This is a genomic window from Caldalkalibacillus thermarum (genome assembly GCF_014644735.1).
Taxonomy (GTDB): domain Bacteria; phylum Bacillota; class Bacilli; order Caldalkalibacillales; family Caldalkalibacillaceae; genus Caldalkalibacillus; species Caldalkalibacillus thermarum.
Genome location: NZ_BMKZ01000004.1, coordinates 55,665 through 112,040, shown reverse-complemented (window position 1 = coordinate 112,040; position 56,376 = coordinate 55,665). Strand labels below are relative to the sequence as shown.

The window sequence follows — 56,376 nt, the reverse complement described above, 5'->3', positions numbered from 1 at the left end:
CCATGTGTCTTTTGGCCGCTATTGATGATGCCACAGGAAGAATTGTGGCCGCTGTTTTCCGTCCACAGGAGGACACTGAAGGATATTTCCTCTTAACCCGGCAAATGATTGAACGGGAGGGCATCCCCATGAGCATCTATTCCGATCGGCACATGATCTTCCGTTCCCCTCATGACAAGCTCACGATTGAGCAAGAACTGGCAGGGGAGTCCAAGCCATTGTCGCAATTTGGCCAAGCACTGAGAGATCTTGGCATTGAACACATCCAGGCCCATACCCCACAAGCCAAGGGACGGATAGAACGGCTGTTTGAAACACTCCAGGACCGCTGGATTGTTGAATTACGTCTTCGTGGAGTGGATTCCATTGAGGAAGCCAATCGTGTCTTACCCGAGTTAATCGAGGAACACAACAAAGCTTTTGCTGTTGAACCGACTGATCCCCATAGCGCTTTTGTTCCGCTGGAACAAAACCAACCAGATTTAGATCTGATTTTATGCTACCGTCATTGGCGTACCTTAGGAACGGGACAAACACTGTCCTTTGATCACAAAACCTATGTTGTTGCTGAGGACAGCCAGAAAACCGTTATTCCGCCCAAAACACGCGTAGAGGTGCGTCAGACACTGGATGGAAGACTCTTTTTGTGGTACAAGGGCAAAGCCTATGCGTTGAAGGAAATACCTAAACCTAAACGCCAGGCTGCCCCGTCAAAACAAAAAGCGGGCTCAGAGCGAAAGCCCCATAAGCCTGACGAAAATCATCCTTGGCGGAAACCACTGTTTAACCCAAAAGAAGCACCAGAGACTGCGAGGTGTAGTCAGACAGCGCCAAGCTGATACAGGGACCTTCATCCCTTAATGACCATACAGCCTGAGCAGCGAACGAAATCAAGGGCGAGTGCAACGAGGGCGAAAGCCTTTACCCTTGATTTCGTGAGCGTAACAGGCTAGTCTTGTGCAAGGGATGAAGGTATCAATATGACATTTTTACTGACGAATTAATATGACATTTTCACTGACGTTTGACAGTCCAGCTTTTTTAAGCCTGAATGAGATGTTGGTAGTGTTCGTTCACGATGCTGGCACAGCGCGGGCAAAGGGTGGGGTGTTGCTCATCCTGTCCCCGATCAGGGGTCACCACCCAACAGCGTTCACATTTTTCACCTTCTGCTGGTTGCACATGCACCTTCATGCCTTCCAGGCTAAGGGCATTGTCAGGCGCTTTGTCTTCGTGCCCATGCAGGTTGACCTGAGAAACGATAAACAACTTGTCCAGGTTCGTAAACTGTTTTAATAATTCGTAGTTGGCTTGATCCGGATAAATATGCACTTTAGCGCCGAGTGATGAGCCAATCACTTTTTCTTTACGGGCCACTTCAAGCGCCTTAAGCACTTCGTCCCTGGCCTTCATAAACGCATTCCACTTTTGTTCCAACCCCTCATCAAAGTAAGACTCATCCACTTCCGGGAAGTCTGTCAACTGCACGCTTTCTTCCTGAACGCCGGGAATAAACTTCCACACTTCCTCGGTTGTGTGGGGTATGATCGGCGTGAGCAATTTAACCAACATGGTTAAAATGTCATAGATCACCGTTTGCGTTGCCCGGCGTGCTGTGGATGGGGGTGCCTCTGTATACAATAAGTCTTTGGACACATCCAGGTAAAAAGCGCTCAATTCAATCGTGCAAAAATTATGGATCGTAGTGTACACATTGTGGAATTGGAAATCCTCATAAGCCTGGTGCACTCTTTTTAACACCTGCTGGGCTTTCAACATGATAAAGCGGTCCAGCTCCGACCAATCTTCCCGCGCAACCCGGTCCTTCTCAGGGTCAAAGTCGGCCAAGTTACCCAGCATAAAGCGCAAGGTGTTGCGGATTTTGCGATACACTTCGGCAATTTGTTTCAAGATCTCATCGGAGATACGCACATCCTGTGTATATTCAACGGAAGAGACCCACAAACGCAAGATGTCTGCACCCAGCTGATCCATGACCTTTTGGGGAACAATCACATTCCCTAGGGATTTGGACATTTTACGCCCTTCCCCGTCTAAGGTAAAACCATGGCCCAGCACGGTTTTATAGGGTGCCTGGCCATTTACCGCCACAGACGTAGACAGAGAGGAGTTGAACCACCCCCGGGATTGGTCAGTGCCTTCCAGATAGAGGTCAGCCGGCCAAGTGAGATCTTCCCTTTGTTTCAACACCGCCTCATGGGAAGAGCCAGAGTCAAACCAGACATCCATGGTATCCATTTCTTTTTTAAATGAGGTTGAACCGCAATGGGGACATTTAAACCCTTCCGGCAAGAGCTCCTGCTCTTCTTTCTCATACCACGCATCAGAACCTTCTTTAAGAAAGATATTGGAAACATGCTCAATCGTTTCATCAGTAATAATTTCTTTATGGCACTCTTGACAGTAGAAAATGGGAATGGGCACACCCCAAACCCGCTGGCGGGAGATACACCAGTCTCCCCGGTCCCGGACCATATTGTAAATACGGGTTTCTCCCCAGGCTGGCACCCATTTGACTTTCTTGATTTCCTCCAGCATTTGTTCACGGAACCCGTCAATGGAGGCAAACCATTGTTCAGTAGCCCGGAAAATAACGGGCTTTTTGCTCCGCCAGTCATGGGGATAAGAGTGGGTAATAAAGGAGAGCTTCAATAAAGCCCCTGCTTCATCCAGCTTCTGGGTAATCACTTTGTTGGCCTCATCGTAGAACAGTCCTTCAAACCCTGGGGCTTCTTCAGTAAAGTAACCGCGGTCATCAATGGGGCTTAAAACACCCAATTTGTATTTCTGCCCCACATAAAAGTCTTCTTCCCCATGGCCTGGAGCTGTATGGACACAGCCTGTACCAGATTCAAGTGTCACATGCTCGCCCAAAATGACAGGGGATTCACGGTCATACAACGGATGACGGGTGATCACATATTCTAATTCTTCCCCTTTAAAAGTCTTGAGCAGCTCATAACCTTCCCATTCCAGTTCTTTTTCCAGTTGCTCCAACAATCCCTTGGCCACCAGATATTTTTGACCTTTCACGCGAATCTGGGCATATTCAAACTCGGGATGCACAGCAATAGCCAGGTTAGCTGGGATGGTCCACGGCGTGGTCGTCCAGATCACAACTTCCGTATCCTCATCCAGCTTACCTTTGCCATCTTTCACTTTAAAGGCCACATAGATGGAGGGAGAGCGTTTGTCTTTATACTCGATTTCAGCTTCGGCCAGGGCAGATTCGGATGACGGTGACCAGTAGACCGGTTTTAGTCCTTTATAGATGTATCCTTTCTTGGCCATTTCCCCAAATACTTTGATTTGCCGGGCCTCGTATTCGGGCTGGAAAGTAATGTATGGATTATCCCAATCCCCACGCACGCCAAGTCGTTTAAATTGTTCCCGCTGCCGGTTGATATATTTTTCCGCATACTGTTTGCAAAGCTGTCTGAACTTAATGATACCCACTTTTTTACGGTCCACTTTTTCGTTTTTAATGACGGCATGTTCAATGGGTAAACCATGGGTATCCCAGCCAGGTACATACGGGGCATGATAACCTGTCATCGATTTATAGCGGACCACAATATCTTTCAGCACTTTGTTCAGAGCATGGCCCACATGGATATCCCCGTTGGCATAGGGCGGACCATCGTGAAGAATATAAGTGGGACGCCCTTTGGTGCGTTCCTGTACTTTGCGGTAAATATCAATCTCATCCCACCACTTTTGAATCTCCGGTTCCCGTTTGGGCAAATTGGCCCGCATGGGAAAGTCTGTTTTCATGACTTGCAGGGTCTCACGGTAATCCATTGGTTTTAATCCCTCCTGTTTTTCCTTATTTAAATGTAAGGGACAGAGCAGTTAATTGGCACGACACAAGCACGGGATGAGCAGCAGAATAACAAAAACCTCCCATCCGTCTAGGGACGAGAGGCTTCTCGCGGTACCACCCTAGTAAACGCAATCCTCCCCATCACATCACACAAGAAAAAAACAAATAAGACCTCTAAAGCATTGCGTTCACTCTGGATTCGTAAGGTGAATCACTCCGGCCACACCTACTCCACGTTCAGTGGGCCAACTCCCAGGTGATCTTCAATAACCCGTTTTCGCCAGGCTTCCACCATCCCCGGCTCGCTAGAGAAAACGTTGGTTATTTACTCTCCTGTTCATCGTTTTTCATGTCTATCATGTTTTTTATACTTTATTATAGTCAATATTAAACATAAGTAAACCCCGAATCAAGCCCGTTTTCAGAAGCAAACAACCTGCCATTTATAGGTCTGAACATGAAGATGTAAAGATTTAAGGGGATACCCTCCGCTCTTCCAATTCGTTATACTCGCTTTTGGCCAGCTTGTCCCAATCATCATTTTCCAGCATCTCCAGCTGGGCTTCCAACAAAGTGCGGAAACGGGTTCGGAAAATAGAAGCCTGTTTTTTTAATTCTTCTACTTCCATGGCGATTTTACGGGATTTGGCCAAAGCTTCGTTAATAATCCGGTCAGCATTTTTCTCTGCTTCTTTAATGATTAATTCAGCCTCTTTTTTGGCATTTGCTTTCACTTCATCTGCCGTTTCCTGAGCAACGATGATCGTTTTGCTCAAGCTTTCTTCAATGTTGTTGAAGTGACTCAGTTTTTCGTTCGCTTCAGCCACTTTTTCTTCTAGTTCTTTTTTCTCCCGGATTAAAATCTCAAATTCCTTGATCACCAAATCCAAAAACTCATTCACTTCATCTTCATCATAACCTCGGAAAACCCGTTTAAATTCTTTATTATGAATGTCCAACGGCGTTAAGCCCATGTGCCCCCTCCTTCTCCACATCTTTATTTAGGTGTTGCTGTTTTGCTTACTTTATTCGACAGATTGAGCAAAAATCCTGCTCACCTGTCATTTTTTAAAGCCGAGGTGAATGCGAAATTTATCTTTTCGTGTTTTTCTGTCAATCTCTTGAAATAAAAAGCGTCCATAGCCCTTGATGGAAATGGTGTCACCCTCTTTAAGCACTTCTGCGGGACGGTCCTCCACTTTCCAATTGACCTTCACTCTGCCTGATTCGATCAGTTGAACGGCTTTGGTCCGTGATTGCCGGGTGCATTCAGCGACAATCACATCCAAACGCAGGGAACTGACAATAGCAGTGACCGCTTGCCACTCTTCTTCTGGGACAGTTAAAGCCGACCAATCTGCCTTTTCAGCCTGGACTTGGTGGCGTCCGATGCGGGTGAGGTGCAACCGGATATACTCCTCCATTTCCTGGACTACAATCACCTGTATGGTCTCAGGTGTGATCAAAATATCACCCACAACCTCCCGTTTCAGCCCCAATCCTAACAGCGAGCCGAGGACATCCCGATGGGTGACGTTTACCCACTGACTGGCTTTAATGTTAAGCAATGCCAGCTGAAATTCATCCCAGGTGACATCCAAATAGTCGGGAATAATCCATGCCCTTTTACGCTCTGCCTGCTGAAATCCGCCCCACAATTTGACCTTCACATCCGGTGCATGTCCCACTACGGAGCGAATGATCAGCTGCTCCCTGGGATTTAAAAAAGGGGTTAAGCGAGGGTGATGGCGCTCTCTGACAAGTTCGGCCCACTCGGCCATCCGTTCCACAAAGGGGCGCTCTTCAGGACGGAAATGCTGTTCCAGCTGCTCCATAGCAAGGGCTCCTTACAACAGCATGTCAATTAAGGCTAATGCGCCGTTATGCGCAAACCGCAGAGCAATAAAAGCGACAATAGGAGAAATGTCAATAAAACCGATGGGTGGAATAATTTTACGGAATGGGGCAAGGATGGGCTCCACAAACTTGCCTAGTAATTCACCGAAGGCAGACTGGCGTAAATTGGGAATCCAGGACATCAAAATGTAAATAAACATCATCAGGGTATAGACAAAGAAAAATGTGTTGACAAATTCAATCAAAAAGGATTTCATTTCATCACCTCATTTCCTCATACTGTTGCCACGAATGATCTTGGTATGCCCACACCTATGTATGTACCCCCTCATATAGGATACTGATTATCTTCCCATTAAACAAGAACCTAAACGGAGATAAGTGGCTCCTTCTTCCACAGCAATGGTGTAATCATTGGACATCCCCATAGACAATTCGGTTAATGGGGCATGGGGATACTTTTTGCCTTGTAAACGAAGTTGCAATTCCTTCAACCGGGCAAAAACAGGCCGGGTTTGTTCAGGGTCCTCCACATGCGGCGCCATGGTCATTAAGCCAATGGGGATAATGTGCTTAAACTCAACCAAATCCTCAATGAAGCTTTCCACCTCTTCCGGGTGAAGCCCGTGCTTTGATGCTTCTCCAGAAACATTAACTTGAATGAAACAAGGGATGGAGAGTCCGTGCCTGGACGCCCTTTTTTCAATTTCTTTGGCTAAAGAATGCCTGTCCAAGGAGTGAATGTAACGGAATTTATCAATCACATATTTCACCTTATTGGATTGCAAATGGCCAATGAAATGCCAGGTCCCCCGGTGACCCAATTGTTCCCATTTTTTAAGCGCATCCTGTGCTTTATTCTCACCTACATGTTCGAGGCCAGCGTCAAAAACCTCTTGCATCTGTTCGAGGGACATATATTTAGTGACCGCCACCACAGTAATCTCTTCCGGGCGGCGGCCGCTCTTGGCACAGGCTCGCTCAATATTGTCCCTCACTTTTAACCATCGATCATAAATACTCAAGTGCGAACCCTCCTCTCGTGACTCTGACCACATCGCTTTACTTGATCATAATAAAACTAGCCAGGCGGCCTGTTCGGCCTTGTTCTTTACGGTAAGAGAAAAACAAATCCGTCCGGCAACTGGTGCACCAGCCCGACACCTCAATATTGGCTTGGGGAATCCCTGCCTGCTTTAACAAATCATGATTAAGCTGTTTCAGATCTAACATATATCTGCCGTTGGGTTTAGGAAGAATGACCTCGTCTGTGAAACAGCCCTTCAGTGGCTCCAGGGCGCTAATGACCCGGTCATCCACTTCATAACAGCAGCCGCCGATAGACGGCCCAATCAACACTTTGATGTCTTGGGGACGGCTTCCAAATTGTTTCTTCCAGCGCCTGACCATTTTGGGGCCGATCTGGCCGACAGTTCCCTTCCAGCCGGCATGGGCCAACCCGACCACCCTAAGACGAACATCGATAAAATATAACGGCACACAGTCAGCATAAAAAGAAGTTAACAGGATTGAAGGATAGTCGGTATACAACCCGTCAACTCCTGGAATGGCGCTTTCACGCGTGCGGCTGCCCCTCCCTTTATCACCAGGGCGCACATAGTATAGTTCGACACCGTGCACTTGTTCACCACACACCATGTCGTCTAGGGTTAACCCCAGCTGTTCAACCAGACGCTGGCGGTTGGCAAGCACTGCTTGTACAGAATCTCCCACATGAAGGGCGCAATTGAACGAAGAAAAAGGAAACTGGCTGACCCCACCTTTCCGGGTGGTAAAGCCAGCCACCAGCCAGGGATAGTCTGTGGTCCAGCCTGTTGGTATCAAGAAATGGTCAGTGTAAAAAGCGAAAACCTCCTGAGTGGTCATTTCAGCGACGCTCCTTTTAACCTTATCTTATAAAAATATAGTCAAATGCTCAATAGATACAGAGTAAAAAGTCTTCACCAGCGCTTGTCCCGCAGCAAAAGGTGACTTATGGCTGGGAATACGGGCGGTAAACTGGGGGTTCAGGGTTAGAGGCTTGGCCTTCCTTTTCTTCCTCTAAGTCATATTGGGAGGAATCCAGCTTCACCAGGATCACATCACTGCCTATCTTTATAATGTTACGCCAGGGGATGACAATGTCTTTCCCATTGGAAAACAACCCGAAAAACTTTCCGGGGCCAGGACAAATAATGGCATCGATTCGCCCATGTTGCAAATTGATCTCCAAATCATACACAGCTCCTAAATTTTTTCCATCTGCAATATTCACCACATCCTTGGTTTGCAGTTCAGATATCTTAATCATTGGCGTCCCCACCCACACGAGGTTTTACTTGAAGCACACTTTTATGTTTTATGTATATGAGGCTAAAAGAAAAAAGTCCACTAAAAAATAACGGCCGCCAACCATTGATTGACTGGCCGAAGCGGTCTCGCCAGACACTCAATGTTAGCGGCCTGAAGCATATGATTGGCTTACCCCGTTTACTCTTCGTCCAAATGACCAGGGCATGAAACTTTTACAAATTCACCTGCACGTATTTTTGCATTTGGGCAATCGCTGCTTTTTCCAAACGTGACACTTGGGCCTGGGAGATGCCAATTTCATTGGCCACTTCCATCTGTGTTTTTCCTTCAAAAAAGCGCATGGATAATATGGCCTTTTCCCTTTCATTCAGCCGGTGGATCGCTTCCTTAAGGGCAATTTCCTCCACCCACTGATAATCTTTGTTTTTGTCATCACTGATTTGGTCCATAACGAAAATGGGATCTCCCCCGTCATGGTATATCGGCTCAAACAAAGAGACAGGATCTTGTATCGCATCTAGGGCAAAGACCACATCTTCCTTAGGAACGTTTAATACTTCTGAAATTTCTTGTACTGTGGGCTCTCGGGAATGCTCATTGGTGAGCTGATCCCGCACCTGCAGTGCTTTATAGGCAATATCCCGCAACGAACGGGAGACACGGATGGGATTGTTGTCACGCAGATAGCGGCGGATTTCACCAATAATCATCGGAACAGCATAAGTGGAAAACTTCACGTTTTGACTGAGATCAAAATTATCAATCGACTTCATCAGTCCGATACAACCGACTTGAAACAGATCATCCACATATTCCCCCCGGTTGTTAAAACGCTGGATCACGCTTAAAACAAGGCGCAAATTGCCGTTAATCAGTTTTTCCCGGGCTGAGTAATCCCCGTTTTGCATTTGCTTAAACAGTTCCCTCATTTCTTTGTTAGTCAGTACAGGCAGTTTAGAGGTATCCACTCCACATATCTCAACTTTGTGTCTGCTCATTCTGCTGTTCCCTCCTAGTGGAGCTAAGTTAGTGTTAAGTATCCCCTAGGAGGGAAAAAATATGCATTGGCTTTTGAAGGGGAAAAAGAGGCGTTTTTTCACATCATTTTTTTAAATTCTTTCCGCAACCGCTTAATAATACGCTTTTCCAGCCTGGAAATGTAAGATTGGGAAATCCCCAACATATCAGCCACGTCTTTTTGTGTTTTCTCTTCTCCGTCTCTTAGACCAAAGCGCAATTCCATAATTGTTTTTTCCCTTTCGGATAATTTGTGCAGGGCTTTGTGCAACAATTTCTTTTCCACTTCTTCCTCAATACCGCGATGGATGGTATCATTGTCGGTCCCCAGCACATCAGACAATAGAAGCTCATTGCCGTCCCAATCCACATTGAGCGGTTCGTCAAATGAAACTTCAGCTCTGATCTTGTTATTCCGCCTCAGGAACATCAAAATTTCATTTTCAATGCAACGGGATGCATAGGTGGCCAACTTAATTTTTTTATCCGGATCAAAGGTGTTGACCGCCTTAATCAGGCCGATGGTGCCTATGCTGATTAAGTCTTCGATATTGATTCCCGTATTTTCAAACTTGCGGGCAATGTAAACCACCAAGCGCAGATTACGCTCAATCAGCATGGCCCGTACAGCCCGGTCTCCAGTCGATAATTTGGATAATAAGTGCTCTTCTTCATCACGGGTCAACGGTGGAGGCAAGGCTTCGCTTCCTCCAATATAGTAGATCTCTTCGGCTTTAATCCCCAAAAACAACAGCAAACGATACCAAAACAGCATCAAGGTCATTTTAATTTTTGTTATCAGCATTTTATCGCCTCCCTGAACTGTGTCCTTGTCTTTTGACCCGAACCAATAAGATCTGGATGAACGATGGCCTGAAACAAACCGTCGGCAGCCAGCGGCTGGTCATTGATGCCGATTAAGACCTGCTTGGTTTGAAAGCACCCTAGAGAGGTGATAATGGTCACTTCATCCGGTTTAAAGGCCAGCATCATCTCCATCCCCTGACCCACCCCCCGGTAAGGAATCAATGACAGGCGTGCCAGCCAGAGATTGGGAACCTCAAGCTTATCCCACTCATATACCGCCCTGCCTTCCTGAACTGCCTCTAACAGCTTGCGGGGCATCACCGCCTTCAGTACCTCTGCCTCCATGATCATAACCGGTTTTTTTGTAAACGGTTCATACAGCTGGTTTCCTGTATCTACTAGCCCTTGACAGTTCACATGCTGACCACCGACTTTCACTTGAACCTGGACGAGCACCTGTTCCTTTAATTTTGTCCGTTCAATAGACTGCCATTGGCTGCGGCTAAACCAGTACATAATTGGAAAACCAACAGCAACAAATAGCCAGGAAATCAGGTCTCCGTATCCGCCAGACTGGGTAGCCACCATGCCCTTTAGCAGCTGGTGATTGCTCTGCAAAATATAATGAACGGCCAAGAGGCCTCCGCCGCTGACAAACGAAACAAAGTAAAATGTAAAAAAAGATTTGACAAATCTTTGCATGCTGCCAAATCCAAAGGCAACATAAACAATGACAACAGAAAAGAGCATTTTAATCCAGAAGGTATAATAGCTTTGCAAAGGAGGAACAAATAGGAACAAAACATAACTGGATCCAAGAAACGAAGCCAGAGCCAATCTCCATTTTTTACATTCCAGTTTCCGTAAGACGGCCGTTAACCAGAGGAGCAAATAATCAATGCAGAAATTTAAGAACCAGATCAGGTCCAGATACAGCTGCATGTCCGGTCTCCCTTAAACCAAGATGAATCCAGTATAGCTTAACTTTTGTTCAGAAGCTGTTGAATATTGCCATCTCTCTCACACTTTTTTTAGCAAAAAAGGGCGACATTCGTTGTCGAACAATCCCGTAAACACTAGTTAATCTATGCTGAATCTGGCCAGTTTAGAACAACCAATGAACCAGTAGACTTGATTTTGGTGCATTCAGTTCAGTATAATAGGAAGCGAACCGCTCTAGTCCGCTACATAGCAGATGATGCAACCTCTTGCCATGACTCAGGCGAGGGGTTTTAAAGTTTAGGAGGCAAACGAACATGAAAAAACAAGTTGTCAAGCTCTTAAAACCGCTTCTTGATTTAGATGAGCAACAGATTTTCTCCGTGCTGGAGACGCCCCCTTCCAGAGAGCAGGGAGATCTCGCTTTTCCCTGTTTTCAATTGGCTAAACACTTCAAAAAGTCACCAGCCCTGATTGCAGGAGAATTGGCCGGCAAACTGTCAGCAGCAAACCTGGCTGCAGCAGGTTTTTCAAAAGTGGAAGCAGCAGGTCCTTACCTCAATTTCTTTTTCGACCGTCAGCAGCTGGCTGAACAAGTGCTGGCCTCAAGTGTCAGGGATCAACTGGCCGATTATCAAATCGGGGCCAACAAAACCGTGGTGGTTGAGTATTCCTCTCCCAATATTGCCAAACATTTTAAACTCTACCACATCCGTTCAACCATGATTGGCCAGGCCCTGGCCAATACCTATGCTGCGCTGGGCTACCAAGTGGAGCGTATGAATCATCTCGGGGACTGGGGAACCCAGTTTGGCAAGCTTTTAGCCGCCTATTTTAAATGGGGTGACGATGAAAAAATCAAGGCTGATCCCCTCACGGAACTGGTACATCTTTATGTGAAGTTTCATGAAGAGGCGGAAAAAAATCCCGAGTTGGAAGAAGAAGGGCGGCTCTGGTTTAAAAAGCTTGAAGACGGCGATGAGCAAGCTGTCCGTCTCTGGCAATGGTTTAAAGAGGAGAGCTTAAAAGAATTTGAAAAGATTTACCGTTTGCTGGGCGTCACTTTTGACCACTATCTGGGAGAAAGTTATTACGGGGAAAAAATGGAGGAAGTTATAGAAGAGCTCCAAGCTAAAGGGTTGCTGGAAGAGAGTGAAGGGGCGCTGGTGGTGCGCCTGGATGATTACAATATTCCCCCTTGCATTATTAAAAAGAGTGACGGGGCTTCCATTTATGCCACCAGGGATATCGCAGCAGCCCTGTACCGCTACGAGCGCTTCAATCCGGAGAAAATTTTATATGTGGTCGATCAGCGTCAATCCCTCCATTTCCAACAAGTGTTTGCCGTTTTGGAGCGGATGGGCTATGAGTTCGCCAAGCGCTGCCATCACATCGACTTCGGGGTTATGAAAATTGAGGGGGAAATTGGTTCCACCCGCAAGGGCAAAGGCGTGCTGCTCAACGAAGTCCTTGAGCAAGCCATCAAGAAAGCGGAAGAGATTATTAACCAAAAGAACCCCACCCTGCCCAACAAAGCTGAAGTTGCCAAAGCGGTTGGCATCGGTGCCATTGTCTTTAACGATCTCAAGCAGCACCGTACCCGTGAAGTAAACTTTAAATGGGACGAGGCCTTCAATTTTGAAGGAAAAACGGGGCCCTATGTCCAGTACACCCATGCAAGAATTTGCAGCCTGTTGCGCCGTGCAGGGGATATGGAGATCAAACCTGTCCCCCATCCCTTCTATGAACAACCCTTAGTATGGGAAATTATCTATACATTGTATCAATATCCCTCTGTCTTGGTGGAAACAGTGAAAAAAGATGACCCCTCCCAGATCGCCAAGTACCTGCTGGATCTCTGTCAGCTGTTTAACCGCTTCTATGCCGAAGAACGCATTTTTGTGGATGATCAGGACGAACAGCGGGCCAAACTCGCTCTGTGCCGCAAAATTGCCCTTGTTCTCAGACACGGCTTGTCTATGCTGACCATCGAGGCCCCTGAGGAAATTTGATCCGTTATTTCACATAGCCTAGCTTTGTGTTTATGAATTAAAGCCCTTGGACGGTTATGATCCAAGGGCTTTAATCAGTTTATTTGTTTCAATACGCTTCTTCTGTCTTGCCTCCCGCCGGGCATGGCGGTCCTTGAACACAAACTTTTGCTCCTCTGTCTCAGGATAGACCTCAGGCACCGGGGCCGGCTTGCCATGTTCATCAAGGGCTACAAAGGTTAAAAATGATGTGGCCGCTATCGTTTGTTCGTTTGAGCGGAAATCCTCGGTCATAATCTTGACAAACACTTCCACAGAAGTGTGACCCACAGAGGAAACGTATGCTTCAAGGGTGACAATATGCCCGCTTAAAATAGGCTTGTGAAAATGAACCCCGTCAATGGATGCTGTCACAATATCCCGTTGGGTATGGCGTTTTGCGGCAATGGCCGCCACTTCATCAATATACTTCATCAATAAGCCGCCAAACAATGTATTATGATTATTCGTGTCTCCAGGCAAAACAATCTTGGTCAGAACAGTGCGGGAGACATTCATGGAACGGCGTTCGCGGTTCAAGATCCATTTCTCCTTTTGCTGGTATGAGTACAGGGTCAATCAGTATGGTCCCACTGAGAAATTATATCATGAACAAGAAACCTTTAAAAGGGTGCGGGACAGCCACTCCAGTTTCCGGTTGGCCAGCTCATGGTCCATTGCCTGCTGATAAATCTCTCTTAATTCTTCTCTGTATTTTCTCGCCTCAGCCAAGCAGCCAATGCCCTGCTTGGCATGGGCTTTGTACAAGGTGCCCAATTCTTGTAACTCAGAGGCGTAAAGCTGGTCAATATCCTTGGTAAAGCAACAGGTGTACATATCTACAATCTCATCTTCAGGCCTGTCAGGCTCCAACTCATGGGGAGCGGTACCATCCACAATGGCCACCTTTAATTGGGGCAGAATGACCATATCCAAGCTGTTGGGATCAAAACCGCAGTGATACACCTCTGCCTCCAGGCCTTGCTCCTCTGCTTTTTGGGCCAGTCTCTTCAGCATGGTCGATTTACCCGATCCCGGCCTTCCTTTGATAATGATCCGTACTTCAACCCCCTCTGTCAGCTGGTCAATAAAGTGCACAACCCCCTCCGCTGTTGCAGCGCCGAAAAAGAGATGCCGCTGTCTGCCGGTTTGTCGTTTGTCATAGACAACAAACCGGTTGATCAGTTCAGTGGTCACTTCATTAGCAAGGGTGTAATCGAATCCTTCGGCATAGAGGGATTCCCTTTGCAAATGAAATTGTTTGGCCTTGGAACTGTCCAAAACACGGCCGTTTAAATGTTTGGCCCTCTTCCCGTAATGCCACACAACAATGATCAGCTCCTCATCATAGGTGTTTGCCCATATTAACTTATTCACCAGAGCCTGGTTGTGTTCACTCTCTTAGTTCCCTCTCTTTAATGAAAATGGGGCCGTTACCCAAAGAGAGTTAAAAAACTCTTTTGGGACAGCCCCATAAATCAGATATTAATCTGTTACCGGCTTATTTATTTGCCGCAATGACCTTATAGACTTATCTGCGCCGGTTACGATTGCGTAGGAAGGTAGGAATATCCAAGTCATTCTCATTGTATGTGGCATTGACTGCATGGATGTCTTCCTTGGGTTCCGTACGATGACTTGAGCTGTTGATAGGCATCCGCTGCTTTGATAAACCAGGCTGTGAGCGGTTGGTTTGCACCTCTTCGTCAAATCCCGTCGCAATAACCGTGACCACAATCTCATCCTTTAAGTCTTCATTAATCACCGCGCCGAAAATCATGTTCACTTCCGCATCAGAAGAAGCGGCAACAATATCAGCTGCTTCATTTACTTCATAGAGGGACAGATTCGTTCCCCCTGTAATGTTCATCAGCACCCCTTTAGCTCCTTCAATTGAAGATTCTAAAAGTGGTGAGCAGGTGGCTTTCTTAGCTGCTTCCACGGCGCGATTTTCACCGGAAGCCACACCAATGCCCATGAGTGCTGACCCTTTTTCGGTCATAATGGTTTTCACATCAGCAAAGTCCAGGTTGATCAAGCCGGGCACGGCAATCAGATCAGAAATTCCCTGTACGCCCTGGCGCAACACATTGTCCGCTTCTCTGAATGCTTCCAGCATTGGAGTGTTTTTATCTACAATCTCCAACAGGCGGTCATTGGGAATCACAATCAGCGTGTCCACTTTTTGCTTCAAATTTTCGATGCCCTGATTGGCATGAACAGCACGGCGCCGACCTTCAAAGGTAAACGGACGAGTGACAACGCCGACAGTCAACGCGCCCAATTCCTTGGCCACTTCTGCTATGACAGGGGCAGCACCCGTTCCTGTGCCACCGCCCATGCCAGCTGTGACAAAAACCATATCGGCACCTTTAAGAACATTTTCTATTTGTTCCCGGCTTTCCTCCGCTGCCTTTTTCCCTACTTCCGGATTGGCGCCTGCTCCTAAACCGCGCGTCAGTTTGGCACCAATTTGCAAGCGGTGTTCTGCCTTTGACAATTGCAGTGCTTGGGCGTCCGTATTCACCGTAATAAACTCAACACCTTGTACACCACTTTCAATCATGCGGTTGACAGCGTTGCTGCCGCCACCACCAACACCGATCACTTTTATACGTGCCAATTGTTGAGTTTCCATATCAAACTCTAACATAGCTTGCTCCCCCTAACTTGTCCCACTTTTAGACTTTATGACTTAAATAAACTCCTTAAACCAGTTTTTAAACTTTTCTTTTACACTTTGTTTGTAAGCTGGCCGTGTCGTTGGCTGAGACTCTTGACTTGTTGGCCGTTGATTCGGTTTTGCTGCTGACGCTACGGCCACTTCTTTTTCAGATTGTCGCATGTTTTGAAATGCATACTTAATAATACCCACCGCAGCGGTATAATGGGGTTCCCGGACCCCGATATAATCGGGTACCGCAATTCGAACAGCATTTTGAAAAACATCTTTGGCCAATTCCAATACGCCGGGCATGGCCGTTACGCCACCTGTTAATACATATCCGCCAGGCACCTCTGAGTAACCCATTCGCTTAACTTCCTTTTGAACAAGCTCAAACATTTCTGCCAAGCGAGGTTCAATAATATGGGCCAAATCCACTTGATTAAATTCTTTAAATGTACCACTGCCAATGCGGGGCACGGAAAATGTTTCCTCTTCTAATGCCTCGTCAATGAGGGCGCAGCCATGTTTCACTTTTATTTGCTCGGCAACATTACTTTGCGTTTTTAAACCGATGGCAATATCATTGGTAATATACTCTCCACCTACTGGAATAACCGTGGTATTGATTAATGTTCCTTGCTCAAAGACGGAAACGGTCATTTGGCCCGCCCCAATATCAACCAATACAATCCCCAGTGCTTTCTCATCTTTGGACAGGGCGATCGTGCTGGTAGCCAAAGGTTGTAAAAAGATTCCCGCTACCGACAAACCCGCCCGTTCAACACAGCGGACAAGGTTATGTATCGCTGTTTTTGACCCGGTAATAATGGTGCCTTCCATCTCCAGGCGGACACCTATCATTCCACGGGGATCAGTAATTTCCTCCAGACCGTCTACAATAAATTGTTTGGGCACCACATCAATTATTTCTCGCTCTGGAGGAAGCGCCATCACTTTTGAAGCATCTATGACCCGGTTGATATCTTCTTCCCCGATTTCTCGGTCAGGGCTGGAGACAGCAACAACCCCTTTACTAGGAAGCAGCTGGATATGATTCCCTGCTATACCCACAAAAACATCTTGTATGGATAAGCCGACCATCCTTTCCGCATTATCCACTGCCCGGCGGATAGATTGAACGGTTAGATCTATGTCAACAATGGATCCTTTTTTTATGCCCTCGGAAGGACTTGTGCCTACACCAACAATATTAATCGTGTTGTTAGCCAGTTCGCCTATAATAACCCGTACCAAGGATGTTCCTATATCTAAACTGACAACATAACCGTTGCTATTCATGCTGTCGCACCTCCTCTGACATGATCGTCCCAGCGTTTCACAGTTCAATAAAACCAGATCAATATATCAACATTGTATCACAGATTTATACCATATACATTTTTAATTCAACATCTTTTAGCCATTTCCCTTTTTTATTCAAACTTTTTTCTCTTTTTTTGAAGCAACAGCCGACCCCTACACGGAAGGCTTCCCCGCCCGTTTGTTGAGCAAGATACGGCGAATCACAGCAATGTTATTAAACAGGCGCACACCGAAAGCAAAAATGGCGGCCAAATACAAATCAATACCAAGATGCACGCCCAAGAAGGCTAAGCCTACAGCCAAGAGCGTGTTAAAGAAAAAACCGGAAACAAAAACCTCAATATCAAAAGCCGATTGGAGATAGGCTCTCAACCCTCCAAACAGCGTATCCAAAGCTGCCAAAACGGCGATAGACAAGTAGTTGGCATAAGCCGGGGGAACGGTTAGGTTTGAAGTCAGCCCTAGCAAAATACCGACAACCAAACCGAGAACAGGAAGCCACTTCATCTATTGTCCTCCTTAACAGGCTTCAGGAATTGAAATTCAATGCTCTGGGAATAAGCAGGAACCGTCAGTAGTGCCTTTTCTTCGAAGGTGACATGATGACTGACCATATCAAAGTATTCTTCCAATCCAGCCAGCTTCAGGGCCGGGATCAGCGTGGAAGGATCGCCGATGACTTTAATCTCATATGGAGGGGAGACAGGAATGGTATTGATCAAGATCCTGTCTTGGACATTGCGGATCGCTGAAGTGGCAATAATGCGCTGCCCATTAATCGCAATCGCTTCTGCACCATAAGCATTTAACTCATTCACAATTAAGCGGAGATCTTCATCGTAGATAACCGGATCAAATTCATAAGCTTCTTTCCCCTCAAGCTCCCTCTGTTCAATGCGGATGATGAATCCTTTGCCCTGCACCTCTTCCAGGCCAATCATTTCCCTGAGCCTTAAACGTTCTTTCTCCATGACCTCTAAGGGATCTTGATCCTGAGCGAGGGACCTTTCATACTGCTGTAACAGTTGATTGTATTTCGCAATTTCTTCGAGCAGGGCTTGGGATCGCTCCCGTTCTTTTTTCAGCTCCAGACGCAAATCATTTAACCCTCTGGTTTCTCTTTCCTCTGGAAGGGAAGTGGAAGCATATTGAACAGCAACCATCAGCCCCAAAATAAAGCAGACAAAAGTAAAGGTTAACACCACCTTGAGATCCCTGGTCATTTACAACTCCCCTACGTAGGCAGGTAAAATAATCTCATCCTGTTTCTCAACTGTGACGGTGATGCCCCACGATTGGAGCAGCTCCACATATCCTCCTGGAAGATGGAGCGCCTGGTATAAAACGTCAGGGTCACCTACAGCTGCAATTTGAAAGGGGGCACTTGACTTGATCCCATTGACAATAATCGTCGGCCCTACACAGCGAATAGCGGTTGTCTGGACAAAACGCTGACCGTTAATGCTAACCCCCTCTGCACCAGCAGCAAACAATTCATTAACAACACCGCGAACATCCTGCTCATGGACAATATAGTCATTGGGATCAAGCGCCTCATCGGCATAGTCCTGGTCATCCAAGGTTACGATCACACCAGGCCCTTTTGCTTCTATCAGACCGGCCAAAAGACGGTAAGATTCGAGCTCTGAGTAAATTTCAGCCAATTTACTCTCCATCTGGGACATCTCTTCTTCCTTTTCGCTGACTTGAAACTGTAATTCCCTTAACCGTTCTTCCAGTTGCACGTTTTCTTTTTGGGCATCGATCAGTTTCTCCCTGAGTTGATCTTCAGCTTCCCAGTGTGCCACTGACTTGGAAGATTCCTCCTGCTCCAGTGCAAGCTCCTTGGTATAGTTGTATGAATAGGCTAACAAATACCCTGCACACAGCAACACAACCGTTAAAAGCAAGTGGATGCGCGTGACCTTAATGGCGATGCTCTTCTTCATCTTCCACCCCTTCTGTCTGGTCTTCTGTCTCGTCCGTTACTTCTCCCACTGGGCGTTCTGCCCAGGTTCCGTCTAGCAAATAAATGATGCCTTCATGTTGAGCACTTTCTTCTAGCTCTTCCCGGATATGGGGATACCAGCCCATTTGTTCACTGAAGCGCCGAATTGAAGTTCTGACCTCAAAACCATCCACCATATACAGTGTCAGCCGGTACGGATCAGAGAGGGTTGGCGTCAGGACAATCTCTGAGATCTGGCCGGTTACAACGGGAGACAGCTTGGTCAGCTCCCGGCTTAATTCGACCAAACCTTCCTGGTGGGGCCAGTCCGTTAGAATAGGATTTGTCACCCGTTCCCCTTCCCAGGTTTTATCTAAAATATGACCGTTACTTAAGACCGGAAACAACTCGCCGTCTTCTGACCAAAAGGCAACCACATCATGCTCTTCAACCGAAATGTACAGCCGGTTGGGAAACTCCCGTTTCACTGTAGCCTTCTTGATCTCCGGCAAAACCTCCAGTTTCTCTTCCACTTCCCCAAGGCGGAAGTCAAAATAGGACATGCCTTCTGTCAGCCCAGCCTGATTCAAAAGGCGTTCCCGGTCTGCCAGCCGGTTGTGTTCAATCACAATTTCGCCCAGACGCGACAATGGCGATTGCATGTAAATAATGACTAAGATAACCATAAAAAAAAGGATGGCTAGCAAGATAAACTGCCGGTTAGCTTTTTGCCGTCTCTGTTCTTTGTATCTAGGAATTCGATCATCAACAATCACTTTTTGTCCACTCATTACAAATTCCCATCCAATCACAAAAAAAGATGAACCGGTAAAAAAACGGCATATCGCATGCCGTTTTTGTCTGTATACCTGCTCTTCTGGTCTCTTCTTAATTATATCAGCATGTTAAAAACTGGACAATAGTCACACCTTGCCCCCTACACAATGAAGCGCACCACCATCACTCTTCACCAACAACTTCCACCTCAGGATGCATCTCAACGCCGTATTTTTCAGCAATCGTATCCTGAATATGCTTGATGAGCGCTAATACATCCTTTGCCGTTGCATTTCCCAAATTGACAATAAAATTGGCATGTTTGGTGGAAATTTGGGCATCTCCAATGCGAAACCCCTTTAATCCTGCCTCTTCGATCAAGCGCCCGGCTGAGTACGGTTTAGGATTACGAAAAACGCTGCCGCAGCACGGCTGTTGCAGAGGCTGGGTTTGTTTGCGGTAATCCTTATTCTGAGCCATTGTCTTCAAAATCTGTTCCCGATCGCCCTTCTTCAGCTTAAAGGTGGCCTCCAGACAAATACCTTTGCGCTCATTTTGTAAAATTGAAGTCCGATAGGAGAATTTTAGTTCTTCATTACTTAAGGTGGCAAGCTCCCCATCATCAAACAAAATTTGGGCAGAATGCAACACACGTGAAACATCCGACCCATGAGCCCCTGCATTCATGTACACAGCCCCGCCAACAGTACCGGGAATGCCACCAGCAAACTCCAATCCGCTTAATCCTTGCTTAGCTATAATTGTGGCCAGCTTGATGAATGAAAACCCGGCTCCTGCGGTCACCTTTTCACCCTCAATGCGCAGATAGTCCAGGCCTTCTCCAACTTTAATGACCGCGCCGCGTATCCCGCCATCCCTAACAAGCAGATTAGACCCGCGTCCAATGACACGGTATGGCATCCCTTGAGCTTTAAGAATGTTAACCGCTGTGATCAGTCCGGTTGTGTTCTTTGGTTGAATGAGAATGTCTGCCGGTCCTCCTATTTTCCAGGTGGTATGATTTTTGAGCGGTTCATTTAACCACACTTTTCCCACATTTGCCTCTTTTAAGCGTTCGACTATGTCATTCATTGGAACCCTCCTACAGCTGACTCCAACAGAATGCATCTCATGGGTCATCTGCCCACGCATACCACCAGTGTATGCCGGGCAGATGCCCAGGGTGACAACAAGTCATGATTTTACTTTAAACTGTATTCATATCCTCATGACTGGGCATGGTCTGCCGTCAACCGTTTGATTAACTGATAAATCTGGTTGGCGGCTTCCGGTTTGCCTAGATTAAGCGAAGCTTTTCTCATTTTATCTAACAGCGGCTCATTGTCAAGCAGTTCCCGCAAGGTATTCCATAAACGCTGGCCTGTCAGTTCTTTCTCCAAAATCACTTTGCTGGCTCCCTCCCTCTCCAGCCAACGGGCATTTTTCTCCTGGTGATTGTTTGTGACATAAGGCGAAGGAATTAAGATGGAAGGCAAGCCCAATGCCGTAATCTCAGCCAGGAAGGAAGCGCCTGCCCGGTTTACAATCAAGTCTGTCCCGGCCAGCACGTCGGGCATGTTGTAGATGAAAGGTTTCACCGTGAGGTTCGTGAGGTTATTCAGCCGGTCAGCCAATTGTTCCTTAACCTTGCTGTAGTGAATCTGGCCAGTCACATAAACAAAGTGGCAATCAGGCATCTGGCTGATGTTATCTGACATCTCCACAAAGGCCCGGTTAATAGCCTCAGCACCTCTAGAGCCACCCACAATGAGCACCACTTTTTTATGGGGAGGAATGCCCAGTGACTCCCGCCCTTTTTGTCCATCGGCCTCAACCACTTCCGAGGCCCGGGGATTGCCTGTAACATAAAGATTATCACTTCTGAAATGTTCTGTTGACCCTTCAAAGGAGACGGCAACAGCAGAGACATGACGGGCTAAAAAGGCATTCGCCAACCCTGGAATGACATTTTGTTCATGAATTAAGGTGGGGATGCTTAAACGGCTGGCGGCATAAACCACTGGTCCGCACACATAGCCCCCTGTCCCTATCACGATGTCAGGCTGAAACCGTTTAATGATCTGTTTAGAAAGGGACGTGCTTTTTATGAAGCGGTAGACGGTTTTGAGATTATGTAGGGAAATTTTTCTTTTAAAACCGGTAATGTCAATGGTTCTAAACGGTATACCTGCCTTGTGTACAATATCGGCTTCCAACCCGTTTGCCGTACCAACATATAAAAATTGAGAGTCTGGCTCATGTTTTTTAATTTCCTTAATAATGCTGAGTGCCGGATAGATATGGCCACCTGTGCCTCCTCCAGATACGATGACTTTCATCTCTCATCACCTTCTTCTGGTTAACGCCTTTTACCATACTGGTTTTTCTGTTCAAAAAGAGCCCTTTGGTTGCTTTGTCTGACAATTATTTCGCATATCTGGACACATTTAATAACAGACCTATAGCCGTTAACATGAGCGTCAGAGATGAACCCCCGTAACTTAAGAATGGCAGTGTAATGCCAGTGACCGGGAACATCCCTGTAACAACCCCTACATTAATAATCACTTGAATGGCGACCATGGCCACAATCCCCGCAGCCAAGAGACTGCCGTATAAATCAGGTGCACAGATGGCCACCCGCATGCCCCGCCACAATAACAGGGTAAACAGGCAGAGGACAGTCGCCCCTCCCAAAAAACCCAATTCCTCCGCCAAAATGGCGAAGATAAAATCGGTTTGGGGCTCAGGAAGGTAGTAAAACTTTTGCCGGCTCATTCCCAGCCCCAAGCCCATCAAGCCGCCGGGACCGATGGCATAGAGAGACTGTATGATCTGATATCCGGCACCCAAAGGGTCCTGCCAGGGATCAAGAAAACCCGTAATGCGCTTGATGCGGTATGGGGCAGCCAGGATCAATCCTATTAACCCAGCCACCCCTATCATGCCCAGTGAAAAAAGATGAGCCAGTCTTGTTCCGGCAATATAAAGCATGACAACAGCCGTACTGACCATGACTGCGCCTGTTCCCAGATCGGGCTGCAGCATAATCAAACCAAACGCCAGCCCCACTAAGGCTAAAAGGGGGAGCAACCCTTTAGTAAAGTAAATCACGTATTTCTGGCGCTCGGCTAAATATTTGGCTAAAAAAATAATCATCCAGATCTTAATAAATTCCGAGGGCTGGATAGAGAAAGCGCCAATGCCAATCCAGCTTTTAGAACCATTTCGCTCAACGCCGATCAAAAGCACAAGCACGAGCAAAACAAAACAGATCATGAGTCCAAATTTGGCCCACCGGCGCCAGACCCAGTAGTCGACATTCATCATGACAAACATGGCGGCAATGCCCAGTCCGGCAAACAAAAATTGGCGTTTAGCGTAATAAAAATAATCTCCAAATTTATGAAAGGACAGCACGGCACTTGAACTATACACCATCAAGATGCCGATACTTAACAAAGCGAGCGTGCAAAAGACGATAAGGAAATCCGGGGTTCCACGCGTTTTAGGCAAGGGAAACACCTCATATCGCTAGAATGTGAGCAAGTCCGCTCTTATCTAAGCATATGCACACAATCGGTAAACATGTCTCCCCGTTCTTCAAATGAGGAAAATTGATCCCAGCTTGCGGCTGCTGGAGAGAGAAGCACCGTATCACCTTGTTCAGCGATCTGGTGCGCCACGTTTACCGCCTCTTTAACATTATCGACATGAAAGACGTGTTTTACCCCTGCCTTGTAGCCTATCTCAGCCAGCTTGCCTGCAACTTGTCCATAAACAATGAGTGCCTTCACACGGGACTTAAAAACTGTGGTCAACCCCCGGTAATCATCTCCCCGGTCCAATCCACCGGCAATCAGCACCACCCGGCCAGAGAAAGATTCTAAGGCCTTCTTGGTGGCTAAAGCATTGGTTGATTTGGAATCATTATAGTATCGTACACCACGCAGTTCACGCACAAACTGCAAACGGTGCGGAACCCCTGTAAAGGTACGCAAAACCTCTCTGACCCGTTCCAGTTTGGCTCCTGCTTCCAGGCTGACAGCAACTGCCGCCACTACATTTTCCAAATTATGTGTCCCTGGCAACCTTACCTCATTGGCTGCCAGGACTTCCGTCACTTCCCCCAGCTTATTGCGATATTTAATGCGCCCGTCTTCCACATAGGCGCCCCTTTCCGGATGGCTGCGTGTACTGAACCAGACCACCTGCGCTTTGACCGCATCAGCCACCCTTCTTGTTTCTTCTTGGTCTAAGTTAAACACAGCCAAATCATCGGGGGTCTGATTGGCAAACAGTTTAGCTTTCGCTTCAATATAAGCTTGTTTGGTGCCATGATAGTCCAGATGGGCGTCAAAAATGTTAAGCAACACGCCGATTTTAGGATGAAATGCTGTTGTACCTTGCAGCTGAAAGCTGGACAGTTCCGTAACCAGCCACTGCCCGGGCCGGGCCCGGGCAGCCACTTCACAAAACACCGTCCCGATGTTACCGGCAATAAGAGGGGGTGGGTCACTGTCCTTTAACATTTCGTAAATCAATGTGGTGGTCGTCGTTTTACCATTCGAACCCGTAATGCCAATAATGGGGGCCCGGGTAAGTAAATAGCCCACTTCCACCTCAGTTACAACAGGGATCTGTTTGCGGGCGGCTTCCTGTAAAAAAGGGATTCTATAGGGGATACCAGGGTTTTTCACAATCAAGTCAACAGGTTCGTCCAAAAGTGAGAGGGGGTGGGAGCCGCAGACCACCTTTACACCCAGTGCTTCCAATTCCTCTACCCCGTGGCATTCATGGCGCGGTTTTTGTTCGTTCACGGTGACCAAAGCACCATAACGCGCCAAAAGTTTGGCCACAGCAAAACCACTCTTGGCCAAACCCAGCACTAAAACATGTTTATTTTTCATTAGGCAAACACCTCTAAATAAATCCCAATTCCCGCCAGGCAAAAGCCTGCCAGCCAGAAAACCATCACCACTTTCCATTCCGACCAGCCCCCGAGTTCAAAGTGATGATGAAGGGGGCTCATCCGAAAAATACGCTTGCCACGCAGCTTAAATGACAGCACCTGCAATATGACTGACAGAGCTTCGACCACAAAGACACCTCCAATAATGACCAGAAGCAGCTCTGTCTTGGTCAGAACGGCAACAGCAGCAATAGCGCCACCCAGAGCCAGCGAACCTGTATCTCCCATAAACACCTTGGCGGGATGAGCATTATAGACCAGAAAACCTAGCACGGCTCCCACCACAGCCGCACTGAAAATGGCGATATCAGGCTCAGAGTAGCGGGCCGCCAAGAGAGCATAGGCTCCAAAAGCAATAGCCGCCGTTCCAGACAAAAGTCCATCCAACCCGTCAGTCAAATTGACCGCATTGGAAGCCCCGACAAGCATGATGACCACAAACGGGAAATAAAGCCAGCCCAAGTCAAAACCATATACAGATCCGGGAATGTACACCTCAGTGGAGTGCCCTATATTATACAAAAAGTAACAGAATATTGCCGCAATGATCATCTGCCCCAACAACTTTTGTTTGGCTGTTAACCCCAGATTGCGTTTGAAATAAATCTTGATAAAGTCATCCAAAAAGCCAATTAAACCATATCCCAAGGTAACCAGAACAAGCAAATAAAATTCATACGTATGATTGGCAAATTTGAAAGTGGTTAATGAAATCCCAAGTAAAATAATGACCCCGCCCATGGTAGGGGTCCCCTTTTTTTTCTGATGTGACTTTGGCCCTTCATCACGTATACTCTGGCCAAATTTAAGCCGGCGCAAGACAGGGATAAATAAGGGAGCAGATAATAAGACTATAGCAAACGAGGCAATGATGGTGAGCAAGATCACATTTAACATATCCCCATCCCCTTTCTCATAGCTTTAGGGAGGCAAGGGCTTCTCTGGCCACTTCCCGGTCATCAAAATGGAACCGCTGGCCTTTAATTTCCTGGTAGGTTTCGTGCCCTTTACCAGCGATGATAATCACATCATCCTTTTCCGCCTTGTTAATGGCCCAGTGAATGGCCTGTCTGCGGTCAATAATGGAGGTATATTTAGTTTGCGACACATCCTGTTCAATTAACCCTTTTTCCATATCACGAATAATCGCTGCCGGATCTTCGGAACGGGGATTATCTGAAGTTAAGACGGTTAAATCAGCATACTTTACTGCCATCTGTGCCATTAAGGGGCGTTTACCACGGTCACGGTCTCCGCCGCAGCCCACCACACAGATTAATCTTTTGCGGGCCAGTTGGCGGGCGGTAGATAATACATTAGCCAGGCTGTCCGGTGTATGGGCATAATCGACAATGACAGTAAAGTCCTGTCCCGCCTCTACAACCTCCATCCGGCCGGGAATACCCTGGACTTCACTCAGACTGTCACTGATCTGGCGCAAGCTGAGGCCTTCCACCACACCAGCCCCCACTGCAGCTAAAACGTTGTAAACGTTAAACATCCCGACCAACGGCACATTAAACTGCTCTTGTTCTGTACCGTAGTGAACAGTAAACGAAACTCCCCGGGGGCTCAGAGTAATGTCCGCAGCTTTAATATCTGCCCGTTCGCTTTTGATTCCGTAAGTCAGCACTTGAGCGGGTGTAATTTTGGCATAATAGGACGAAGCGGGATCATCAGCATTTAAAATAGCATATTTCAAATCCCGCTCAGAAATGCCATTGCCCAGTTGGGAAAACAATAATCCTTTAGCCCGCTTATACTCTTCCATGCTCTGATGGTAATCCAGATGATCTTGCGTTAAATTTGTAAAAATAGCCACACCAAAATTACATCCCCTCACCCTGCCCATATCTAAAGCATGGGAGGAGACTTCAATCACCGCATGGGAGCACTTGGCTTGCAGCATGTCATGAAATGCCTGTTGCAAATGAAGGGATTCAGGGGTTGTATTTTTGACCTCTACCAGACGGTCTCCGATTTTCATATTGATCGTTCCAATACGGCCTGTCTTTCGCCCCTGATCCTCTAGCATTTTTTCGATCAGATAGGTCACTGTTGTTTTGCCATTAGTTCCAGTGACACCGATCAGGCGCAACTTCTGGGTGGGGAAACCGTAAAAACGGTTGGCCACATAAGCCAGGGCCCGGCGCGTATCAGGAACAATAATCACCGGTACAGGTACGTCAAGAGGCTTTTGGGCCAGGATGGCGACAGCCCCCCGTTCAATCGCTTGAGATACAAATTGGTGTCCATCCACCTGAAAACCGGGTATACACACAAACAAACTTCCCGGTTTCACCTGTCTGGAATCCAGTTCAATGGATGAAATCTCTATACCTCGCAGATGCCCATCATCAGGCTGTTCCGCACTGCTGTGATGAGCAGAAATCTGAACCCGATAAGGAATCAAATCTTGAACAAGCTCTGCCAGTTGCATGTGGGTTTCACTCCAGATCGTTTAGATAAGATTGCCATCCCTATTTTAATCCTCTCTTCCCTTTTTGTCACCTGTTTCTTTCGGTTGGGATATTTTTTCCCCTAATAATACCCGGATAACCGATCCTTCCTTTACCTTTTCACCAGGTTCAGGCAATTGTTTAATCACGACGCTTCCGTCTCCGGCCGCCTCAATGGGAAGCTGAAAGTAAGTCCGTTGCAAATCTTTGTCTGTCATGCCGATCAAGTTGGGCACCTCGTAGGTGATCTCATCTCCCCAAACGTATTCTTTTTGCAAGGGGCTTTCCCGTCTTTCTACCCCCATATAGCGCAAAGCATCCTCGATGATTCTGCCTACAATCGGGGCCGCAACCACGCCGCCAAATTGAACAGTATTCTTAGGGTTGTCAACGCCAATATAAACAATAATTTGCGGGTCCTCAGCGGGAGCAAAGCCGATAAAAGAAACAATATGATTGTTCTCCAGGTAACCCCCACCTGGAGCCACCTTTTGGGCAGTGCCTGTTTTTCCTCCTACCCGGTACCCTTCTACATAAGCGTTGCGTCCCGTTCCCCTGGCCACTACACTTTCCAATGCTTCACGCACCTTTTGCGATGTTTCGTTGGAAATCACTTGACGTTTTAACTGGGGTGTCCTCCGTCCTAAGACCATGTCGGTCTCCGCATCATGCCATTCTTTGGCAATATAAGGTGTATACAGATAGCCTCCGTTAATAACCGCAGCCACAGCGGCCACCTGCTGAATGGGTGTCACGGCCACCCCTTGGCCAAAAGCAGTTGTGGCTGTTTCTACCGGTCCCCTTTGCTCAGGTGAAAAAATCAGCCCCTTTTGCTCGCCTTGCATATCAATGCCTGTTTTCTCCCCAAACCCAAACCGTTCAATGTAGTCAAAGAGCACTTCGGTCCCCAGCCGTTGACCGAGCTCAACAAATCCCGGGTTGCACGAGTTTTCAACCACTTCCAAAAACGACTGGTGCCCGTGCCCACCGCGCTTCCAACAGTGCAGCCGGGCATTAGCCACCTTAATAAAACCCGGGTCATGAAAATGCTCATTATGGAGATCCACTTTCCCTTCTTCAAGGGCAGCAGCCAAAGTAATAATTTTGAACGTGGAACCAGGCTCATACATGCTGAAAACAGGCAAATTACGGTTGTAGACTTCAGGAGGATATTCCTGATATCTGCCTGGATCGTAATCCGGTCGGCTGGTCATGGCCAAAATCTCGCCAGTGTTGGGATCCATCGCAATGCCGATTACATGGTCAGGATTATAGCGGGCAACCGCATGATCCACTTCCCGCTCCATTATTTTTTGGATATTGGCATCTATGGTTAAAACCAGATTATGACCATCCTTAGGCGGTTGATATACCTCCGGTTGATTGGGCATCAGCTGCCCTTTGGCATCGGAGTAAAAGGAAACACGGCCAGGTTTTCCCTTGAGGATCTCGTCATATATCAACTCAGAACCAGTGAGCCCCTGGTTGTCAATACCTGCAAAGCCTAATACATGGGATAAAAAATCTCCGTAAGGATAATAGCGTTTGCTGTCTTCAGCAATAAATACTCCTTCCAACCCAAGCTGTTGGATCTCCCTGGCCTTTTCATTAGATATTTTTCGGCCTTCTGGATTAATCCTGACGATCATTTCCCGCTGGGTAATTAAACGGAACACTTTTTCCTCACTCATATCTAATACGTTAGCCAGTGCTTGGGCCGTCTGTTGGGGATCTTTGACCTGGGCCGGGACAACCATCACTGTCGGAGCACTAATATTGTATGCCAGCACTTCGCCATTGCGGTCCAAAATTTTACCCCGTTTCGGTTCAAAGCGGACATCGCGGCTCCACAGTTCCTCTGCTTTGTCCATCAGCCATTGGCCTTGGACGATCTGAATATATCCCAGCCTGGTACCAAGGGTGAGATACAACATGAGGCCCGCCACAAGCACAATTAAAATTCGCCTCCGGACAGTGACGTTGGACACGCGCACAAGAATCCCCTCCACACTGAATAGAGTCCTTCTACCTTATAACCCTATTCAACCTGTCTCCGTGATAGAACAACCTCCCCCACCAGGGATAGCCAGCAGGATGTGCAGAGGGGGAAATAACCAAGCTATCTGCCGTCAAACTTTGGCTCTAAGGTGACTTGCAACTCACTTCCCGGTCGCAGCCGTACACCTGGCGACACATTTTGAGCCGTCACATATCCATGTCCTTCGGCACGAACCTTCATCCTTGTGACTGACGCCCAGTCCAAAACTTCCTTTAATGACCATCCGGTCATATCCGGAGTTTCTACATGACGGACCTCTCCGGCGATGAGGTACAAGCGGCTGCCTTCAGGCATAGGCGTTCCGGGAGTGGGATACTGTTCTGTTATTTCGTTTCCCTGGCCCAAAATGTGCACGTCAAAACCGTCTTGTTCCCCTTTTTTTCTCCCGTTTTCTACAAAGAGGCGCCGGTAATCTCCCACTGTTGGCCACTCCGCTTCAAAATCTGCCGCCGAGACCTCCTCAATCTCCCGGGTCACGTTGAGGTATTGCAGACTGTTCTCCATGACGTACTTGAAGACTTTGGCCACAGCGGCACCCCCCAAATAGTACTGGTCCACCTGCGGGGAATCAATGGCCACGAAAACGGATAGTTTGGGATCATCTTTAGGGGCAAAGCCCACAAAAGAATGAATGTACTTCCCGCGAACATAACGGCCATTTTCTGCTTTTTGGGCAGTCCCTGTCTTACCAGCAACCTGGTAACCGTCAATATGAAAATTGGTTCCGGTCCCATCTGTTACAACCGTTTCGAGTATATCCCTCATTTGTTTGGCAGTTTGGGGAGAAACCACTTGCGGATCAACCACGGTCGGTTTATTTTGTAAAACCACTTTATCAGAATTGGGGTCATAAATGGAATCGATGACATAGGGTTTCATTAACTTACCGCCGTTAGCAATGACGTTGATCGCCTGGATCTGCTGAATGGGGGTAACCATCAACCCGCCTTGGCCAAAAGTCATGGCGGCAAGGTCAACCGGCTTTGCCTCCTCCAACGGAATGACATAACCGGGATGCTCGCCAGGCAAATCAATGCCGGTCAGTTTACCAAATCCAAAACGGTCAATGTAATGGTAAAACACCTCTTTCTTCATCCGTTCGTACCCCAGAATGACTGAAGCCACGTTACTTGATTTTTGCATCCCCTCCAAAAAGGTAATGGTGCCCCATCCCTGGCGATTATGGTCACGGATAATTTTCCCCGGCACTGCATAACTGCCCGATTGAAATGTTTCATGCCCGTTATAGATGCCTTCCTCGATGGCTGCAGCAAAAGTAATGACTTTAAATGTTGAACCAGGTTCAAAAGCATAGGACACCGAATCATTCCAATAGTTGGTAATTGAGGAGTAGTTATTCGGATCAAAGGAGGGGCGGTTGGACATGGCCAATATTTGACCGGTATGGGGATCTGAAACAATGACCGTCATTTTTTCCGGCCGGTATTCACGATACACCTCATCCAGTGCTTGTTCCACAAATAGCTGGATACGTTGATCAATCGTCAGATAAACATCATGACCATCTTTAGGATATTCAACGGTTTCCGTACCGGAGATAAGCCTGTTTCCTTTTAAATCCTGCTTATACTTCACTAATCCTTTTTCTCCCCGCAAGTACTTGTCCAGCTCAAGTTCCAGCCCCATTCTCGCTTCTCCATCCAGGTCAACAAAACCCAATATATGGGAAGCAAAGGTATGGTTAGGATAGTAACGTCTGGTCTCTTCCCGAAAAGTAATCCCCTCCAGTTCCAGTTCCCGAATGGCTTCCATCTTTTGTGCATCTATTTTCCATCCTCCTGGCCTGAGTTCCACCTGTTGGCGGTCTTTCTGAGTTAACAGCTGATAAAGCTGCTCTTGGGACATATCAAGAATGGGAGCCAGTTGTTCGGCTGTCGCTTGCGGATCCTTCACATGGTTGGGCACGTTTTGATCCAATATGGCAATAACCGTGTATGCCTTCACTTCCTTGGCCAGTATATTATGGTTGCGGTCAAAGATAGAACCCCGCTCGGGCTCCAATACCCTCTCACGCTCATACATCGCCTGGGCCCGTTCCTGATACCAGGAAGCTTCAACGACTTGAAGGGTATAAAAACGATATATAACAGCAAAAAAGAGCAATAAAAATATTGCTCCCACAAATTGACTCCGGCTGCGTATTTTAGTGTGACTCATACATATTCCTCCCCCGACACTTGGCTCAACGCAAATGCAAAAGCAGGAACACCAGCATGCCGGCCTTTTTCTCACTCAGCACTTTCCTTGGACCTGGACAGGACTTTAACTGTGCGCTCCCGCATGTCCATGCCCAGTTCATTTTGAGCAATGGCCAAGATACGTTCCGGTGAGCTGAGCTGGATGACTTCAACTTCCAACTTGGCATTGTTTTCTTCCAGATGTTCCAGTTCACGTTCCAACGCTTGAAGCTCATAGTTCATTTCTGTCAGTAAAGCACCCCTGGCCATCAGCAAACTTAAGGCAGCTATGACAATCAACACAGCAAAGAGATACAGCATTTTTTCCCTGCTGGACAAGAGCGACTGCCCTTGTGGATGTGGCTGGTGTTGGGACGGCTGTTTAGGTTCCTGCTTATGCTGTTGACGGCTCAGATGTTTGTTCCGCTTTTCGTTCTGATATTTCACTGCGACGTTTCCATATTGGTACATAAATCTAATCCTCCTTTTGTTTCTGCTTCTTTTCTTGCTCAGATTTTCTCAGCAATTCTCAACTTGGCTGACCGTGCCCTTGGGTTTTGCTCTACCTCTTGGAGAGTGGGCACAATGGGTTTACGGTTTACAATCTTCAGCGAGGGAACTTGTCCGCACACGCATTGGGGCAAGCCAGGGGGACAGGTGCAACCCTGGCTTTTCTGGCGGAACATTTGTTTACAGATGCGGTCTTCCAATGAGTGAAAGGTAATCACCGCCACTCTGCCCCCTTTATTTAAACGCTCTATCGCTTGGGAAAGAGCTTCTTCGAAAGCGTTCAATTCGTCATTGACTGCAATCCGGATAGCTTGAAAAGTGCGCTTGGCTGGATGGGGACCGTTTTGCCGGGCTTTGGCTGGAATACTTTGTTTAATCACGTCCACCAGTTCACCCGTGGTTTTAATGGGTTTTTTCTTTCGGGTCTCGACGATACGGCGGGCAATCCGTCTGGAATAACGCTCCTCACCATAGCGGTAGATGACCTCAGCCAATTGTTCCTCGCTCCAGGAGTTGACAACATCAAAAGCCGTTAAATCTTGGCGCTGGTCCATTCTCATATCCAGCGGGGCATCATGTTGATAACTGAACCCCCTCTCGGCTTGGTCCAGCTGTGGAGAGGAAACGCCAAGGTCAAACAAAACTCCATCCACTTGCTGGAATCCAGCTTCATCAAGAATTTCAGCCAAGTAACGGAAATTACGCTGCACAAGAACAAGAGAGATATTAAAATTTGCCAACCGCCTCCGGGCATGTTCCAGAGCCTCTTGGTCCTGATCTATGCCGATCAGGCAACCGCCTGGTCCAAGACGGCTGGCAATCAGCTGACTGTGCCCAGCTCCGCCAAGCGTACAATCCACATAAGTGCCATCGGATTTTATATTAAGTCCGTTCACAGCCTCTTCTTTTAGGACCGTCACATGTTCAAACATCGGTGCAGCCTCCGTTACAGGTCAAAGTCAACAATCTTTTCGGCTATCTCAGCAAACGATTCTTCAGATGCTGCAAAATAGTCTTCCCAAACACCTTTGCTCCAAATCTCCACTCGGCTGCTGACGCCAATAACAACGCAGTCTTTCTCCAACTGGGCGTATTCACGCAGGTTGGCAGGAATATTCACTCTTCCTTGTTTGTCCAGCTCACACTCCGTTGCGCCTGAGAAGAAAAAGCGGGTGAACGCACGGGCATCAGACCGGGTAAACGGGAGAGATTTTAATTTTTCCTCAATCTGTTTCCATTCAGAAAAGGGGTAGACAAACAAACATTTGTCCAATCCTCTGGTCACGATAAAAGATGTTCCCAGGCCCTCCCGAAACTTGGCAGGTATAATGAGTCTTCCTTTATTGTCAATGGTGTGCTGATATTCACCTAGGAACACATCGGATCACCACTTCTCCCCCGTTTTCCTCCACAATCCCCCACTTTTCACCACTTAATTATTTATTCTCCCCCACAAAAAAAAATCCTGCTTGTTGAGCAGGATTTTTTTTAAAATCGGTTTTTTTTTAAACGGACGACCTGTCAAGGGCTTCCTATTCCTTCCAAGATTCCAAATAGGCCTTTTGCTCTTCACTTAAACGGTCAATGGTGATACCTAAGGCCTCGAGTTTATAGGCAGCCACCTGTTGGTCCAGCTCATAAGGCACGTTATGCACCTTCTTTTCTAATTGCTGATAATGGTTGTTAATATACTCCAGGGCCAAAGCTTGTAAGGCAAAAGTCATATCCATGATCTCAGCAGGATGACCGTCTCCGGCAGCCAGATTAACCAAACGGCCCTCTGCCAGTACATAGATCTTTTTGCCCCCGGCCAGTTGATACTCTTCTATATTTTTGCGCACAACCCGTTTAGATTGGGCCAACCCTTCCAGCTCTCTCAGGTTAATCTCAACATCAAAGTGCCCTGCATTGGCCAGGATCGCTCCATTTTTCATTTTTTCGAAGTGGCTTTGGCGGATACAATCCTTATTGCCTGTAACAGTGACAAAATAGTCTCCGAGTTCAGCAGCCTGGTCCATTGACATCACTTCAAATCCATCCATATACGCTTCGATCGCCTTGATGGGATCCACTTCGGTGACAATCACTTTGGCCCCAAGACCTTTGGCCCGCATGGCCACACCCTTGCCGCACCATCCATAGCCGATGACCACCACCGTTTTGCCGGCTACAACCAGGTTGGTGGTGCGGTTAATCCCGTCCCACACCGACTGGCCCGTGCCGTAGCGGTTATCAAACAGATATTTGCAGTAAGCATCATTCACAGCCATCATCGGGAATTGAAGACGCCCCTCTTTGGCCAGCGCTTTGAGACGCAAAATGCCGGTCGTGGTTTCTTCGGCGCCACCGCGAATTTGGGGCAGAAGGTCAGGGCGCTCCTCATGCAAAATGGTGACCAGGTCACCCCCGTCATCAATAATGAGATCAGGTTTGGTCTCCAGCGTTTTGATCAAATGCTGTTTATACTCTTCAGGTTCAGGGTTGTAGCGGGCAAAGACTTGGATATTATCTTCCACCAAAGCGGCGCAAATGTCATCTTGGGTGGATAACGGATTGCTGCCGGTAATGGTCACCTGGGCGCCACCCGCCTGTATCACTTTGGCCAGATAGGCGGTTTTGGCTTCCAGATGGAGACAAATAGCCACCTTCAGTCCTGCAAACGGTTTTTCCTGTTCAAAACGCTTCCGGATACGGTTTAAAACAGGCATATGTTCTTTAACCCAGTCAATTTTCAGATGACCTTCCGGAGCCAGGCTGAGATCTTGGATGATGCTCGTTTCACGGGCATTCATACACTTGCTCCTTTCTTGAACCACTGGATTTGAAAGCTTTACTCCACATGTAAATATACTAACTTATGTTTTCCGTTAAAGCAAAATGATTGCTGCATCAATACTTCCAACAACTGAAACCCATGCTTATTGAAGAAATGAAAAGGATAATAAACACGCTCTTGCAAACGTCCCTCTGGATACAGGGCCTGCTCCACTTTGTCAAAATGCCTGATCGCAGCCTCATGCTGGGTTTTAAAGGCAGCCATGGCCCGTTTGTGAAAATAATCAACCTGTTCCAGCACTTTGTCAAGATTTTTGCGCCCGAGCTGTTCCATTCCTTTATTGATCCGGCATACTTTTTCAAGTAAAGGTTGGTACAGGCGCACCACCTCTTGTTTAACTTGCGAAAAGCTTTGTTCCAGGCCAAGTTCATCCTGTTCAGCTAACCACTGTTCCCGGAACGCCTCAAATGATCCGAATACCGTTTGTATGTCAATATTGTGCTTTTCGAGAAGATGACAAATGTTGGGCTCAACCAGGGTCAGATTTAAACGGGGCATAATCACAGGCAACCTCATATTAAACGCTTCAAAGTAGGTTCCATACAAAGCCCAATAGGCAATCTCACCCGGTCCGGCCACAAAGGTCAAGGTGGGAAACAACGACTCCTGCATGAAGGGCCGGGTAATGACATTGTTGCTAAACTGCCACGGTTCATTTTTCGCCAAGTCCAATAACTCTGCCTCGGAATAAACAGATTGGCCATTTTTAGTCTGGAATTGGGCTCCCTTCTTCTCCAGCAAGAGACGTTCTTTATTCTCGTAAATAAACAAGAGAGCCGGATGTTCACCCAAGGTGATCTGCGGTGTGTAGCCCTGCTCTTCCATACGCTTTATCTGCTGGCGCACATGGCCGTCAATCAGATCATAATGAGTCAAAATCGTCTCAAACACGGAAGATTCAAGCCGGCGCAAAGCCGGATCCGCAGAATTAACCAGCAACAGCCCGTACTGTGTAAACAGCTGGTGCATCAGTCCCGCAAAAAAAGCGGTGTAAGTGTCCGCTTTATGTAATGTGTCCAAGACCAACTGACGGACCTCTTCAGTAAACTCGGTTTGGGGCCATTGCTCAAATACATTTTCCAGCCAGGACAAAATCTCGCGGCGGGGGAAGGGACGGTGGTCAATAGACTGTCTCACCTGCCCATGTGGATCAGACAAGGACAGCTTCTCCATGCCAGCCCCCTTTGCCTTGGGCACAAAAACATGGTTAATTTCCTGAAAGTCATGATCTTCCCCTGCAATCCAGAAAACCGGGACCACAGGGACCCCTAATTGCTCTTCTTGGGTTCGGGCCACTTTTAATATGGTCACCGCTTTATAGAGCGTATACATCGGGCCTGTCAACAGCCCGGCTTGCTGCCCACCGAGCACGACTACACTTTCCTCTTGCTGCAAACGTTGAAGCTGTTCTTCTTGAGCAGGCGAAAGTGTCCAGCGCGCCATTTGGGCACGGATCACCTCAGCCAAAGGCCCGCGAGCAAAGGTTCGTTCGCGAAGCTCCCGCCAGCGGCGCTTATAACTGTCTTTGTCAAAAGGGTCATAGTGGAAAAATTGCAGTGCTTGCACCTGTTGATTGACATAGTCTGTAGCAAAGGTATTAATCTGTGGCAGGTCATATTCCTTTATTTTCAATTCCATCGAGTGTTCACCTTTCATCATCATTGTTCATTTCTTCCAAAGCGAGAATGGCTTGCCGGACAAAACGGTGAGCAGGTAAATCGATGTGATATTGAGCCGCTTTTTTGACAAAATAGCCGTTCAAAGCTTCGATTTCTGTCCGCCGGCCATGGCGGATGTCTTGCCACGTAGAGGAATGATTGTCAGCTGTTCGGTGGCAGACTCCTATAATCTCTTCCCATAACCTCCCCTCTTCTAAAATGGAAGGGGTCTCCTTGCCCCAGACCGCTTGGATAAGCGGCTGCAGTTCGTCATACAACTGCTTCATTAACTGGGTCAGAGCCGGAAAGTCAGCCAACTTCCCATTAGGAACCTGGAATAAAGCCGTTAAGGGATTAATACACGCATTAATCACTGCTTTCTTCCACATGGTCTGCTCTATACGGTTGGTCCAGCACACATCAAGATAAGGTGCTATATCCTCCCTCCACCGGGAAAAGGAAGGAGCACTGTCCACTGTACCGCCAGCCAGAGACCCTACAGCGGTCACCCCTGTTCCCCGCACCTCTGCTTTTGTATCTCCAATCCTGGTTGCACCACACTGTGTCACCCCGTAAAACACACGGTGGTGTGGAAGCGCCTTCCGGATGTGATCGGGATGGCCCAGGCCATTCATGATAAACACAACAGGCTTATCAGCATTAATGTTCCGCCTGATCCAGGAAAGAACTGGGATAAGCTGGGTTTGTTTGACAGTCACAAGGCTCAAGTCGGGCTGGGATTCCAGCTTGTCATCCTCTTCAGCAGCAATCGCCTGGGGCTTCAAGTGGAGCAGCTTTTCTCCGGGAAGTTTCAAGTGCAAACCTGAGTCATTGATGGCCCTGGCCTGTGCCAGGCGCCGTGTTAACACGGTCAGATGACGGTGTCCAGCCAGCCAAGTATAACCTGCAAACAAGATGCCCATCGCTCCCGCCCCAATGACTAACACATGCAATTCCTTTCACCTCGTGTCTATTTAGCCTTGACCATTTACATGGATGCTCATTTATGGTACACTTCCCTCAATGCCATTGTAAGGCAAATGCTGTATTTTTTAAAGTTTGGAGGCAGGATGATGAAAAAGACGATATTGGCGGTCATATTAAGCATGTCGCTAATCACTTTATTCGGTTGCGGGATAGGTCAGAAGCATTCAGAGGAAAGCGCAGCTGTAGCCATGGTTAACGGAACCCAGATCTATAAGGAAGAGCTGGATGCCCATCTTGAACGGGTTAAAATGTCCTATGCCCAATTTGGCATTGATTTTGAAAGTGAAGAAGGAAAAGAAATGTTTGAACAGATACAAGAAGAGGTGTTAAACGGCCTGATTGAACAGCAGCTCTTATTACAGGCCGCCCAAAGTGAAGGGTATAAAGCCGATCCGGAACAAGTGGAAGAAGCCCTGGCAGACATTAAAGCCCAATTTTCCACAGAAGAGGAATTGATTGAAACGCTTGACACTCTCGGATTGTCCATGGACGATCTCAAGGAAGAACTGGCCAACGAAATGGTAATCAACCAATATTTAGAGGATCAAATTGGTGAAATTGAATTAAGTGAAGAAGAGCAACAAGAAGCCTATCTGGCTTATGAAGAAGAGATCGGTGAAAAGCTTGATGATGAAACAAAGCAACTTATTAACGAACAGCTGAAGTGGCAAAAACGGAGCGAACGGAGACAGGAATTCGTTGACCAACTGAAACAGGAAAGCGAAATCGAAATCTTGCTTTAGCTTCATGTGCTCAATCAATCTTGCATTGGATGAACGGATAAGAGGCTGACCCGCAGGTGATGACAGGACCCTTTGGGACAGCCTCTTTCTCGTGCTACCAAATGATGAAATCAAGTTAGACAGGATATACAGGATGTTTCCGTTTGGAAAACTGTTTATCCTTGTGGCGATAGGCCTCAAAACGACGGATTAAATGTTCCCTAAGTTCAGATCCCGGAACAATATCATCTACGATCAACTCCGAAGCCAGCCTGTAGATATCAATATCCTCCTGATACTCTTTACGTTTCCCCATGATAAATTGCGTCCTCTCTTGTGGATCTTCGATGCTGGCAATTTTGTTGTAATAGACGGCATTGACAGCCGCTTCGGGACCCATGACAGCAATCTGTGCGGTGGGCAAGGCCAGGCATGCATCAGGTTCAAAGGCTGGTCCAGCCATGGCATATAAACCGGCACCGTAAGCTTTACGTACGATGACAGATACTTTAGGCACCGTCGCCTCGGACATGGCGGCAATCATTTTGGCTCCGTGACGGATAATTCCCGCCCTCTCCACTTTCGTCCCAATCATGAATCCGGGAACGTCGGCCAAAAAGAGCAAAGGAATGTTGAACGCATCACACAAGGTTATAAAACGTGCCGCTTTGTCCGCCGAGTCAACAAATAACACGCCTCCCTTCACTTTCGGTTGATTGGCCACAATACCAATCACCTGGCCGTTCAAGCGGGCAAACCCGGTAATAATTTCGGGGGCAAAAAGCTTTTTGATCTCAAAAAATGTCTCCTCATCAATCAAAGCTTCAATCAGTTCGTACATATCAAAGGGTACATTTTGGTTGGCGGGAACGATCTCTTCGATGGGACGCACCCCTGCTTTCGGTGGTCTGGCTTCCGTCTGAGGGGGGCGCTCCTCGAAGTTAGCCGGAAAATAAGCAAGGTATTCCCGGGCGAACTGGATCGCTTCCTGCTCGTCTTGTGCTAAGATATCACCGCAGCCGCTGACCGAACAGTGCATCCGGGCGCCCCCCATTTCCTCCAGGGTGACTTTTTCCCCGATCACCATTTCAGCCATGCGGGGGGAACCCAGGTACATGCTGGCATTGCCATCGACCATAATCACAACGTCGCAAAAAGCAGGAATATAGGCTCCTCCCGCAGCTGACGGCCCAAACAACAAACAGATCTGGGGAATAACGCCCGACAACTTCACTTGGTTGTAAAAGATGCGTCCCGCTCCCCGGCGGTTGGGAAACATCTCAACCTGATCAGTGATTCTTGCCCCGGCCGAATCCACCAGGTAAAGCAGCGGTACTTTCATTGTCTCCGCCGTCTCCTGGATGCGGATAATTTTTTCTACGGTGCGGGCGCCCCAGGATCCCGCTTTTACCGTTGAATCATTGGCCATCACACTAACGGTCTGGCCATTGATTTTACCAATGCCGGTCACCACTCCGTCAGCTGGTAAATCACCGGCCGCAAAATTGGCAAACTTGCCGTCTTCCACAAATGACCCTTCATCTAGCAACAGACGGAGACGCTCACGGACAAACAGTTTGTTTTGTTCCTTGGCCTTTTGATGATACTTTTCCTCTCCGCCTTTCTCGATCTGTTCAATGCGTTGCTTTAACGTTTCCTCCAAAGTGTGTGTCATCAGCTTCTCTCCTTTCTTGTTCCCATTTACCCTGAACAATGATGATGCGGACACGCAAGCTAAGACCGAGCGCTCGATCACCGGATTGATACACACTCTTATGGATTGATACACACGCTTATGATTGACACAAAATCTTATTCAAGCACCACAACCACATCTCCCTCGTTGACAAAGTCCCCCACATCCACTTTCACTTCTTTCACCGTTCCGCCCTGTTCGGCAGTGATGGGGATTTCCATCTTCATAGATTCTAAAATCACAACTTCCTGCCCCGGCTGAACCTCATCTCCCACTTTGACGTGTACTTGAAAGACACTTCCTGTCATAGTTGATACGATTTCTTTCATCTGGCTACCTCCCTTAAGTGTTTGACAAACTGGGTCGTATAGTTGCCGGCTCTAAATTGTTCATGATTCAAGACATCAAGCAAAAAGGGAATATTATGCTTGATTCCTTCCAGCTTCATTTCATTCAGCACCCGGATCCCCTTCTCAATCGCTGCGGTGCGGGTGGAATCGCTTACAATTAATTTGGCAATTAATGGATCATAGTAGGGCGTTATGCGACTGCCCGTGCGGATTGCGTCATCGAAGCGGACGCCATCTCCTTCCTGCCGTTCATACAGGGTAATTTGGCCTGGTGAAGGCATAAAGGTAACCGGATCCTCTGCATAAATGCGCAGCTCTATGGCATGCCCCTCGCGCTTGACCTCTTCTTGGGCAAAAGGCAATGGTTGATTTTCGGCAATGGCCAGTTGCAGGGCGACGAGATCATAACCTGTTATTGCTTCTGTTACCGGATGTTCCACCTGCAGCCTGGTATTCATCTCAATAAAGTAAAACGCTTTGTCATGGCCCATGATAAATTCCACTGTTCCCACACCCGTATAGCCGACTGCTTGGGCAGCCTTTACCGCTGTCTGACAAATCTTTGCCCGTGTCTGTTCATCGACAAAGGGTGATGGCGATTCCTCAATCACTTTCTGATGACGCCGCTGAATGGAGCAATCCCGTTCGAATAAGTGACAAATGTGCCCGTGCTGGTCAGCTACAATCTGGACTTCAATATGACGGGGATCCTCAATATATTTTTCCACGAACATGTGATCCTGTCCGAAATAGGCTTTAGCTCTGCCCTTCGCGGAGGCATAAGCTTTTTCAAGTTCCCCGGGATGGTGACAAACCGAAAGCCCGATCCCTCCCCCGCCCGCACTGGCTTTCAACATCACGGGGTAACCAATGGCTTCTGCCTGGGCCAATGCCTGTTCAACATCCTGTGCTTCTGTTTCACCACCTGGGACAACAGGTACGCCTGCTTGTTTCATGATTTGACGGGCCACCAGTTTGTCGCCCATCTGTCTGATCACTTCGGGCGAAGGACCAATAAACGTTATACCCGCCTCCTGACATTTACGGGCAAATTCTGCGTTTTCAGACAACAGCCCATAGCCAGGATGGATCATCGCCACGCCCAGATCCTTGGCAACATCGATAATTTTGTCCATCTGCAAATAACTTTGGGCCACAGGAGCAGGGCCAATGTGCACAGCCTCATCGGCTTCCTCGACATACGGCATATCCTGATCAGCAGCAGAATAGATGGCAACAGTCCCATATCCTTGTTGCTTACAAGTACGTATCACACGCCGGGCAATCTCTCCCCGGTTAGCGATCAACACTTTTTTCCTGGCCATACCTTCACTCCTTCCCCATGATCTCATATACAAGCAACAGGAAATGGCCTCTCCTAGGTCTATTTCATTCGACATAGACCCGGAAAATTCCTCTTATTTTTTTAAATTTAAGATAAGTGCTAAATCTAGTACATTTATTGTAAAATGGCCGTAAAAACAGTAAACTAAATACAGAAGGTAGCTGTGAAAAAGGGGTGTCAATTGTGGATAAGCCAGAAGTAAAACGCTTACTGATTAATTACAAAACGCTAGAGGAGTTCCAAAAATTTAAAGAATATGGCTTAGAAGAACTCTCCATGTTGGAAGATTTACAAGCCAACATTATTGAAGATGACAGTAACTCTCCCTTTTATGGTATTTATTATGGTGATAAATTAGTGGCCCGCATGAGTCTGTACCAGATTAACGCCAAATATGACCGTTATTTCGACCCGCCTCAAGATTATCTGGAGTTGTGGAAACTAGAGGTTTTACCAGATTACCGTCACCGCGGTTATGGCACGGCGCTGGTCGAATATGCCAAAAGCTTTGGCCAACCGATCAAAACCAATGCCAGACAGCAGTCAGGTGAGTTCTGGTTAAAGATGGGATTTAAGCCTGTGAAGTACAATCCCGTTCGCGACAGAGGAGAAAGCCCCTATATTTGGCTGCCTGAGGGCGTAAAAGAAAGGGAGCTTAAAGAAGAAGATTTGGAGCTGTAGGAATCAACAAAAGTGGCATGCGTTTTGCTGTTCCCCGGCTATAGGCCAGCGCTGCCTGTAGCATGACAAAAAGGGAAGTGGGTGCTCTTTTCTCCCGCATGAAAGACAGGAGAACCCATTCCCTTTTATCCATTCCGGCCCCGTTGGCTCATCCCAGGCAGTATGATGATCCTTATTCAACCCGTTCCAAATTTCCGTTTTTATCCATTTTGAAACTGATCCGTCCATCTTGCTCTTCATCACCTAAAAATGCAAGTTTCCGGGCACGTTCCATAATCCTCATCAAAGCTTGATAATCTTCATTCATGGTGTCGTATTCCTGACGAATGTTTTCCAGTTCCTGTTTGATCTGTTCATTTTCCTCTCTTAACCTTTTAATTTCTTCGTCCTTTTGATTCAGGAGCTGGTCCACTTGCTTCATTTTGATATAGGATTCTTTTTGCTGGCGGAGGAAACGGATGACATCATCAAAACTTAGCGCCCGCTCCTCTTGCTTAGTTTGGGGTAAAGACGTGTGTGTTTCTTGAGCAAGCTCTTCATTTGTTCCCGATGCTGACAACTCTTGCACTCTATCATTATCTACGGCTGACCTCCGCTTTTGCTTCTTTGCCTTCAATTGATTACGCTGGGCCTTGGCAATTTGGATCGCAGATTCGTATTTCTTACGCACCAAACTGTTCCAGCGGAAGCCACATGCTGCAGGTGTGCGTCCCAAGCGTTGCCCCACTTCTTCAAAAGCAGCAAGCTGGGTGCTCCCTTCACGAATGTGACGCAAAGTCACCTCAGCTAGTATGAGATCGTCTTCCTCCGTCCATGCATCTTGCCGTTGTGCAACCATTTAGATTCCTCCAATAGCAGGTTTTACTTTAGTTTATGCACTTTGTAGAGTTCATAGAATCTGCATCTACTATTGGAAGTATGTCCAAACGAAAATCTATTTAAACCCTCCCAACTACTTTTTCTTGTTTTTTTGTAAAAAATGACGCATTGACTGCTGATGAACTGGTCCCCCCCAAACTTTCAGACACCGCTCTACTTCCAACGTTATTTTTTGGGAGAGGGTGAAGCGGGGATCATCGGCTTGTTGTGCGGTTTGCTTGTACAGAAGAATAGCATCCAGCGGCTGGCAGGCAAACCGTCTGCACCAGGCGAGCACATGCCGTAAAAAATCCTCTGTCGGAAAGATTTTATCAATCAAGCCCAGCTTGTATGCTTCAATGCTGGAAATCCTCTCCCCGCTGAGCAGGAGTTCCAGTGCTTTTTGACGGGATAAAAGTTTAAACAGATAGTTGGCACCTCCCCATCCAGTCGTAATCCCCAGACGGATCTGCACAAAACCGAGCTGGACAGCAGGATGAGCCAGACGGAAATCGCAAGCACTAGCCAGCTCACAGCCTCCCCCCACCGCTGTCCCGTTCAAGGCAGCCACGGTTGGTTTAGGATACTGGTGCAGTGCTAACAATATGTCTTTAATTTGTTTAAAACAATCGGCGATCTCTCCCTTGCTTAACTGGCTAAATTCCTCCAGATCTCCCCCTGAACAAAACGATTCCCCTTCTCCGGTCAGCACGATCACTTTTACGTCCTGGTCTTCCCGCCACTTCTCTAGGTAGTACTTCAGTTCTTTAAACATTTGGAAGTTTAGAGCATTATGCACCCATGGTCTAGCCAGGGTTAACACCCCAATATTGCCAATGATTTCCATTTTAATCATCCTGCCTCCACCTTTCTCATCCACTCAACCCCTTTTTTTTCCTGGATGATCCATTGTTTCAATCTGACCATTTGCTTATTCCGTTTAAGTGACATACATCTCCCACTTTCGCTTCGCTTAGAAGTGGGAGACTTCTGTCGGAGGTAAGTTAAACTTCGCCCTCCACCAGTCTAATTCCTCTTTGACCAAAAAAATTCCTTAACAGGTATCCAGAATCATCATAAAGGGGTAAAAAAGAATCTGTTCCGGAAAAAATAGACACTTACTTACAAAAATGCTCCCGCCTTGACCTGTTGGCCAATGGCGGGAGCTGAGAAAGGGGAATGACTTTCTCTACATCAAGAAGATCCCTCAACCATGCTTTTTGTCAAGGGTATTTCTGAACCTTGGCTGAAGGGTTCAAAAATACATTAACTATCATGGCTCAATCGGAGGGGAATCATACACTTAGAGCACATTGAACACTCCCACCACCTACGCTTCGCTTAGAGGTGGGGGATTCTTGGGAACAACAGCCTACCAGCCGTTTATTGACCAAGCGATCCCCGTGTGTCCCACGGTTCAGTTAGCTAGGAAGCCAACAAGCGTAAGCCTTCCTGCAAAATATTTTTTGCGGCATTGATGTCCCTGTCATGATGTGTACCACACGATGGACATGTCCATTCCCGCAAGCCGAGTTTTTTCACTTCTTTATGGCAATAGTTACAAACAGAACATATCTGGCTGGAAGGGAAGGTCTTGTCCACCCGTACCACGGTTCGTCCGTACCATCTGGCTTTATATTCCAGCATGGTGCAAAACGTTGACCACGACACATCAGCAATGCTTTTGGCCAAACGATGGTTCTTCTGCATGTTCTGCACAGATAAGTCCTCCAGGCAGATCACTTGGTTTTCGCGAATCAGCCTTGTGGACAGTTTGTGCTGAAAATCCTTGCGGCAATTAGCCACCTTTTCATGCAGACGGGCCACTTTAAGACGGGCTTTGTGCCAGTTGGAGCCGCCTTTCTTCCGGCGGGAAAGTTTCCGTTGCCAGCGAATGAGTTTTGCCTCATACTTTTTCAAATACTTGGGATTGGGAATGACTTCCCCTGTGGAAAGGGTTGCAAAATCTTTGACACCAAGATCAATGCCTACCTTGCTGTCACAGGCAGGCAACAGTTAAATTTCTGTTTCCACCAATACCGACACAAAGTATTTGCCCGATGAATTTTTCCGAATGGTGGCGGAAAGGATACGTCCTTCCACATCACGGGACTTGGCAAATTTCACCCAACCCAGTTTGGGCAGACGAATCCGGTTGCCTTGGATGGCAATGGAGCCGTTGTTGTTTTTGGAGGTATAGGATTGTACCGGGTTTTTACGACTTTTAAACCGGGGATAGCCTTTCTTTTCCCGGAAGAACCGTTTGAATGCGTCATCCAAGTGCCGTAACGCTGTTTGCAAGGCTGTGGCATCCGGTTCCTTCAGCCAATCCAATTCCGTTTTGAGTTGTGTGAGCAGGGATGAACAAGCGTTGTACCCCAATGTTTTCCTTTCCGTTTCATACACTTCTTTCCGTCTGGCAAGGAAGTGATTAAACACAAAACGGCAACAGCCAAACGTCTTATGGATCAGGGTCTGTTGTTTTTGGTTAGGATACAGGCGAAAGCGATAGGCTTTCTGCATGGCTTCCCCCTCCTAACCTTAATCTTATCACTTCCAGTTCATAGAGGGAATATATGTTTGTACCCGATTCATCCCCCACTTACACTTCGTTGAGAAGTGGAGGTCTTCTCAGAAATTGATGATAAATAAAAAAAGGTAAGAGCAACCCCTTACCTTTTTTAGTCGTTAACCACTTCTTCCCCTTTGTAAGTGCCGCAAGCCTTGCAAACACGGTGGGCCAGTTTGTATTCTCCACACTGGGGACATTTAACCATTCCAGGCACACTCAGTTTGAAATGAGTGCGGCGTTTTCTTTTCCGTGTTTTGGATGTTCTCCGAAAAGGTACTGCCATGTTCTCCACCCCCTTTACCAGGTTCTGTCTGTATGTAAGCATTGGGTTTACGGTAACATCATACGAGATCACTGGTCTTTTTTCAAGAGCTTGGCTAGTTCAGCCAGCCGGGGATCCACTTTTTCCTTTTGTTCCTCTTCCCGGGCTATGGACCAGTCTTTTCCCTCTTGAAGCATGTTGGCCCGGCAAGAGGCTTCATCTTCACAAGCGGGAATAAATGGAATCGAGAGCAATACCTGTTGTTCAATGTAAGGTGTCAAGTCCAGCATATTTTCATGCACTGGATGGATATCCTCTTGCTCATCATCCTCGTTGAAACGATGCTGTTCAGGATGTAAATCAAAGCGTTCTTCAAAGGATTGGTTAAAGGATCTTTCTAATTCTGCCAAGCAGCGTGAACAGGAGAGCGTATATTCCCCTTTAACCGTTCCTTTGACGACAAACAAGCCCGATGCCAAATAACCCTCACCATTAAATTCTACAGGGCGTATAGACAGGAGCTGTTTATGACGCTCGGTCAGTGCACCCATGTCATATGTTTCATGTAAAGGCAATGATTTTCCCGCCAAATGAAGAATACGATGCGTTGGTATTTTCAATGTTTTTCACCTCAAAGCAACAGAATTTATTATAGCTTGAAAGCTGAGCTTTTGTCAAATATGATGGAAACAAGAGGTGAAACAGTAATGAAAGTTGTTGGTTTAATCGTCGAATACAATCCGTTACACAATGGTCACCGCTACCATTTTGAACAAGCGATGGCCTTAACCGGGGCCGATGCTTGCGTCATTGTCATGAGCGGCCACTTTTTGCAACGGGGAGAACCCGCATTGGTAAATAAATGGGCCCGGACCCGCATGGCTTTGGAAATGGGAGTGGACCTGGTCTTTGAACTGCCTTATGTTTATAGTACCCAACAAGCTGAAATCTTTGCTTACGGCGGAGTGTCCCTCCTCAATCAGCTCCCTTTTGTCTCCCACCTCTGTTTTGGCTCAGAAAGCGGAAAACTGGAAGAGCTGCAGGCTGTGGCCCGGATCTTAGCCACAGAGCCTGAGTCATTCAAACAAGCATTGATGGCAAAAATGAAAGAAGGACATTCTTATCCTGCTGCTTATGGCCATGCCCTTGCTTCGCTGCTAAGGGGGTCTTCCTCTGATGTTGATGCGGAGATGATTAAACAGCCCAATAATATATTAGGTATTCATTATCTCATGGCTTTAAACAAATTGCAAAGCCGGATACAACCGCTAACCATCAAACGTTATAAGGCCCACTACCATCAAGAATCAATGACGGATGCCCAGATTGCCAGCGCAACCAGCATTCGCAAAGCCTTGTTAGAAACCCCAGTGCCTGATTGGGAAGCCATAAGGCCCTATGTACCGGCGTACACGCTGGAAATATTACGTGAAGAATACGAAGCAGGCAGAGGACTGATCTCTTGGGAGAACTATTATCCGTACCTTGTTCACACCCTGGTGTCCCAACCAGCCAGCCATTTACGCCGCATGTATGAAATGGAGGAAGGAATTGAACATCGCTTCAAAACACACATCCTAACTTCCCGTTCGGCAAAACAACTGATTCAGCAAGTCAAAACCAAACGCTATACCTGGAACCGTATTCAGCGCATGATGGTTCACATCCTTACTCAATGTGCCAAACAAGATATACAGGCCCTAGAGCTGCATCAAGGACCCGCTTATTTACGGCTGCTGGGATATTCAGCCAAAGGAAGAAAACTTTTAAACCGATACAAAAAGGAGCTAAAGTTGCCCCTTATTGCCGCCATACGCCAAGACCATCCTCCCATGCTCGACTGGGATCTAAAGGCCGCACAAATTTACAGTTTGGGCTACCGTTCTGATGTACGACCGAATGAATGGAAGCGGGAGCTGTCCCAGCCCCCGCTTAGCACTTCAGACGATGCCTCCTCCTTCTCAGGCAATTGACGCAAGAAATCGATCGCATCTTGAATGGTATCAACCGGGACAATCTGCATTTGGGTGCCGATATCTTGAGCGGCTTGAACAGCCCGCCGATAGTTGGAGTCTGGAGCGCCTCCTTCATTGGGGGCGAAAAAGATCTCAGCACCTGCACGATCGGCCGCCACCACTTTTTGATGCACACCGCCAATGCGGCCCACTCTGCCTTCCGCATCGATAGCCCCGGTACCCGCTATTCGGTAACCTTTGGTAATATCCTCCTCAGTTAACTGATTAAAGATCTCCAAAGCAAACATCAGTCCCGCAGAAGGACCACCGATACGGTTGGTCTCTATCTTAACTGGCGGGTCCACTACAATTTGGCGGTCCGTTACAGCGCCAATCCCGATCCCGGCCCGTTCTTCCCCTCCTTCTTCAACTGGTGGAAGCGGCTGCAAGGTAAAGGTGGCTGTTTTTTCCTCATCCCCCCGCTTAAAGGTGATCTCTACCACTTCACCCACTGCTTTACCTTGGATATACCGTACCAGTTCTTCCGACGTGCTGACTTCCATCCCATCTACATGGGTGATCATATCCCCTATTTGTAGAACTTCCCGGGCAGGCATGCCAGAGAGTATATGAGTGACAATAATACCATTATTGACCACTTTGACCTCTTTTCCAGCCAACTGGTAAGCCGCAATAATAGCCGAATCTTTTGAGCTTTCCATCGCTTCTAACTGGAAACGGCTGTATTCCTCTTCATCTTCATAATGGGCAAGAATACGCTCCTTCTCGATCAAATCCATATATTTGTTCCATCTGGCCAAAGCATAGGTGATCATATTGGCGCCGCCCATGCGTATCGTGGTTAACATGAATGAGCCCTGTTCAAGGTGACCATCTTCAACCTGAATCAGCGGTTTCAGTTCGATTGCTTCACCCGGTTGGGACACAAAATAAGGGAGGGGGTAGAAATACGCCCCAGCCACCAGCACAAGAATAACGAATAGAGCGGCCCATCTTTTCTTGTTATGTCCGTTAAACATGTGTATTTGCTTCCCTCCACTTCCTCATCGCTTCTTTAATCTTGGGAATGGCTTCTTCTGCCGAACGTATCCCCTCGTGGATGATCTCTTCCGCCTTGTAAAACATTGTGGTGCTGTAAGCTTTAACATTGGGGCGGATCAGGACATCCACGTCAAGCATGCGATATTTCAAAATTTCCCGTTCCATAATATCTATTGTCTGGGCAATAACATCAAATATGGATTTGATTGGGTAGTTCGACTCCCCAGAATATGATACATCGACTGCCACAATCAAATCAGCTTCCATCTCTTTCAAGACGGAAACCGGAACACGGTCAACCACTCCGCCATCCACATAGAGTTTTCCGTTTATGACTGCCGGTACAAAAATGCCGGGGATGGAGACACTTGCTCTGACCGCTTCGGCAATCGGCCCCTCCCGAAAAACAGCCCGTTCTCCTTTTTCCAATTGGGTAGCCACAATAGCCAGAGGTTTTTCCGCTTCTTCAATCTGTTTGTTTTTTGTGAGCAGACGAACAATCTCCTTGATTTTGTCACCGGTAATGAAACCCATTTTAGGTACCGTATAATCCAGCCAATACTTTTGGGGAAACAGCGAAATAAACTTTTTCATTTGCTCCGGAGAATGGCCCACTGCATACAAGCTGCCCACGAGAGCCCCAATGCTGCTTCCCGCAATACAGTGGACGGGGATGCCATGCTCCTCAAGTTTTTGCAACACCCCGATATGGGCCAGCCCCCGCGCACCCCCCGCACCCAGTGCAAGGCCAATTTTCGGTTGTTGCTGCTCAATCTGATGTGGATTCCTCCTCACGTGGCTCACCCCTTTTATACTTATTCATCGTCGGACAGATTGATCACCAGCCGATGTGCAAAAGGATCTGCCCGTCATACTGGACAGGAATTTTTTCGAAAAAGGTCTAAAGCTGGCTGTTGCAACGTAGACATATACAAGCCTTATATGTATGAGGAGGGTAGGTATGCACCGGGCAGCCTATGTCAAAACAGGATGTATGGCTTTATTTTCGTTAGTATTGGTGGTCTCAATTATTTCCTTTCCTCAACATTCATTCGAAGCCTCTTTACGGGGATTAACCATATGGTGGGAAGTTGTTTTCCCTGCACTCCTCCCTTTTTTTATTACTTCAGAACTATTAATGGGATTTGGTGTGGTTCATTTTCTGGGCGTACTTTTGGAACCATGTATGCGTCCCTTGTTCCGTGTCCCGGGGGTAGGCGGATTTGTCTTTTCCATGGGCATTGCTTCTGGCTATCCCATGGGAGCTAAACTGACAGTGCATCTTAGGGAACATGAACTCATTACCCGTTCAGAAGGAGAACGTCTGGTTTCCCTCACCAGCACTTCCGGCCCCTTATTTATGGTTGGAGCGGTAGCTGTCGGTTTTTTCCACGATGTGCGTCTGGGGATGATCATTGCCCTTGCCCATTATCTCTCTGCCATTTGTGTAGGCTTAATCATGCGTTTTCATGACTGCCATGAACCTAGACCCACAACAGAAAAACCCCGGTCCTATTTTCCTTACAACAACCACAATATCTTGTATCGGGCCCTGCAGGCGATGCACCGCGCCCGGGTTAAAGACGGACGGACAATTGGCAAATTGATGGGAGATGCCGTCACATCTTCTATTCAGACGTTGTTGCTGATCGGCGGGTTTATCATCATGTTTTCAGTGATTATTAATCTCCTGCATATTCTTGGCATAAACAAAGTACTTGCTTTCTTTTTCACCCTGTTTCTGTTTCCGCTGGGCGTCGAGCCCGCCTTGATTCATGCCTTGATGGCCGGCCTGTTTGAAATCACCCTGGGCGCCCAGATGGCCAGTGAAGCAGGTGAAGCGGTTCCATTGGTGCACAAAGTCGCCATAGCCAGCGCTATTATTGCCTGGAGCGGACTGTCCGTACATGCCCAAGTGGCCAGCATGCTGGCTAAAACTGATATCCGCTATTCACCTTATTTATTTGCCCGTTTGATTCATGCCATCTTGGCCTGTGCCTGGACATATATATTGTGGAAACCTTTGCTTCCCTTGCTGTCCCATGTCTCACTGCCGGCCATTGCGCAAGGAGAGCCTTCAAGTGTCACAGTTTGGAGCAACAGCCATCTCTTTGTTTTGAGCACTCTGCTGATGGCAGGCCTGCTTGTGATCATGCTCTGCCTGATGTCTGTTGCCCAGCTGCAGGTGAAAAAAAGGCAGTTTTGACTCCCCACAATGCTGCCTTTATTTCATCGTGCTTTCTGTCACAGCACTTCTAAACATGGCCAAACTTTCTCATCAAAGCCTCTTCCACTTCCGGAGGAACTAAATCACTGACTGAAGCATGATATTTGGCTATTTCCTTCACAATGCTTGAGCTTAAATAAGAATACTTATTATTGGTCATCATGAAAAAAGTCTCTATGGAATCATCAAGCTTACGGTTGATGGAGGCAACCTGTAATTCATATTCAAAATCGGAAACAGCCCTTAAGCCCCTCACAATGGTATTGGCGCCTTTTTTTTTCATATAATCGATCAACAGCCCGTTAAACGAATCTACTTCTACGTTGGGAATTTCTGAGGTGACTTGCCTGAGCAGTTCCATCCGCTCTTCAACCGTAAACAAGGGCTTTTTACTTGAATTGTTAAGAACAGCCACAATGACATGATCAAAGACGTTAGCGGCCCGCTGAATTATATCTAAATGGCCGTAAGTAACCGGATCAAAACTGCCAGGACAAACAGCTTTTATTCCCATGATAAGGCCTCCCTTCGCACATATATCCGAATCTCGGTGTCCCCATAGTGATGATGCTTGTCCAAGACGAGCTGGTTCAGTTTATTGTTTAATGCGGTGCCCTTCGCTGTTTCCACCACGATAACCCCTTCAGGGCGAAGCAAATTATATTCCTCGATCAGGGAAAGGATGACAGGCAGGTTGTGGCGGGCATAAGGCGGATCCAAAAAAATGATCTCAAATTGAAGACCCCGCTTGGCCAAAACCTTTAAGGCCCGCCGGGCATCATTCCTGTAGACCTCGCTATTTTCAGACAATCCAAGGGCTTTTAAATTTTGATAAATCACCTTGATGGCCAAGGGATGATGATCGATAAAAATCATGCGGCGGCATCCACGACTGAGCGCCTCAATGCCCAGACTGCCCGTTCCTGCAAATAGGTCGAGTCCTGTCCCATCCCGATATGTATCATCCGGGATCAGATTAAAGATGGCCTCCTTCACCCGGTCCGCTGTAGGCCGGGTGTGATGTCCCGGAACCGCTGTTAAGCGGCGCCCTTTAAATGTACCCGAGATGACTCGCACAAGCATCACTTCCATTGGAAATAGTATATGTTAGTGACCAGGCGAATTAATCTTTTTTTATGTTAACACAATTATTGTCTTTTTAGGTATAATTTTTGCCTTGATGTTCCATAATGATAATGTCGGCATTGTTCAATGCCGATGACAACCGCGGAGAAGACTTACGTTTCCCCATAAGCTCTTCCTCCGGTTTCTCCTCTCCCATTTTTGGCCGCCTGCTGACTGGCAGGCGGTTTTTTTGTGTGTGATAACCAGTAGGTATTCCCACTTGGCTTCCCAGTATGTCACCCCATATAATAAGCTCCCTTCCTCAACAGAAAGGGAGCTTATTTACAACCGAAACTTTGCCTCAGGCCATTTATTGTTCATTGTTCATTGAATTCTACATTGACTACACACGCTTGACTCAATAAGGATATTCCTTGACCTTATCTGGTTTGGATTGAAACTCTGTGCGCAACTCATGCCAGTGGGAGGGCTCCACTTTTTTGACATAATTAAGCCGGTTTAGCCTGGAGATGATATCCTGCACTTTGTCTTTGTCGACATATAATATGGCATAACGCATGCGTCTGGATACATAATGGACATTGCCAAACTTTCTTAAGTGTCTGGCCATTTTCAACTGGTTTAACCACACAGCTAAACCCACTTTTCGAACAAACATGTGAACAATCCCCTTGTGCTGAATCTGTTCATTTTAATCCTAGCACGGAAATCCCCCGTCTGCAACCACAACTGTTCTATTCTGGAGCAAACGCGTCATAAATCAACTGAAACACGATTTCATCCTGTTCCAGATCAAATGTTTGCACCTTTAAATAAAACTGATCTTGGATCTTAAGCCGAGTCAGCGCCAAGTAAATCTCTGCCCGTTCAGGATTGATCATAACCCATTCAGGAAAGGTATAGCTCCCCTTGATAAGGGCCACGACCAGTTCTGGAGGGAGCTGGAGACTGCCTAAATGCATCGTGCGCAGCTCAAGCAACACATCACCCGTTTGAAGAACAAGAGGATCAAAGCTCATGACCAGAGGAATATGGCGGTTAAAAACAGGTATATCCGCCCTAAAATGGATACGGTCATCAAGATAGAGGTCATAGTCAGCGTTGCCCTCCGCGTCTTGTCTTAGATAGGCCCTGATGAACGTGTTTAAATCTTTTTTGGTTACACTTAACGTGAAAACTGCGCTTGCCTCTTCATGTTTTTCTCCCAGCGGGGGCCAATCGTCAGGATCTAGGGCTGAACTTAAGCTGTTGATCCACATCAACAATCCGCAAGCTAAGCCTGCACCGAGGATGAAAACACCGCCCAGGAGGGCAAAAAACGCCCGTTTCCACTGCTTTTCCGCGAACTTAACCATTGACCGTCACCTTTATCTTGCTACCCTTTCACCGCTTAAATCCCGTGGAAGATGAATGGTAAAGGTTGTCCCTTCGCCCACTTTGCTGTGCACGTCTATGTGACCGTGATGAGCCTCCACCAGATCCTTGACAATGGCCAATCCCAGTCCCGTTCCAGACTTACCTCTGGTTCTGGCCTTATCTGCTTTATAGAAACGCTCAAAGACAAAAGGAAGATCCTCTTCAGGAATGCCATCACCCGTATCTTTTACCGATATATGGGCCCCATGGGCATCTTCTTTAAGTTGAACCGTGACTGTCCCTTGGGGAGGTGTATAGCGAATTGCATTGTCAATCAAATTGGTCAGGATTTGCTCCATGCGGTCTTCATCCACTTGATAACATTGATCTGACTCTTGGACATCTTCGAGGAGGCTAATCCCTGCTTCCTTGGCCAGATTTGTAAATTTGCGCAGCGTTTTATGCACAATGGGACCCAACGGCAGTGGCTTTAAATCAAGTTCAACATGACCAGCTTGAATGCGGGCTAAATCCAACAGTTCACTGACCAACCGTCCCATCCGCATGGATTCCTCATGAATGATCTTAGCCAATTCCTTTCGTTCCTCAGCTGAACCAACCACATCATCCACCAGGGCTTCACTGTAACCTTGTAACATGGCCAGTGGCGTGCGCAACTCGTGAGAGACGTTGGCGACAAAATCTTTTCTCAGCTTATCCAGGCGCTTCTCTTCAGTCATGTCCCGGACCACGGCCACTGCCCCTCTTAGCGTTTCCCGGTTGTAAAGGGGAGCCATCACGATCGTCCAAAAGCGCCCCTGGGCTGAAACCGTGCGCACATGCTCACCTTCTGTTTGCACCACCTGGTCAAAGACATCCAGCAGCAGGCGGGGAAGCTTATGGGGCTCATCCTCCATATTTTCCTCGTATCGCCAGGTCTTCAGCATTTTCTCTGCCGGAGGATTGAGCAAAATCACCTCTCCTTTACGGTCAAGGGTGATCACCCCGTCTACCATACTCCGCAAGATACTGGACAAGAGCTCTTTCTCATGTGACAGTGCCTGGATAGAATCGTTCAATTGTTTAGCCATATGATTAAAAGTTAAAGCGAGATCACCAATTTCATCGTTCGAGCGAATCGAGACACGGGAATTGAAATCTCCTTTAGCTATATTATCTGCAGCCACTTTCATCTGGCGCAATGGATAGGTAATCCTTGTGGAGAGGAAAAAGGCAAAGATCGTCGTTAAGAAAATAGCGATCCCGGCTGAATACAAGATAATTCGCTTGGTGACTTCTATCGTTTCATTAATGACGTCCAGCGTCTGGTAAAGAAAAACAGCGCCATGCGGAGTTCCTTCGATCATGATCGGAGCTGCCACAATCAGGACATCTAGCTCAACCATACGCCCGTCGATATAAACTGGAAAATGCCCCCGTTTATCAATGGTCCGGCCGAAAAACACCTGTTGCAAATCACTGTCGTTGAACAGGATTTCCACGTCAATAATGGGGAGCTGCTTATCAGCTGAAACCTTCCAAAACTCATGTTGGTCGGGGCCGATCACAACAAGGGTGGTCTGGGAAACCTCGACCAGTTCTTTGGTGATATAGCGGGCTTCGGAATGATGTTCATAGGTCTCAAAAATATCAGCAATTTTAAAAGCCAGATGTTTCAATTCCTCATTTTGTTGTTCAAAGTAAAAATGATCAAAGAACTGGACCAAAAGAATGGCCAGGATGACCAGGACCACCGTGACCAAAAGAATAATGGTCATCCATAACTTGCCCACCACACTGCGCCACAGAAAACTCACTCGGCCGGCACCTCTAGCTTATAGCCTACCCCCCATACAGTGGCAATCATTTTTGCTGCTTGCGGCGAGTGCTTGTTCAGCTTTTCGCGCAAACGTTTGATGTGAGTGTCAACCGTTCTCAGGTCTCCAAAAAACTCATAATTCCACACATCTTTCAACAACTGCTCCCTGGAAAACACTTTATTGGGAGATGAGGCCAGATAGTACAAGAGATCATACTCTTTTGGGGTCAAGGCTACCTCCTGGCCATTAACAATCACTTCATGGGCATCATGATCAATGGTGAAATGGGGGAACACCAGAACATTTTTCGTTTTTTGATCGGTGCTAAGATAAGCAGTTGCCGATGCACGGCGCAAGACAGCCTTGACACGCGCCACGGTCTCCCTTGGGCTGAACGGTTTCACAACATAGTCATCGGCTCCAACTTCAAACCCCTGAATGCGGTTGGCCTCCTCGCCCCGGGCTGTAATCATGATCACAGGCGTTGCCTTTTTCTCACGAAGTTTTTTACACACTTCGATCCCGTCTAATTTAGGAAGCATCAAATCCAACATGATTAAGTCGTAATCCCCATTTAGTGCTTTGTTGAGTGCATCTTCCCCGTCCTCTGCCTCCTCAACAATCATGTTCTCTTTCTCAAGGTACAAGCGCAGCAACCGTCTAATTCTTTCCTCATCATCCACAACCAGAATGCGAGCTTGTTTATCCATGGAAAACTCCCTCCAAGGCATGAGTTAGAAATTAACCTGACACATAGGAATGCAGACCGGCGATCACCAGGTTGACAAACACCAGATTGAACATAATAATTACAAATCCAAGCACAGCTAACCAGGCTGACTTCATGCCTTCCCATCCTTTTGTTAAGCGCAAGTGAATATAGGAGGCATAAAACAACCAGGTGATCAGCGCCCATACTTCTTTAGGATCCCATCCCCAAAACCGTCCCCAGGCCTCTTCAGCCCAGATCATGGCAAACACAAGGCCGCCCAGGGTAAAAATGGGAAACGCAATAATGATCGCCCGATAGCTGATTTCATCCAGCATGGACGGTTTTAAGTCGGCCAGCCAGGGTTGAATGACAGCCCCCAGCCGCTTTCCAGCCAAAAGGCGCAGTAGGATATACAATACTCCCCCAACCAGTACAGACCAGATCAGGGTATTAAATTTGCGCGGAGCATC

55 protein-coding genes, 1 pseudogene and 1 other annotated feature (1 of these 57 cut by a window edge) are annotated in these 56,376 nt (G+C 47.3%); of the genes and pseudogenes, 6 read left to right on the top strand and 50 right to left on the bottom strand.

What is annotated here, in order from left to right; genetic code table 11:
- The coding region (locus IEW48_RS03045) for an ISNCY family transposase (RefSeq protein ID WP_188622523.1) at positions 1-839 on the top strand (839 nt) is incomplete at its 5' end.
- A 202-nt stretch (positions 840-1,041) separates the two neighbouring features.
- Here the strand turns inward: IEW48_RS03045 and ileS are convergent.
- The 10 genes from ileS to spoIIGA form a co-directional block, all read right to left on the bottom strand.
- Positions 1,042-3,822: an isoleucine--tRNA ligase gene (gene ileS / locus IEW48_RS03040; protein ID WP_188622522.1), complete on the bottom strand. Its 2,781-nt coding sequence runs from the start codon at positions 3,820-3,822 to the stop codon at positions 1,042-1,044.
- Positions 3,823-3,931: 109 nt separating this feature from the next.
- Positions 3,932-4,194: a binding site (T-box leader), on the bottom strand.
- A 123-nt stretch (positions 4,195-4,317) separates the two neighbouring features.
- The gene (locus IEW48_RS03035) at positions 4,318-4,818 is read right to left on the bottom strand and encodes a DivIVA domain-containing protein (RefSeq protein ID WP_007505664.1); all 501 of its coding nucleotides are present in this window, start codon (positions 4,816-4,818) and stop codon (positions 4,318-4,320) included.
- Between the two features lie 87 nt (positions 4,819-4,905).
- The gene (locus tag IEW48_RS03030; RefSeq protein WP_188622521.1) at positions 4,906-5,679 is read right to left on the bottom strand and encodes a YlmH family RNA-binding protein; all 774 of its coding nucleotides are present in this window, start codon (positions 5,677-5,679) and stop codon (positions 4,906-4,908) included.
- A gap of 12 nt (positions 5,680-5,691) precedes the next feature.
- Positions 5,692-5,958 (bottom strand): YggT family protein, encoded by a 267-nt coding sequence (locus tag IEW48_RS03025; RefSeq protein ID WP_007505662.1) that lies wholly within the window; start codon positions 5,956-5,958, stop codon positions 5,692-5,694.
- A gap of 87 nt (positions 5,959-6,045) precedes the next feature.
- Positions 6,046-6,726 carry a YggS family pyridoxal phosphate-dependent enzyme gene (locus IEW48_RS03020; protein ID WP_007505661.1) on the bottom strand — a complete coding sequence of 227 codons (681 nt, stop codon included), beginning with the start codon at positions 6,724-6,726 and terminating at the stop codon, positions 6,046-6,048.
- Between the two features lie 37 nt (positions 6,727-6,763).
- Positions 6,764-7,588, bottom strand: coding sequence for a peptidoglycan editing factor PgeF (pgeF, locus tag IEW48_RS03015; RefSeq protein WP_188622520.1), 825 nt, complete (start codon positions 7,586-7,588; stop codon positions 6,764-6,766).
- Positions 7,589-7,694: 106 nt separating this feature from the next.
- Complete coding sequence (locus IEW48_RS03010) at positions 7,695-8,012, bottom strand: YlmC/YmxH family sporulation protein (protein WP_007505658.1); 318 nt, start codon at positions 8,010-8,012, stop codon at positions 7,695-7,697.
- A 214-nt stretch (positions 8,013-8,226) separates the two neighbouring features.
- Entirely contained in the window at positions 8,227-9,012 is a 786-nt protein-coding gene (sigG, locus tag IEW48_RS03005; protein ID WP_007505656.1) for an RNA polymerase sporulation sigma factor SigG, read from the bottom strand.
- Between the two features lie 98 nt (positions 9,013-9,110).
- Positions 9,111-9,836 (bottom strand): RNA polymerase sporulation sigma factor SigE, encoded by a 726-nt coding sequence (gene sigE / locus IEW48_RS03000; RefSeq protein ID WP_371874806.1) that lies wholly within the window; start codon positions 9,834-9,836, stop codon positions 9,111-9,113.
- Positions 9,830-10,780, bottom strand: a complete 951-nt coding sequence (gene spoIIGA, locus IEW48_RS02995; RefSeq protein WP_188622519.1) for a sigma-E processing peptidase SpoIIGA — start codon at positions 10,778-10,780, stop codon at positions 9,830-9,832. The genes sigE and spoIIGA overlap by 7 nt, the downstream gene beginning before the upstream one ends.
- 314 nt (positions 10,781-11,094) lie before the next feature.
- Between spoIIGA and argS the strand changes: the two genes are divergently transcribed.
- Positions 11,095-12,789, top strand: coding sequence for an arginine--tRNA ligase (gene argS / locus IEW48_RS02990; RefSeq protein ID WP_188622518.1), 1,695 nt, complete (start codon positions 11,095-11,097; stop codon positions 12,787-12,789).
- Between the two features lie 54 nt (positions 12,790-12,843).
- On the opposite strand, the gene IEW48_RS02985 is transcribed toward argS, so the two are convergent.
- From IEW48_RS02985 to IEW48_RS02880, 22 genes are all read right to left on the bottom strand, one after another.
- Positions 12,844-13,347: an acyl-CoA thioesterase gene (locus tag IEW48_RS02985; protein ID WP_007505650.1), complete on the bottom strand. Its 504-nt coding sequence runs from the start codon at positions 13,345-13,347 to the stop codon at positions 12,844-12,846.
- 66 nt (positions 13,348-13,413) lie between these two features.
- The gene (locus IEW48_RS02980; RefSeq protein WP_188622517.1) at positions 13,414-14,184 is read right to left on the bottom strand and encodes a hypothetical protein; all 771 of its coding nucleotides are present in this window, start codon (positions 14,182-14,184) and stop codon (positions 13,414-13,416) included.
- Positions 14,185-14,338: 154 nt separating this feature from the next.
- Complete coding sequence (gene ftsZ / locus IEW48_RS02975) at positions 14,339-15,460, bottom strand: cell division protein FtsZ (protein WP_188622516.1); 1,122 nt, start codon at positions 15,458-15,460, stop codon at positions 14,339-14,341.
- A gap of 42 nt (positions 15,461-15,502) precedes the next feature.
- Entirely contained in the window at positions 15,503-16,774 is a 1,272-nt protein-coding gene (gene ftsA, locus IEW48_RS02970; protein WP_188622515.1) for a cell division protein FtsA, read from the bottom strand.
- 177 nt (positions 16,775-16,951) lie between these two features.
- Complete coding sequence (locus IEW48_RS02965; protein WP_007505645.1) at positions 16,952-17,305, bottom strand: small basic family protein; 354 nt, start codon at positions 17,303-17,305, stop codon at positions 16,952-16,954.
- Entirely contained in the window at positions 17,302-18,021 is a 720-nt protein-coding gene (locus IEW48_RS02960; RefSeq protein WP_188622514.1) for a DUF881 domain-containing protein, read from the bottom strand. The genes IEW48_RS02965 and IEW48_RS02960 overlap by 4 nt, the downstream gene beginning before the upstream one ends.
- The gene (locus tag IEW48_RS02955; RefSeq protein WP_188622513.1) at positions 18,022-18,747 is read right to left on the bottom strand and encodes a DUF881 domain-containing protein; all 726 of its coding nucleotides are present in this window, start codon (positions 18,745-18,747) and stop codon (positions 18,022-18,024) included. It lies immediately after the preceding gene.
- Positions 18,725-19,537: a cell division protein FtsQ/DivIB gene (locus IEW48_RS02950; protein WP_188622512.1), complete on the bottom strand. Its 813-nt coding sequence runs from the start codon at positions 19,535-19,537 to the stop codon at positions 18,725-18,727. Before IEW48_RS02950 ends, IEW48_RS02955 begins: the two co-directional genes overlap by 23 nt.
- A 169-nt stretch (positions 19,538-19,706) precedes the next feature.
- Positions 19,707-20,615 (bottom strand): UDP-N-acetylmuramate dehydrogenase, encoded by a 909-nt coding sequence (murB, locus tag IEW48_RS02945; protein WP_188622511.1) that lies wholly within the window; start codon positions 20,613-20,615, stop codon positions 19,707-19,709.
- 134 nt (positions 20,616-20,749) lie between these two features.
- Positions 20,750-21,862: an undecaprenyldiphospho-muramoylpentapeptide beta-N-acetylglucosaminyltransferase gene (gene murG, locus IEW48_RS02940; RefSeq protein WP_188622510.1), complete on the bottom strand. Its 1,113-nt coding sequence runs from the start codon at positions 21,860-21,862 to the stop codon at positions 20,750-20,752.
- 85 nt (positions 21,863-21,947) lie between these two features.
- On the bottom strand, positions 21,948-23,039 hold the full coding sequence (gene spoVE, locus IEW48_RS02935) for a stage V sporulation protein E (protein WP_007505637.1): 1,092 nt from the start codon (positions 23,037-23,039) through the stop codon (positions 21,948-21,950).
- A gap of 41 nt (positions 23,040-23,080) precedes the next feature.
- Positions 23,081-24,433: a UDP-N-acetylmuramoyl-L-alanine--D-glutamate ligase gene (murD, locus tag IEW48_RS02930; RefSeq protein ID WP_188622509.1), complete on the bottom strand. Its 1,353-nt coding sequence runs from the start codon at positions 24,431-24,433 to the stop codon at positions 23,081-23,083.
- Complete coding sequence (mraY, locus tag IEW48_RS02925) at positions 24,433-25,392, bottom strand: phospho-N-acetylmuramoyl-pentapeptide-transferase (RefSeq protein ID WP_188622508.1); 960 nt, start codon at positions 25,390-25,392, stop codon at positions 24,433-24,435. The genes murD and mraY overlap by 1 nt, the downstream gene beginning before the upstream one ends.
- Positions 25,393-25,408: 16 nt before the next feature.
- Entirely contained in the window at positions 25,409-26,935 is a 1,527-nt protein-coding gene (locus IEW48_RS02920; RefSeq protein ID WP_188622507.1) for a UDP-N-acetylmuramoyl-L-alanyl-D-glutamate--2,6-diaminopimelate ligase, read from the bottom strand.
- A 45-nt stretch (positions 26,936-26,980) separates the two neighbouring features.
- The gene (locus IEW48_RS02915) at positions 26,981-28,948 is read right to left on the bottom strand and encodes a stage V sporulation protein D (protein ID WP_188622506.1); all 1,968 of its coding nucleotides are present in this window, start codon (positions 28,946-28,948) and stop codon (positions 26,981-26,983) included.
- A 125-nt stretch (positions 28,949-29,073) separates the two neighbouring features.
- Positions 29,074-31,191 carry a penicillin-binding transpeptidase domain-containing protein gene (locus IEW48_RS02910; RefSeq protein WP_188622505.1) on the bottom strand — a complete coding sequence of 706 codons (2,118 nt, stop codon included), beginning with the start codon at positions 31,189-31,191 and terminating at the stop codon, positions 29,074-29,076.
- A gap of 71 nt (positions 31,192-31,262) precedes the next feature.
- The gene (gene ftsL, locus IEW48_RS02905; RefSeq protein WP_188622504.1) at positions 31,263-31,682 is read right to left on the bottom strand and encodes a cell division protein FtsL; all 420 of its coding nucleotides are present in this window, start codon (positions 31,680-31,682) and stop codon (positions 31,263-31,265) included.
- Between the two features lie 38 nt (positions 31,683-31,720).
- Positions 31,721-32,653 carry a 16S rRNA (cytosine(1402)-N(4))-methyltransferase RsmH gene (gene rsmH / locus IEW48_RS02900; protein WP_007505628.1) on the bottom strand — a complete coding sequence of 311 codons (933 nt, stop codon included), beginning with the start codon at positions 32,651-32,653 and terminating at the stop codon, positions 31,721-31,723.
- 14 nt (positions 32,654-32,667) lie between these two features.
- Positions 32,668-33,099: a division/cell wall cluster transcriptional repressor MraZ gene (mraZ, locus tag IEW48_RS02895; RefSeq protein ID WP_007505626.1), complete on the bottom strand. Its 432-nt coding sequence runs from the start codon at positions 33,097-33,099 to the stop codon at positions 32,668-32,670.
- A 154-nt stretch (positions 33,100-33,253) separates the two neighbouring features.
- Entirely contained in the window at positions 33,254-34,513 is a 1,260-nt protein-coding gene (locus IEW48_RS02890; protein WP_188622503.1) for an adenosylhomocysteinase, read from the bottom strand.
- Between the two features lie 38 nt (positions 34,514-34,551).
- Positions 34,552-36,195: a bacillithiol biosynthesis cysteine-adding enzyme BshC gene (gene bshC, locus IEW48_RS02885; protein ID WP_188622502.1), complete on the bottom strand. Its 1,644-nt coding sequence runs from the start codon at positions 36,193-36,195 to the stop codon at positions 34,552-34,554.
- 7 nt (positions 36,196-36,202) lie between these two features.
- Complete coding sequence (locus IEW48_RS02880; RefSeq protein WP_229703917.1) at positions 36,203-37,162, bottom strand: ketopantoate reductase family protein; 960 nt, start codon at positions 37,160-37,162, stop codon at positions 36,203-36,205.
- 126 nt (positions 37,163-37,288) lie between these two features.
- On the opposite strand from IEW48_RS02880, the gene IEW48_RS02875 reads away from it, so the two are divergent.
- Entirely contained in the window at positions 37,289-37,945 is a 657-nt protein-coding gene (locus tag IEW48_RS02875) for a SurA N-terminal domain-containing protein (RefSeq protein WP_188622500.1), read from the top strand.
- A 115-nt stretch (positions 37,946-38,060) separates the two neighbouring features.
- Here the strand turns inward: IEW48_RS02875 and IEW48_RS02870 are convergent, their stop codons facing one another.
- The 3 genes from IEW48_RS02870 to IEW48_RS02860 all read right to left on the bottom strand — a co-directional run bounded on the left by IEW48_RS02870 (position 38,061) and on the right by IEW48_RS02860 (position 41,295).
- The gene (locus IEW48_RS02870) at positions 38,061-39,599 is read right to left on the bottom strand and encodes an acyl-CoA carboxylase subunit beta (RefSeq protein WP_188622499.1); all 1,539 of its coding nucleotides are present in this window, start codon (positions 39,597-39,599) and stop codon (positions 38,061-38,063) included.
- 137 nt (positions 39,600-39,736) lie between these two features.
- A complete protein-coding gene (locus IEW48_RS02865) occupies positions 39,737-39,949 on the bottom strand; it encodes an acetyl-CoA carboxylase biotin carboxyl carrier protein subunit (protein ID WP_007505620.1) in 213 nt (70 codons plus the stop codon).
- Positions 39,946-41,295, bottom strand: coding sequence for an acetyl-CoA carboxylase biotin carboxylase subunit (locus IEW48_RS02860; RefSeq protein WP_188622498.1), 1,350 nt, complete (start codon positions 41,293-41,295; stop codon positions 39,946-39,948). The genes IEW48_RS02865 and IEW48_RS02860 overlap by 4 nt, the downstream gene beginning before the upstream one ends.
- 203 nt (positions 41,296-41,498) lie before the next feature.
- Here IEW48_RS02860 and IEW48_RS02855 point away from each other — a divergent pair, with 203 nt between their 5' ends.
- Positions 41,499-41,996, top strand: coding sequence for an N-acetyltransferase (locus IEW48_RS02855; RefSeq protein ID WP_007505618.1), 498 nt, complete (start codon positions 41,499-41,501; stop codon positions 41,994-41,996).
- A 172-nt stretch (positions 41,997-42,168) separates the two neighbouring features.
- On the opposite strand, the gene IEW48_RS02850 is transcribed toward IEW48_RS02855, so the two are convergent.
- The 5 genes and pseudogenes from IEW48_RS02850 to IEW48_RS02830 form a co-directional block, all read right to left on the bottom strand.
- Entirely contained in the window at positions 42,169-42,834 is a 666-nt protein-coding gene (locus IEW48_RS02850) for an RsfA family transcriptional regulator (protein ID WP_007505617.1), read from the bottom strand.
- Between the two features lie 114 nt (positions 42,835-42,948).
- Positions 42,949-43,710 carry an enoyl-CoA hydratase/isomerase family protein gene (locus IEW48_RS02845; RefSeq protein WP_188622497.1) on the bottom strand — a complete coding sequence of 254 codons (762 nt, stop codon included), beginning with the start codon at positions 43,708-43,710 and terminating at the stop codon, positions 42,949-42,951.
- A 569-nt stretch (positions 43,711-44,279) separates the two neighbouring features.
- Positions 44,280-45,377: pseudogene (gene tnpB, locus IEW48_RS02840) on the bottom strand (IS200/IS605 family element RNA-guided endonuclease TnpB).
- Positions 45,378-45,535: 158 nt separating this feature from the next.
- The gene (rpmF, locus tag IEW48_RS02835; RefSeq protein WP_007505615.1) at positions 45,536-45,709 is read right to left on the bottom strand and encodes a 50S ribosomal protein L32; all 174 of its coding nucleotides are present in this window, start codon (positions 45,707-45,709) and stop codon (positions 45,536-45,538) included.
- A 68-nt stretch (positions 45,710-45,777) separates the two neighbouring features.
- Positions 45,778-46,308 carry a YceD family protein gene (locus tag IEW48_RS02830; protein ID WP_188622496.1) on the bottom strand — a complete coding sequence of 177 codons (531 nt, stop codon included), beginning with the start codon at positions 46,306-46,308 and terminating at the stop codon, positions 45,778-45,780.
- An 87-nt stretch (positions 46,309-46,395) separates the two neighbouring features.
- Between IEW48_RS02830 and IEW48_RS02825 the strand changes: the two genes are divergently transcribed.
- The gene (locus tag IEW48_RS02825; RefSeq protein WP_188622495.1) at positions 46,396-47,661 is read left to right on the top strand and encodes a nucleotidyltransferase; all 1,266 of its coding nucleotides are present in this window, start codon (positions 46,396-46,398) and stop codon (positions 47,659-47,661) included.
- On the opposite strand, the gene IEW48_RS02820 is transcribed toward IEW48_RS02825, so the two are convergent.
- Together IEW48_RS02820 and IEW48_RS02815 are read right to left on the bottom strand one after the other, a co-directional pair.
- Positions 47,565-48,683: a SepM family pheromone-processing serine protease gene (locus tag IEW48_RS02820; RefSeq protein WP_188622494.1), complete on the bottom strand. Its 1,119-nt coding sequence runs from the start codon at positions 48,681-48,683 to the stop codon at positions 47,565-47,567. The two genes, IEW48_RS02825 and IEW48_RS02820, sit on opposite strands and share 97 nt — an antisense overlap.
- On the bottom strand, positions 48,676-49,500 hold the full coding sequence (locus IEW48_RS02815) for a patatin-like phospholipase family protein (RefSeq protein ID WP_188622493.1): 825 nt from the start codon (positions 49,498-49,500) through the stop codon (positions 48,676-48,678). Before IEW48_RS02815 ends, IEW48_RS02820 begins: the two co-directional genes overlap by 8 nt.
- 166 nt (positions 49,501-49,666) lie before the next feature.
- Between IEW48_RS02815 and spoVV the strand changes: the two genes are divergently transcribed.
- Positions 49,667-50,911 (top strand): dipicolinic acid transporter SpoVV, encoded by a 1,245-nt coding sequence (gene spoVV, locus IEW48_RS02810; RefSeq protein ID WP_188622492.1) that lies wholly within the window; start codon positions 49,667-49,669, stop codon positions 50,909-50,911.
- Between the two features lie 49 nt (positions 50,912-50,960).
- On the opposite strand, the gene coaD is transcribed toward spoVV, so the two are convergent.
- The 8 genes from coaD to ccsA all read right to left on the bottom strand — a co-directional run.
- Positions 50,961-51,446: a pantetheine-phosphate adenylyltransferase gene (gene coaD / locus IEW48_RS02805; protein WP_188622491.1), complete on the bottom strand. Its 486-nt coding sequence runs from the start codon at positions 51,444-51,446 to the stop codon at positions 50,961-50,963.
- Positions 51,437-52,009 (bottom strand): 16S rRNA (guanine(966)-N(2))-methyltransferase RsmD, encoded by a 573-nt coding sequence (gene rsmD, locus IEW48_RS02800; RefSeq protein ID WP_188622490.1) that lies wholly within the window; start codon positions 52,007-52,009, stop codon positions 51,437-51,439. Before rsmD ends, coaD begins: the two co-directional genes overlap by 10 nt.
- Before the next feature lie 82 nt (positions 52,010-52,091).
- Positions 52,092-52,214: a hypothetical protein gene (locus IEW48_RS17370; protein ID WP_268236525.1), complete on the bottom strand. Its 123-nt coding sequence runs from the start codon at positions 52,212-52,214 to the stop codon at positions 52,092-52,094.
- Positions 52,215-52,415: 201 nt separating this feature from the next.
- Positions 52,416-52,676 carry a YlbG family protein gene (locus tag IEW48_RS02795; protein ID WP_188622489.1) on the bottom strand — a complete coding sequence of 87 codons (261 nt, stop codon included), beginning with the start codon at positions 52,674-52,676 and terminating at the stop codon, positions 52,416-52,418.
- A gap of 76 nt (positions 52,677-52,752) precedes the next feature.
- Entirely contained in the window at positions 52,753-53,373 is a 621-nt protein-coding gene (locus IEW48_RS02790; RefSeq protein ID WP_188622488.1) for a YpmS family protein, read from the bottom strand.
- Positions 53,374-53,385: 12 nt separating this feature from the next.
- Positions 53,386-55,152 carry an ATP-binding protein gene (locus IEW48_RS02785; RefSeq protein ID WP_188622525.1) on the bottom strand — a complete coding sequence of 589 codons (1,767 nt, stop codon included), beginning with the start codon at positions 55,150-55,152 and terminating at the stop codon, positions 53,386-53,388.
- Between the two features lie 35 nt (positions 55,153-55,187).
- Positions 55,188-55,904, bottom strand: coding sequence for a response regulator transcription factor (locus tag IEW48_RS02780; protein ID WP_188622487.1), 717 nt, complete (start codon positions 55,902-55,904; stop codon positions 55,188-55,190).
- A 31-nt stretch (positions 55,905-55,935) separates the two neighbouring features.
- A protein-coding gene (ccsA, locus tag IEW48_RS02775; RefSeq protein WP_188622486.1) for a cytochrome c biogenesis protein CcsA crosses the window boundary here: on the bottom strand, positions 55,936-56,376 show its 3' portion. Its footprint extends 777 nt past the window's final position; the window shows 441 of its 1,218 coding nt (coding positions 778-1,218); its start codon lies off the right edge, out of view; its stop codon occupies positions 55,936-55,938.

Bases quoted from the DNA above. Each gene is read 5' to 3' on its own strand.
- IEW48_RS02890 (WP_188622503.1), bottom strand. From the start codon at position 34,513: ATGAATGCCCGTGAAACGAGCATCATCCAAGATCTCAGCCTGGCTCCG.
- IEW48_RS02790 (WP_188622488.1), bottom strand. From the start codon at position 53,373: ATGGTTAAGTTCGCGGAAAAGCAGTGGAAACGGGCGTTTTTTGCCCTC.
- IEW48_RS02965 (WP_007505645.1), bottom strand. From the start codon at position 17,305: ATGAAGTGGCTTCCTGTTCTCGGTTTGGTTGTCGGTATTTTGCTAGGG.
- IEW48_RS02825 (WP_188622495.1), top strand. From the start codon at position 46,396: ATGAAAGTTGTTGGTTTAATCGTCGAATACAATCCGTTACACAATGGT.
- IEW48_RS02795 (WP_188622489.1), bottom strand. From the start codon at position 52,676: ATGTTTGTTCGAAAAGTGGGTTTAGCTGTGTGGTTAAACCAGTTGAAA.
- mraY (WP_188622508.1), bottom strand. From the start codon at position 25,392: ATGTTAAATGTGATCTTGCTCACCATCATTGCCTCGTTTGCTATAGTC.
- IEW48_RS03025 (WP_007505662.1), bottom strand. From the start codon at position 5,958: ATGAAATCCTTTTTGATTGAATTTGTCAACACATTTTTCTTTGTCTAT.
- murD (WP_188622509.1), bottom strand. From the start codon at position 24,433: ATGAAAAATAAACATGTTTTAGTGCTGGGTTTGGCCAAGAGTGGTTTT.
- pgeF (WP_188622520.1), bottom strand. From the start codon at position 7,588: ATGACCACTCAGGAGGTTTTCGCTTTTTACACTGACCATTTCTTGATA.
- IEW48_RS03030 (WP_188622521.1), bottom strand. From the start codon at position 5,679: ATGGAGCAGCTGGAACAGCATTTCCGTCCTGAAGAGCGCCCCTTTGTG.
- IEW48_RS02850 (WP_007505617.1), bottom strand. From the start codon at position 42,834: ATGGTTGCACAACGGCAAGATGCATGGACGGAGGAAGACGATCTCATA.
- IEW48_RS02785 (WP_188622525.1), bottom strand. From the start codon at position 55,152: ATGACCATTATTCTTTTGGTCACGGTGGTCCTGGTCATCCTGGCCATT.
- IEW48_RS02780 (WP_188622487.1), bottom strand. From the start codon at position 55,904: ATGGATAAACAAGCTCGCATTCTGGTTGTGGATGATGAGGAAAGAATT.
- murB (WP_188622511.1), bottom strand. From the start codon at position 20,615: ATGAATGACATAGTCGAACGCTTAAAAGAGGCAAATGTGGGAAAAGTG.
- IEW48_RS02865 (WP_007505620.1), bottom strand. From the start codon at position 39,949: ATGAAAGAAATCGTATCAACTATGACAGGAAGTGTCTTTCAAGTACAC.
- IEW48_RS03010 (WP_007505658.1), bottom strand. From the start codon at position 8,012: ATGATTAAGATATCTGAACTGCAAACCAAGGATGTGGTGAATATTGCA.
- IEW48_RS02950 (WP_188622512.1), bottom strand. From the start codon at position 19,537: ATGAGTGGACAAAAAGTGATTGTTGATGATCGAATTCCTAGATACAAA.
- IEW48_RS02955 (WP_188622513.1), bottom strand. From the start codon at position 18,747: ATGAAGAAGAGCATCGCCATTAAGGTCACGCGCATCCACTTGCTTTTA.
- ileS (WP_188622522.1), bottom strand. From the start codon at position 3,822: ATGGATTACCGTGAGACCCTGCAAGTCATGAAAACAGACTTTCCCATG.
- bshC (WP_188622502.1), bottom strand. From the start codon at position 36,195: ATGGAATTGAAAATAAAGGAATATGACCTGCCACAGATTAATACCTTT.
- ftsA (WP_188622515.1), bottom strand. From the start codon at position 16,774: ATGAATAGCAACGGTTATGTTGTCAGTTTAGATATAGGAACATCCTTG.
- ftsL (WP_188622504.1), bottom strand. From the start codon at position 31,682: ATGTACCAATATGGAAACGTCGCAGTGAAATATCAGAACGAAAAGCGG.
- IEW48_RS02910 (WP_188622505.1), bottom strand. From the start codon at position 31,191: ATGAGTCACACTAAAATACGCAGCCGGAGTCAATTTGTGGGAGCAATA.
- IEW48_RS02960 (WP_188622514.1), bottom strand. From the start codon at position 18,021: ATGACCAGGGATCTCAAGGTGGTGTTAACCTTTACTTTTGTCTGCTTT.
- IEW48_RS02860 (WP_188622498.1), bottom strand. From the start codon at position 41,295: ATGGCCAGGAAAAAAGTGTTGATCGCTAACCGGGGAGAGATTGCCCGG.
- IEW48_RS02870 (WP_188622499.1), bottom strand. From the start codon at position 39,599: ATGACACACACTTTGGAGGAAACGTTAAAGCAACGCATTGAACAGATC.
- IEW48_RS03035 (WP_007505664.1), bottom strand. From the start codon at position 4,818: ATGGGCTTAACGCCGTTGGACATTCATAATAAAGAATTTAAACGGGTT.
- IEW48_RS02920 (WP_188622507.1), bottom strand. From the start codon at position 26,935: ATGCAACTGGCAGAGCTTGTTCAAGATTTGATTCCTTATCGGGTTCAG.
- spoVV (WP_188622492.1), top strand. From the start codon at position 49,667: ATGCACCGGGCAGCCTATGTCAAAACAGGATGTATGGCTTTATTTTCG.
- coaD (WP_188622491.1), bottom strand. From the start codon at position 51,446: ATGGGAATAAAAGCTGTTTGTCCTGGCAGTTTTGATCCGGTTACTTAC.
- IEW48_RS02875 (WP_188622500.1), top strand. From the start codon at position 37,289: ATGAAAAAGACGATATTGGCGGTCATATTAAGCATGTCGCTAATCACT.
- IEW48_RS02845 (WP_188622497.1), bottom strand. From the start codon at position 43,710: ATGATTAAAATGGAAATCATTGGCAATATTGGGGTGTTAACCCTGGCT.
- spoIIGA (WP_188622519.1), bottom strand. From the start codon at position 10,780: ATGCAGCTGTATCTGGACCTGATCTGGTTCTTAAATTTCTGCATTGAT.
- ftsZ (WP_188622516.1), bottom strand. From the start codon at position 15,460: ATGTTAGAGTTTGATATGGAAACTCAACAATTGGCACGTATAAAAGTG.
- IEW48_RS02820 (WP_188622494.1), bottom strand. From the start codon at position 48,683: ATGTTTAACGGACATAACAAGAAAAGATGGGCCGCTCTATTCGTTATT.
- murG (WP_188622510.1), bottom strand. From the start codon at position 21,862: ATGAAAGTCATCGTATCTGGAGGAGGCACAGGTGGCCATATCTATCCG.
- argS (WP_188622518.1), top strand. From the start codon at position 11,095: ATGAAAAAACAAGTTGTCAAGCTCTTAAAACCGCTTCTTGATTTAGAT.
- IEW48_RS17370 (WP_268236525.1), bottom strand. From the start codon at position 52,214: ATGGGAGAGGAGAAACCGGAGGAAGAGCTTATGGGGAAACGTAAGTCT.
- rpmF (WP_007505615.1), bottom strand. From the start codon at position 45,709: ATGGCAGTACCTTTTCGGAGAACATCCAAAACACGGAAAAGAAAACGC.
- rsmH (WP_007505628.1), bottom strand. From the start codon at position 32,653: ATGTTTGAACATGTGACGGTCCTAAAAGAAGAGGCTGTGAACGGACTT.
- sigG (WP_007505656.1), bottom strand. From the start codon at position 9,012: ATGAGCAGACACAAAGTTGAGATATGTGGAGTGGATACCTCTAAACTG.
- sigE (WP_371874806.1), bottom strand. From the start codon at position 9,836: ATGCTGATAACAAAAATTAAAATGACCTTGATGCTGTTTTGGTATCGT.